The organism is Lactobacillus sp. UMNPBX12 (assembly GCF_002553955.1).
Taxonomy (GTDB): Bacteria; Bacillota; Bacilli; order Lactobacillales; family Lactobacillaceae; genus Lactobacillus; species Lactobacillus crispatus.
Window position 1 is genome coordinate 1 of record NZ_PCYY01000003.1, and the last position, 57,671, is coordinate 57,671.

A 57,671-nucleotide genomic window follows, 5' to 3' on the forward strand; every position below is an offset into this window, starting at 1 on the left:
GTAGACGTTGGTAAGAGAAATGGAAAGCACGAATAGTCCAAAATGTATGAAAATAAAACATAGTCATACATTTGCTTACATTTTTCATAGCAGAAGCACTACGCAAAGAAAGAATAAAATTAGGACTAACACAGGATCAAATGTGTGCTGGGATCCTTAGTCGTCCTTTTTACGCAAGGATTGAAAGTGGCAAAAATCGCATAAATGCGGAGAGCTTATTTAAAATATTGCTTGAGCATCAAGTTGATCTAGTAGAGTTTTGTGATCTTATTCAAGATGATTATACGTCAGAAGAACGAAAAGTTGAGAAGCAATTTGAATTTAAAATGAATCTAGCAGTTAGTGCAAAAGATACTGAAGCTTTGGATAAGTATTGTCAGCAGATAATGAATTCATCTAATAATGAGGTTTTGAAGTTGCGAGCATTAATTACTTCGGCATATTTTAAGGGTGAAACTGACAAGATTGATGTAGAAATCAGGACGAAGATAAAAGCTGAGTTTGATGGAGGGAATAATTGGCTTGAGCGACCAGACCTACTGCGATTATTGGCTAATACGATGCCGATGTGGCCACAAGACGAATTGGACTTTTTAATTGGGCGTTTGCTTGATTTTGCAAAAAAGGCAGAATTTTCAGAGTTAACGACTGAAAGATACTTAAGATTACTAGAAAATTATCTGGTAGTTTGTTACGACAGAAAGGTTCATAAGAAAACTGCACATTTTGATCATATTGATGACGCGATGGAATATATTATTGATGCTACTGAGTCGTTTCACTTGATGATTTATAGAATTGAAGTGTTTTATATGAAAGCATTATTTTTAGATCAAATGGACAAAGCAAAAGAGATTAGACATGATCTTGGTGTATTAGGCTATAAAAACTTTATTGCTAGTTGGCCTGAGTAATAATTTGTAACAAATATGATACAAGAAGAATCCCAGCATAGTGGAAATGGTTTACCGTAATATATGAAAGTTGTTTGGAGTAAAGAGAAGGAGGTAGATAATGGTGTAAAAACATTTGAAATTTCAGATGATGCTTTGGAACGAGCTATTAATGAAGCTTATGGAACAAGCTTTTCTGGTGAGCTAGTAAAAAAGCATCAGGCTGGTGTTACTAGAGTAAGGTACTATGGAAATGGTAATTTTAATCTTTATTTGTCAAAATCGATGTTAAATAAGATTAGAAGTGCAAGCTACGGTGCTGCTTTCGGCATTATTTCAGGCTTAATCGGATCTGCCGCTGGTGTTCCTACAATGGGACTTGCGTCTGGAGTAATTGCATTTATTGCTAAGAAACTTGTAGGCGCTATGCTAGGGCAAGTAAATCCATACAAGGTAGGTAGAGTTTATAAAATTCGTAATTGGAAATATGCAGGATGGAGATATCAATAATAACGGGAGAAGCTATGCGTGAATCATTACTAAGTCCCAAACTTTATCAAGCTCTAAAATACATTTTAGCTGTAACACTGATAATAATCTTAATCTTGCCATTACCAGCAATTAATCAGAAAAAGATCAATTACTGGCTGGTAGGATCATATTGTCTAGTCCTGGGCGATTGGTTAGCTACTTGGATGCAACATCATCATATTCATTGGGTTATTAGCATAATCATGGGATACGTAATAGCGTTCATTATTTGTGTAATACTGTATCTCTACACAGCAATGATTTAATTGAAAACAGACATAAAAACACCGAAGTTCAAAATCTGAGCTTCGGTATTTTTTCTATCTATTTTCTTCCTGTGCAGCCAAGTGATTGATCGGACCCCATTTTGAACCAACATCAATTGGGTGAGAAATTGCAGCGTAAGTAAAGTCCTTACCAATTTTTATAGCATCAATTACAGACTTTCCCTTAGCTAATTCTGCCGCAATAACTGCGGAGAGAGTATCACCTGTGCCATTCACGCGATCAGTCTTAAAGAAAGGCTTGGTAAATTCGTGAAATGCGCCATCTTCAGTCAACAAAATATCAGTTACTTCAGTCTGATTATCTGAGTCATGACGTCCCTTCATCAAGACATTTTTAGCACCCATCTCTTGTAGTTTTTTAGCGCCTGCGTGAATTTCTTCCTTATTATTTAGCTTCAAGCCAGTTAGCTTTTGTTGTTCATAAAAGTTAGGCGTAATTACATCGGCTAGCGGCAATAATCTGCCTAAGAAGGTCTGGTAGGCATCATCGTCAAGTAGGGTGGCACCGTGCTTAGTGATGATGACGGGATCAAGCACGATTTTACCCATGTCGTATTTTTCAAGATTATCGGCAACGCAATCGATAATTTCCTTGTTAGCCAGCATCCCTGTCTTAGTCGCATTAATCTTGAAGTCGTCGTTTAACACATCGAATTGCTTTTGGATAAAATCAAGCGGCATAATTTGTTGGGCAAAAATTCCTTTTGTATTACCAGCTACAGCCGCGGTCATCAGCCCCATGCCATAAACGCCCCGTGCATAGAATGAATGCAAATCTGCTGGCATTCCTGCACTACCATCACTATCGTTACCCGCAATTGTTACCGCAATTTTTTGATTTTTTTCCATTAAAATGCCCTCCTTAAAAAATCCTTATAAAAATTATACCGTATCTATTACATTAACTGCTAGAATCTGCATTAGAAAAACAGTAATATTATAAGAAAGCGCTTTTGCAGAAAAGAGAATAACTATGACAGAAAAATATATTTTAGCAATCGATGAAGGAACCACCTCTACTAGAGCAATTATTTTTGACCATGATGGACGTGAAGTTGCTTCTGCCCAAAAAGAATTTCACCAATATTTTCCAGAGCCTGGCTGGGTTGAACATGACGCTAATAAAATCTGGATGGCGGTCCAAACAACAATTGCCAATGCTTTTATTAATTCGGGCATTTGGCCTAATCAAATTGCCGCAATTGGCATTACCAACCAACGTGAAACGACTGTTGTTTGGGACAAGGATACAGGTGAGCCAATTTATCATGCAATCGTTTGGCAGTCACGGCAGACAACAGAATTAGCTGAAAAATTAAAAAAAGAAGGCTATAGTGATGAAATTCGTCAAAAAACAGGCTTAATTATTGACCCATACTTCAGTGCAACTAAGATTCGCTGGATTCTTGATCATGTACCTGGCGCGCAAGAAAAAGCTGAACAGGGAAAGTTGCTTTTTGGCACGATTGATAGTTGGCTAGTTTGGAAGTTAACTGATGGTGCTAAACACGTGACTGATTACACTAATGCTTCACGGACCATGCTGTTTAATATTCACACGCTCAAGTGGGATGACGATATTTTGCATTTGCTCAATATTCCTAAGCAAATGTTGCCTGAGGTGCGCTCGAATTCAGAGATTTATGGTGAAACAGCGTCATATATGTTCTTTGGTGGACAAGTGCCAATTGCTGGGATGGCCGGTGACCAACAGGCAGCCTTATTTGGTCAACTAGCTTTGAAACCAGGAATGGTGAAAAACACATATGGCACCGGTGCCTTTATTGTGATGAACACAGGAGACAAGCCAACAGACTCTAACAATAATCTGTTAACGACCATTGGTTATGGCATTAATGGTAAGATTACTTATGCTTTAGAAGGATCAATCTTTGTGGCTGGTAGTGCAATTCAATGGCTACGCGATTCGATGAAGTTGATTAAGCATGCGCCAGACTCTGAACAAGCAGCGCTTGAGTCGACATCAGAGAACGAGGTTTACGTTGTCCCTGCCTTCACTGGGTTAGGCGCACCATATTGGGATGCGGAGACTCGTGGCTCAATCTTCGGTGTTACACGTGGAACTACTGACAAGGATATAATTAAAGCAACTTTGCAGTCATTAGCTTATCAAACCCGTGACGTTGTTGATACGATGCAACAAGATTCAGGCATTGAAATTCCTGCTTTACGTGTTGATGGCGGTGCTAGCAACAACAATTACCTGATGCAGTTTCAGGCTGACATTTTAGGGATTGAAATTGAACGCGCTAAAACGCTGGAAACAACCAGCATGGGTGCAGCCTTTTTAGCTGGCCTTGCCGTTGGCTATTGGAAAAATATTGACGAGTTAAAGCATACCTTTACGATTGGACAGGCCTTTGAACCGAAAATGAGTGCAGTTGAACGTGAAAAACTTTATTCAGGTTGGCAACGTGCAATTCGTGCTGCTCGGTTATTTGCACATGACTGATAATGATATAATAAAAGTACGGTATTAACACTTTAATGAGGAAAGGCAAGGAAAAATGAAGCATGATCGAATATTAGCTTTGGATGGACCGCTGAATTTCAGAGACATCGGCGGCTACCAAAATGACAAGGGTCAACATGTAAAGTGGAACAAAATATATCGTTCTGATTCACTTAGCTCCTTGTCGAAGGAAGATCAAGAAAAGTTAGTTGAACGCCGAATTACCGTAGATGTTGATTTACGCTCTAAGTATGAACAAAATTCAGCGCCTGACAAGCTTTGGTCAAATGTCCGTTTTGTTGATGCACATATTTATTCTGAAAACCGCAAGCAAAATAAAGGCGATAACAAGTTATATCGCTTTGTCCATCATATTCCTGATATGGGTGACAATTGGCTTGGTCAAATTTACCAACAGGTTTTGCTTAATTCACATAGCCAACATGAATTTGCTAAAATTTTTGCGGAATTGATTGAATTACCTGAAGAAGATGCGTTAGTTTATCATTGTAGTGCGGGCAAAGATAGAACAGGCATGACTTCGGCGTTAATTTTGACCGCATTAGGTGTTGATGATGACACCATTTCGCGTGATTATTTATTGACCAATGAATTGTATGACTTTGCTTTGGCTAAACAGTTCCCCGATGATAATGAAATTGCTAGCCTAGTTTCTAAAATGAATATTACCAAGGGAGAGGGACCGGCTATTCGTGGAATTACGGAAACTATTCGCCAAGGCTGGGGCAGTTTTGATGGATTTTTCAAAAAAGAGCTTGGCTTTAGCCAAAAAGATTTAAACCGATTCAGAAAGATGTACTTAGAATAGGAATAATATGACTACTTTATCAGATGTTGCTAAAGAAGCAAATGTATCAAAAATGACGGTATCACGAGTGATTAATCATCCTGAGCAAGTAACGCCAGAATTAAGAGCAATGGTAGAAAAAGCAATGGAGAAACTAAACTACCATCCCAATTCAATTGCACAGGCTTTAGTTAATAATCGGACTAACGTGGTAAAATTCGTCACTTTAGAAGATATTGATACCACTGAGCCATACTATATGAACTTGCTTTTTGGTTTTGCTCGTGGTTTAAATACTAAGCAGTATGCGATGCAATTAGTTACGGATCCTAATCAAATTGAAAAGGAACATGCAGATGGCTATTTAATTACCGGGGCGCGAAACAAAGATTATGAATTATTTGATAAACTCGATAAGCCTTTTGTTTTATTTGGTGAAAGTCACCGCGGCTATGACTTTGTTGATTCTGATAATCAGTTAGCAGAGAAGATGGCTACTCAATATGCTTTAGACCGGTTATATAAGCACATTATCTTTATTGGAATTGATTTAAAAGAGCCATTTGAATATTCACGTGAAGCTGGTTATATCAACACTTTGCAACAACACCAGTTGATACCACAAATTTTTCGGGTTTCTAATCATAGTCATGCTGCGCAAGATGTGATTCATGAACATTTTAAGGAATTTAAAAAAGATACTTGTTTCGTCTGTGCCAGTGATCGAATTGCAGTGGGTGTTGTACGGCAATTGCAAGATGAAGGCGCTCGAATTCCGGAAGACTTTGGAGTTATTGGTTTTGATGGTGTCTTTTTAGATCAAGTTTCTAATCCAAAGCTAACGACAATTAAACAACCAATTTTTGAAATGGGTGAAATGTTAGCTAAAATGCTACTGCAAAAGATTGCCCAATCAGGTTCACCTCAAGGTGAAGTAATGCTTAAACCTAAGCTAATTCGGCGCCAATCAACTAGATAAATCGAAAAAATAACGAGCACGTCTGATATCTCAGAGGTGCTTTTTTACTGCCTTTAAAATTGTTTCCTATTATGAGTGAAAGCGCTATACTGGAAACAAGAGGCAATTTATTGAGAGATAAAATATGAATAGAGGTCACGATTATGAAAAAAGTTTTGGCAATAAATTCTGGTAGTTCATCATTTAAATATAAGCTTTTTTCATTTCCAGACGAAAAAGTTATTGCTTCAGGGATGGCTGATCGTGTAGGAATGGACAATGCTGTTTTTAAAATAAAGTTGAACGACGACAAAGAATATATTAAAAATACTTCAATTCCAGACCAAGAAGCAGCTGTAAGCTTGTTAATTGAAAATTTAAAGAAGTTTCATGTTTTAAAGAACTTAGACGAATTATTTGGAGTTGGACACCGAGTGGTTAACGGGGGCGAAGCCTTTAAAGATTCCGTCTTAATTGATAAGCAAAAGCTGCAACAAATTTTTGATTTAGGTGAATTAGCCCCTTTGCATAATGTGCCAGAAGCAATGGGGATTAAGGCTTTTATGAAGATTGTTCCAGATGTGCCACAAGTGGCAGTATTTGATACGTCATATCATACTAGTCTTGATCAAGTTAATTATCTTTATCCAATTCCATATAAGTATTATGAAAAATATGGTATTCGTAAGTATGGTGCTCACGGCATTTCTGTTAGCTATGTTGCTCCAAGAGCGGCGCGCATGATGGGCAAGAACCCATATACAGTAAAATTGATTGTTTGTCACTTAGGTTCTGGTTCTTCAGTTACTGCGGTTAAAAATGGCAAGTCACTTGATACTTCAATGGGCTTTAGTCCTGTGACTGGGGTAGCAATGGGAACACGTAGCGGCGACTTTGATCCATCAGCCCTTGAATATATTATGCAAAAGACCGGCATGACGATTGAAAAAGCCGTTGATATGTTAAACCATAAGTCGGGGATGCTCGGTGTATCAGGCGTTTCCTCTGATATGCGGGATCTGTTAGCAAGTAAAAATAAGCATGCATGGCTGGCAAGAAAGATTTTTGTTAACCGCGTTGTCCGTTATGTTGGTGCATATGCGGCAGAACTTGACGGTATCGATGGTATTGTCTTTACTGCTGGGATTGGTGAACATGATCCCGGCGTTCGGGCCGGCGTAATGTCATCATTGCGTTACTTAGGCTTGGAGCCTGATTATAAGGCCAATGATACTGATGGTGAAAAGTTTATTTCTAAGCCAGATTCTAAGGTAAAGGCCATGATTGTGCCAACCAACGAAGAATTGATGATTGCCCGTGAGGTTGTAAGGTTGGCAAAGTAAATGACAGATAATATTAAATTAGTAGGTGGCAGTTTAAGCGTTGAGCAGTTAAATGCTATTTTTGAGACTATTCCCCAAGAAATGGATGTCTTAGATGAAAATGACGTGGTTGTTTGGTCATCGATGAATAAACATCGTTTGTTTAAGCGAACTGAAAAAGATATCGGCAAAACTGTCTTTGAAGTTCATCCCGGTCACAGTCAAGGTCATGTTAAGGCAGTTTTAAAGCAGATGCACGAAGGCAAACGTGGTAAATTGTCGATTATGATTCATAAAGATGGGATTCCGGTGAACATTGCCTTTTATAGTTTGCATAATGATCAAGGAAAATATCTTGGCTGTATTGAGGTAACGCAGCCAGTGGCTGATTTGCAGGAGAAAGGCAGCAAGTGGCGGAATGTTTGGAACATGATATTTAAAAAGAAGTAAGCAAAGAGCACAATTCAAATTTGAGTTGTGCTTTTTTGATACCGCTAACAATAAATATGATGTTGAAAACGGTTTCTCATTTCCCTTAAACTATGCGTGGAGGAAATTAATTATGGCACATTGGTACGATCACGCAATTATATATCAAATTTATCCTAAGTCTTTTCAAGATAGCAATGGCGATGGCGTTGGTGACCTTAATGGTATTCGCAAACGCATCCCTTATTTGAAAAAACTAGGAGTTAACGCTGTTTGGCTAAATCCGGTGTTTGTTTCACCACAAGTAGACAACGGCTATGATGTTTCAAACTATTTTGCAATCGATCCTCATATGGGGACCATGGAAGATATGGAAAACTTAATCAAGGATTTGCATAAGGCAGGGATCCACCTCATCATGGATTTTGTCTTGAATCATACATCTGATCAACATCCTTGGTTCCAAGATGCCATCAAGAACCCCGATAGCCTTTATCGAGACTACTATATTTTCGCTGGTCATGATGGCAAGCGACCTAATAACTGGGGTTCATTCTTTGGTGGCAGTGTATGGGAGCCAGATCCAGCAGGCACAGGTCAATCTTACTTTCACTTGTTTGATAAACGGATGCCTGATTTGAATTGGAAAAATCCCGAAGTACGTCACGCTATGCTTGAAGTAGCAGAATATTGGCTAAAAAAGGGAATTGATGGTTTGCGTTTAGACGCTTTTATCCATATTGGCAAGGCAGATTTGCGACAAAATTATCCAACTGGAGATGGGGACGTGAACAAGCCAATTGTTGCGGAACCATTTTTCGCTAACTTACCACAGGTGCAGGAATGGATGCGGCCTTTCTGTGAGCAGATTAAGCAGGATTATCCAGATACGCTTTTATTAGGTGAAGCTGCAAGTGCTAGTGTCAATCTAGCTGTTGATTACACGACTAAGCGTAATCACCTAATGGATAGTGTAATTACCTTCCGGTACTTTACCGATGATGATTCTAATTGTGATCAGCGTTTTTCAAAGCAATATCAGCCTAAAAAGTTAGACTTGACGGCCTTTAAACAAAATCAAGTGGTTTGGCAACAAACATTAGCAGGCGTATCGCAGCCTACTCTTTATTGGAATAATCATGATATGGCCCGTTTGGCTACACGCGTAGCTAGAACACAGACTCAGGCTAAGAGCTTGGCGATGTTGATGTATTTGCAACGCGGAATTCCAGTAATTTATTACGGTGAAGAATTAGGGTTAAAGAATCTACATTTCACTAGTGCAGATCAATTCGAAGATCAAACTGTAGCGCCATGGTTAAAGGATGCAGAAAAAGTTTTGAGCAAAGATGCGGCCTTAGCTATGGTTAGTGAAACACATAAATTGCCGGCCCGTGGTCCAATGCCGTGGGATGCAACTGAGAACCATGGTTTTAGTGAAGTTAAACCATGGATAACAGGTATTAAACAGGATGATGCTTGCGTAGCTAACGAGATTAACGATACCACCAGCATGTTTAATTTTTACAAAAAACTGCTGGAACTCAAAAAAGAAGCCTTATTCCAGACTGGAACGTATTATATGATTTCAACGGATAAGAATAGCTATGTTTATCAACGTGATTTACATGATGAAAGTGCCATTGTAGCTGTTTCATTGAGTGATCAAAAGACAACTGTTGAAATACCAGCCGGTTATACTGTTGCAACACTAAAAGCGGGAGAATATCAATTAACTAATGAAAAATTAACTTTGATGCCTTATGCAGGTGTTGTGTTGAAAAAGGAGAATTAATATATGCAATTAGCAGCTTTAAGACACCGAACTGAAAGTGAAGATAGTTTTGTAGTTGATCCAAGTCATGTTCGCGTGCGTTTTCACAGTGCTAAAAATGACGTTAAAAAAGTAATTGTTCACTACTGCGATAATTATTTGCCACTTGAACAGGCTAAAACATGTGAGATGGAAAAAATTGGCGTAGGGCAGTGTGAAGATCATTGGGGCATTACGCTTGAAGCACCATATCATCGCTTGAAGTATACCTTTGAAGTAATTGGCAGTGATGGCACTAGTGTAGTTGTCGGTGATCGTGCAATTAGCGGTGATGTAGACAAGGCCATTATGGAAGATGGTTCTTATTTCAAAGTGCCATATTGCCATGAAATTGATATGGTGAAAACGCCAGAATGGGTTAAGCATACTGTTTGGTACCAAATCTTTCCAGAACGTTTTGCAAACGGTGATAAGTCTAATGATCCCCAAGGGGTTAAAGCGTGGAATCCGGAGGATCATCCTGGCCGCGAAGACTTCTATGGTGGTGACCTGCAAGGCGTGCTTGACCATCTAGATTACTTGAAGAAACTGGGTGTTAATGGCCTTTATTTCTGTCCTATTTTTAAAGCCAGTTCTAACCATAAATATGATACGATTGACTATTTGCAAGTTGATCCGGCATTCGGCGACAAGGATTTATTTGCGAAAGTTGTTAATGAAGCTCATGCCCGCGGAATGAAGGTCATGCTGGACGCGGTTTTCAACCACCTGGGTGATCAATCAATGCAATGGCAAGATGTTGTTAAAAATGGTCCAAGTTCTCGTTTTGCTAGTTGGTTCCACATTAATGAATATCCAGTTGAACCTTACCGCGATCCATTAAAGGGTGAGGGTAGTCCTAAGTTCGATACTTTTGCCTTTGAAAAGCATATGCCAAAGCTGAACACAGCTAATCCAGAAGTACAGGATTTCTTGTTAGAGATTGCTACTTACTGGGTAAAATATTTTGATATTGATGCTTGGCGGCTAGATGTGGCTAACGAAGTTGATCACCACTTCTGGAAGAAATTCCACAAGGCCGTTACTGATATCAAGTCAGACTTTTATATTGTAGGTGAAGTTTGGCACTCAGCTCAGCCATGGCTTAACGGTGATGAGTTTACTGGCGTAATGAATTATCCATATACATTGCAGATTGAAGATCACTTTTTCAAGCATAAGCTGTCAGCACAAGAATTAACTAGTCGTTTGACCGACCAGTTGATGAAATACCGGGATGCTACCAATGCAGCCATGATGAACATGCTTGATTCACACGATACAGCCCGAATTTTGACAGTAGCTAATGGAGACCAAGATTTGGCTTTGCAAGCCTTAGCTTTTGAATTTATGCAAAAGGGTAGTCCATGCATTTATTATGGAACTGAAATGGGTATGACTGGTGGCAACGATCCTGATTGTCGTAAACCAATGGATTGGGCAAAAGAAGACGGCCCGGTTTGGCAACGAGTTCATCAATTGATTGACTTTCGTTTGCAACATGATGAAACTTTTGGTAAAGGTCGAATTAAGTTACACGTAACAGAGAATGGGTTAATTGAGGTCGATCGTGAGGGGAATGAAAGCATTAAAGCATACTTTAACACGACCGATCATCCAGTAGAGATCAATTGTGAGAACACGTTTAGTCAAGATTATGAGAATAATCAATTGGCACCAAAAGGCTTTGTAGTGAGTGTTCATTAAAAGTTACTTTTAATAAGCAAAAAAAGAAGGCAGATTAAGATCTACCTTCTTTTTCTATTAACTAATCCTGATAACGGTAACAGCAGATTTAATATTGTAAACCGCTTTCAACTAAAGGATAATGAAAGCGTAAACAAGAGAGAACCTCGAATATTACGGGAGATAGAATATATGAAACGAATTTTTGAAATTGATCCTTGGAAGGTCGTTACCCATAAGTTCGAACCAAAAGATAAAAGATTGCAAGAAAGTATGACTGCAATCGGCAACGATTACATGGGTATGAGAGGAAACTTTGAAGAAGGCTATTCAGGTGACAGCTTACAAGGTACTTACCTTGCTGGTGTTTGGTTCCCTGATAAGACGCGTGTTGGTTGGTGGAAGAACGGATATCCAAAGTACTTTGGTAAGGTTCCTAACTCACCAAGTTTCATCAACATGGGAATTACGATTAATGGTGAAAAACTTGACTTAGCTAAAGTTAAGTTTAGTGATTTCTACTTAGCACTTGATATGCACCAAGGTCTTCTGACTAGAAGTTTTACTTATGAAGGTAAGGATACTAAGGTTAAATTCGAATTCGAAAGGTTTTTACATATTACCTTAAAAGAAGCAGCTTTAATTAAAGTTAAGGCTACCGTTTTAAGTGGTAAAGCTAAGATCGACTTTGATGCAGCACTTGATGGAACTGTTGTTAACGAAGACAGTAACTACGATGCAAAATTCTGGATGCCTTTAGGTGAAAATGCTGAAGCAAGAACTATTAAGGTTGAAACTAAGGCTAACCCATACAAGGTTCCACAATTTACAGTCCTCCTTAAGCAAAGTCTTCGTCATAATGGTCAAGTAGTTAAGGGTGATGTTTCAACTGAAGCAGCCCAACTTCATGAAAAGCTTTCAGTTGAGTTAAATGAAGGCGAAAGCTACGATCTTGAAAAAGATGTCATTGTTGTTACTAGTCGCGACGTCAAACCAGATGATCAAGATGCTAAGGCAGCTGAATTGATGACCAAGCTTCAAGCTAAGAGTTTTGAAGAAAACTTAGCTGATCATGAAGCCGTTTGGCAAAAGCGCTGGGACAAATCAGATGTTGTAATTGCTGGTGATGATGCCGCTCAACAAGGTATCCGCTTTAACATTTGTCAATTATTCATGACTTATTACGGTGAAGATGAACGTCTTAACGTTGGTCCTAAAGGTTTTACCGGTGAAAAATACGGTGGTGCTACTTACTGGGATACTGAAGCCTACATTGTTCCAATGTACTTATGTGTTACTGATCCTAGTGTTACTCGGGCACTTTTACAATACCGTCACGATCAATTGCCAGGCGCATACCATAACGCTAAAGAACAAGGCTTACCAGGTGCATTGTTCCCAATGGTTACCTTCAACGGGATTGAATGTCACAATGAATGGGAAATCACCTTTGAAGAAATTCACAGAAATGCGGACATTCCTCACGCAATTGCTATGTACACTGATTACACTGGCGACGACAGCTACGTTAAGAACGAAGGTATGGACGTTTTAGTTGGTACCGCAAGATTCTGGGCAGCTAGAGTTCACTGGTCAAAGTGGCGTAACAAGTACGTAATGCACGGTGTAACGGGTCCTAATGAATACGAAAACAACGTAAACAACAACTGGTTCACCAACACCATGGCAAGATGGCTTCTCAAATACACTTTGGAACGTTTGCCACTTGCTACTAAGGAAGCTCAAGAAAGAGTTCGCGTAACTGACGAAGAAAAGGCTAAATGGCAAGACATCGTAGATAACATGTACTTACCAGAAGACAAGGAACGAGGCATCTTCTTACAACAAGATGACTTCCTAGACAAGGATATTCGTCCAGTTAGCGAAATCGAAGATCAACGTCCAATTAACCAACACTGGTCATGGGACAAGATCTTGAGATCACCATTCATCAAGCAAGCCGATGTTTTACAAGGTATCTACTTCTTGAACGATGAATACACTATGGAACAAAAGGAAAAGAACTTCGACTTCTACGAACCATTAACAGTTCACGAAAGTTCACTTTCACCATGTATTCACTCAATCTTAGCTGCTGAACTTGGCAAGCAAAAGAAGGCTGTTGAGCTTTACCAAAGAACTGCTCGTCTTGACCTTGATAACTACAACAACGACACCGTTGATGGTTTGCACATCACTTCAATGAGTGGTTCATGGCTTACAATTGTTCAAGGTTTCGCAGGCATGCGTTACGATCACAACCAATTGAAGTTTAACCCATTTGTTCCTGAAGGTTGGGATCACTACAGCTTCAAGATCAACTACCGTGGTCGCTTGATCGAAGTTTATGTTGATCATGAAGGAACTAAGCTTACTTTGCTTAAGGGTGAAGATATTGATGTATTAGTTCACGATAAGAAAGTTACTCTTAAAGAAGGTGAAACTACAAATGCTTAAAGGATTGTTATTCGATTTAGATGGTGTTTTAACTAACTCAGCTAAGTTTCACTTAACAGCTTGGAACAACTTGGCAAAAGAATTAGGCATTACTTTAAACGATGCTCAACTTGATAGCTTACGTGGTATTTCAAGAATGGATTCATTGGAATTGATTCTGAAATATGGTGGTCAAGAAGATAAATATACTGAAGCTGAAAAAGAAAAATTCGCTGCAGAAAAGAATTCCAAGTTCGTTGAGCAAGTTGAAACAATGACACCAAAGGATATCTTGCCAGGAATTCCAGAACTTTTGGCAGATGCTAAAAAGCAAAACCTTAAGATGGTAATTGCTTCAGCTTCTAAGAATGCACCTAAGATTTTGACCAGATTAGGCATTATGGATGAATTCGATGGCATCGTTGATCCTGCCACATTGCATCACGGTAAGCCAGATCCTGAAATTTATGAAAAAGCACAAGAAATTGCAGGGCTTAAGGCTGATGAAGTAATTAGTTTTGAAGATGCTAAAGCTGGTGTGGAATCAATTAAAGCCGCTGGTCAATTTGCAGTTGGTATTGGTGATAAGGAACTTTTAAAAGAAGCTGACTACATCGTACCAACAACTGCAGATTTGAAACTTAGTGAGATTGAAAAAGTTTTTAATGAAAAATAAAAGTTAGAGAGTAGGGGAAACAATGGTTGAGGTTGATTTAAACCATATTTACAAAAAATATGCAGGTAACGACAGATATTCTGTTAACGACTTTGACTTACATATCAAGGATAAGGAATTCATCGTTTTCGTTGGTCCATCTGGCTGTGGTAAGTCAACTACTTTGAGAATGGTTGCTGGTTTGGAAGACATCAGTAAGGGTACTTTGGAAATCGATCATAAAGTAATGAATGATGTTGCTCCAAAGGATAGACACATCGCGATGGTTTTCCAGAACTACGCTTTGTATCCACACATGACCATTTATGACAACATGGCCTTCGGTTTAAAGTTGCGTCACACGCCTAAAGATGAAATTGATCAAAAGGTTAAAAAAGCAGCTAAGATGTTAGGCCTTGAAGAGTACTTGGATAAGAAGCCAGGTGCTTTGTCCGGTGGTCAAAGACAGCGTGTTGCATTAGGACGGGCAATCGTTCGTGCGGCACCTATCTTCTTGATGGATGAACCTTTATCAAACTTGGATGCTAAATTGCGTGTGGTAATGCGTACTGAAATTGCTAAGCTTCACCAAGACTTGGGTACTACAACTATTTATGTTACCCACGATCAGACTGAAGCGATGACTTTGGCTGATAGAGTTGTTGTAATGTCTGTTGGTAGAGTTGAACAAATCGGCTCACCACTTGAAGTTTACAACAAGCCAGTTAACATGTTCGTTGCCGGATTTATTGGTTCCCCACAAATGAATTTCTTCAATGTTCACTACAAGGACGGTCGAATTTCTGATGGCAAAGGCTTGAATATTGGTATTCCTGAAGGTAAGGCAAAACTGCTGGAAGAAAAGGGCTACAACGATAAAGACTTGGTCTTCGGTATTCGTCCAGAAGATATTCACTCAGAAGAAGCATTTATGGAAACATGGCCAGATTCAGTAATTGAATCAAAGGTTGTTGTTTCAGAGCTTCTAGGTGCAACTATTCAGCTTCACCAAGAAGTTGATGGTACTGAATTTACTGCTATTGTAAATTCACGTGATTATCACAAGCCAGGTGACAAGGTTAAGATGGGCTTTGATGTTAACAAAGCTCACTTCTTTGATAAAGATTCCACCAAGGCGATTGTTAACTAATCTGGTACTGAAAACGCAGTACAGATAATTATTAATTAAGCTTACAACCATATGTAGCAGAAGCTACTGTTGTTAAGAATTGTTTATTGTTTTGATTTTTTAGGAGGAAAAAGTCATGAAGATTTGGAAGAAAATGGCTTTAGGTAGTACTGCTGTTCTTGCTGCATTATCATTAGCAGCATGTTCAAACGGCTCAAGTAATTCATCATCAAGTAGCAGTAATTCAAACAAGAAGGCTAACTTGACTCTGTGGGTGGATACTGAACAAGTTCCTTACTACAAGCAAATTGCTAAGGACTTTACTAAGAAGAACAAGAATATTAAGGTTCGTGTAGTTCAAAGTCCTAACGGTTCAGCTAACGCTAAGACAGACGTTGGTAAGGACCCATCAAAGGCTGCTGATGTCTTTGAAGTTCCTAACGATCAATTAGGTCAAATGGCTGAAGCTGGTTACATTAACCCACTTTCACCATCAGCAACTAAGGATATCCAAGACAACTATGTCGATGTTGCTTCAAAGGGTGTAACTTGGAAGGGCAAGGTTTACGCATTCCCATACGCACAACAAGCTCAAACCATTTACTACAACAAGTCTAAGTTATCAGCTAACGACGTTAAGGACTGGAAGACTTTAACTTCAAAGGGTGTTGTAGCTACCGACTTTACTAACGCTTACGTAATGTGGCCAGTAATGTTCTCAGCAGGTACTACACTTTACGGTAAGAATGGTGAAGACCTTAAGGGCTCAACTTTCAACTCACAAAACGGTATTAATGCTTTGAAGTGGTACGCAGCTCAAAAGAAGAACAAGGGCGTAATGCAAACTTCAAACGCTTTGAACCAATTGAAGAAGGGTAACGCACAAGCTATTTTGGACGGTCCTTGGAACGCTGCTAATATCAAGAAGATCTTGGGTAAGAACTTCGCAGTTGCTAAGTATCCTAAGATTGAAGTTGGTGGTAAGAGCGTACAAATGGAAGCATTCCTTGGTATTGAAGGCTTCGCAGTTAATGCTAACACCAAGAATGCTAAGGCTGCTTCAGATTTAGCTGCTTACATTACTAACAAGAAGTCACAATTAATTGCTCATAAGAACGCTGGTCAAATTCCAGTATTGAAGAGCGCTGTCAACTCAAGTGCTGTTAAGAGTGACCCGGTTGCTGAAGCTGTAATCGAAATGGCTAAGCCAGGTAACTCAGTATTGCAACCTAAGCTTCCACAAATGGCCGCATTCTGGAATGGTGCAGCTCCACTTATCAGTGGTACTTACGACGGCAAGATTAAGCCAGCACAATACAAGCCACAACTTGCTAAGCTCGCTAAGAACATTGAAAAGAAATAATTTGCTAAAAGCATAAGCAAGGGTTGGGCTAAATAAAAATTGTCCAGCCTTTTTGCCTAAGAAGGGGAGAAGTTATGTTTCTAAAGAAAAAGCATGTAGCTCCTAAAGCAACATATCGCGAGGTTTGGTCAAAAGGTGACATTGCTACCAAGTTATCATTCTTCTTAATGGGTAGTAACGCCTTGGCAAACAAACAATGGGTAAAAGGTATTTCATTCTTACTTTCAGAAATTATCTTTATTGTTTGGTTTATCCTCAGTGGTATCCCTACTTTAAATTCATTAGCTACATTAGGTACTATTAAAACCAAAAAAGTTGTTTATGATGCCGCACAAGGCGTTTATGTAACCAAGCAACCATCAAACTCAGTTTTGATTTTGTTATTCGGTGTATTGGCCTTGATCTTATGTGTAGCAATCATTTATCTATACATTGTCAACTTACGCTCAACTAGACATAATTATATTTTGAAGCGTGATGGGGACCATATTCCAACTAACGTTGAAGAACTTAAGAGTTTGCTTGATACTCGGTTACACGCAACCTTGATGGTTATTCCATTATTGGGTATCTTGTTCTTTACGATTTTGCCAACGATCTTCATGATTTCAATGGCCTTTACCAACTATGATCGTCAACACCCAATCGCTTTCTCGTGGACAGGTTTCCAAGCATTTGGAAATGTTTTGAGTGGTGACTTAGCTGGTACTTTCTTCCCAGTCTTAGGCTGGACTTTGATTTGGGCTGTAGCTGCTACTGCTACTACCTTCTTCTTCGGAGTACTGCTTGCCTTATTGATTGAATCAAAAGGTATTAAGTACAAGGCATTCTGGAGAACTGTCTTCGTAATTATTTGGGCTGTCCCACAATTCGTATCATTATTGATGATGGCTCAATTCTTGGACTACCAAGGTGCTTTAAACAACATCTTGATGAACTTGCACTGGATTAGTTCGCCAATTCACTTTATTGACAACCAAGCTTCTCCATTAGTTGCAAGAATTACCGTTATTCTTGTTAACATGTGGATCGGTATACCAGTTTCTATGTTGGTTTCAACAGCGATTATTCAAAACTTGCCACAAGATCAAATTGAAGCTGCTAAGATTGATGGTGCTAATGCTGCACAAATTTTCCGTTCAATCACTTTTCCACAAATTTTATTTGTGATGGCACCTTCACTTATCCAACAATTTATTGGTAACATCAACAACTTCAATGTTATCTTCTTGCTGACAGGTGGTGCACCAATGAACAGTAAGTATAATGGTGCCGGATCGACTGACTTGCTAGTAACGTGGTTATATAACTTGACCTTCGGTCAGGAACAGCGTTATAACGCCAGTGCCGTATTGGGTATCTTAATTTTCATTATTAGTGCAACTGTTTCACTGATTGCATATCGTCGTACTAATGCATTTAAGGAGGGCTAGACATGAAGTCATATTCAAATCAAAGACGGCTCTCATTAATCTTTCGGTATATCCTATTAATTGTTTTAGCGATTCTATGGATTTTACCGATTGTCTGGATCGTCTTAGCAAGTTTTTCATTCAATGATACTGGATTCGTTTCGACCTTCTGGCCGGAAAAATTCACATTGCAAAACTATATTGGGATTTTTACTAATCCACAATATCCATTTGGTAACTGGATCATTAATACTTTAGTTATTTCATTGCTTTCAATGGTAATTTCAACTTTCTTAACTATTTCAGTTGCTTACGTTTTATCACGACTTCGCTTTGCATTCAGAAAACCATTCTTACAAATTGCATTGGTTTTAGGGATGTTTCCAGGCTTCATGTCAATGATTGCTTTGTACTATATCTTGAAGGGTCTTAACATGTTAAACCTCTTCGGGTTGTTATTGGTTTACGTTGGTGGTGCCGGCTTAGGCTTCTACGTTGCTAAGGGATTCTTTGATACTATTCCTCGGTCAATCGACGAAGCTGCCGAAATCGACGGTGCTACTAAGTGGCAAGTATTCTTACATATTGGTTTGCCACTTTCAAAGCCAATGATTGTTTATACTGCTTTGACTGCCTTCATCGCTCCATGGACAGACTTCATTTTCTCAGGTATTATTCTTTCAACCTCAGGAAATGCTAAGACTTATACAGTTGCTTATGGTTTGTATAACATGGTGCACACAGCTAAAGGTAACGCGACTGCATACTTCGCTCAATTCGTTGCAGGGTGTGTAATCATCGCTATCCCTATTACTATCTTGTTCGTTTTCATGCAGAAGTTCTACGTTAACGGAATTACTGCAGGTGCAGATAAGGGTTAATCAAAAATTGCTTATGCTAAAAAACGCTTTGCTTTCGGGCAAGGCGTTTTTGCATGGAGAGAAAATTAAAAAGATAGTATAGTTGAAGTTAAATTGGAGGGATGAAAGATGACTATCGGTGAAGCCTTGAAACAAGAAAGAATACACTTAGGACTAACGCAAGATGAAATGATTCAAGGAATAATTCATAAAAGCCATTATTCTAAAATTGAACGAGGAATAGAAGGAATTTCTGCAGAAAGTCTATTTAAGATCTTGTTTGCCCATCATATTGATGTAGATCAGTTTTTGGAACAAATTAAAGATGATTTTTTATCAGAAGAGGACTTAATTGAATTAAAACTTGAAAACAAACTGAAAAGTGCATTTAATGGTTCAAATAAAGAAAAAATCGAAGAATGTTTGCAAGAAGTAATGAAATTATCTGATAGCAGAATATTTAAGTACAGAGTAGTTGTTGCAGTAGCAATTGTACGAAATCAATTGGATAGGTTAGGTGACGAATTCAAAAGTACAATTATTGCTGAATTTAATGCAAAAGATAACTGGGTAGAAAATATTGATATGCTGCGATTATTCGCTAACTGTATTCCTGTTTTTTCTACAGAACAAGCAGATGATTATATTAGTTTTCTTTTGAAACATTACAATGAGAAGGTTTTATATTCAGAGAAATATGAAGATAGGATAGCAAGTATTTGTATCAATTACCTTTATTGCTGGCGTAATTATGGCTTAAAAGGAAATCAGGTTAAAAATTGTTTAGATTACTTACTGAATTTGAACAATACTAATCATTTTCTTTTTTATAAGGCATGTGGGAGTTTCTATAAATGTTTGTATGAAGGAAATATAGCAAAAGCTAAAGAAGTAAAAGCCATGCTTATTTCTCTAGGATATGAAGATAGGGTGACTAATTGGAAAGAGTAGTTTTGTGATACGCAACTTTAGAAGTAATATTAGAGTTTCATGGGATAATCAAGATACGAAAGGAGAAAATAATAATGATTTGGCCAGAGAGTGAAGGTACTTTATCTGTATAAAGATAATGTATGGAGGTATAAAAATGAAATCAATTTCAAGAAAACTAGTTTCATTATCACTAGTAGGATTAGTTGGTACAACTTTACTTACATTTTCAAGCAAAGTTGATGCTATGAATTTACTTAATACAACTCCGTCTAAGGTTTATTAAATGATGGTGCCTACAGTGGCTATTTGTATAGAAACAGTACCTGGATGGATCACAATTTTAAAACAAATAGAAACCGATGGGTTAGCATGTATTCAGGAAATGTAAGACTTATTTCGAGAGGCTTAGTGCCAAATAATTAATGCTGAATTTAAGAGGAAACGTATTATGAAAAAGAAAATGACGTTATCCGTAATTGCAGTAGTTACAGTACTTGTAGCAGTTATTGGTGGAATGTTTTTCTACAATAATCAAACAACGGTACCTAAAAACTGGGTTAATCGAATATTAACAGTAGACAACACAGAAAATCGCTTAAGTAATTGGTTTGATCTGTATTTTACAAAGAATCATGCTATTTTAGTTGCTAAAAATAGTAACAACTCTGAGCAAAAGAAGACTAAACTTAATAAAGAAATTTTACAAGCATATTCTACTAAGAAAAATAATCCACCCCAAACAGGTGTTAAGGCTGATTTGGGCCGAGTTGATACAACTGAATCAAAAAACGGTTACACAATTAGGACGAAAAAAGTTGTCTTTATATTTACAAAGATGAGTGATGGCTCATACCGTAGCCAAGATGGAACAGTATGGCAATTCTCACCCAAAGAATAGTTGATTAATAGAAAATAAGACTGGCTTAGTGCTAGTCTTATTTTTTATTGAATGATTGAAAATACCTGATGTAGTTTTAAAGTAATAAGAATTCAATAATTTATAGCAGTATGACGTAAAGTAATCAAAATACTGTTAATTAATCTTGGAATTGTCAGATATTTCATTTTGTGTCCTATATTTAAACTAATTTCTTTGAGATTTTAGTAGTTAGCAAGCCTAAAATAATATTGCCGATAGCAAAATAATTGCTAATGCGTTCATTTAATGTCAGTCCAGGGTAGGCTAGTTCTATTATTGAAATAAGAGTGATGAAGCCTAGTAGATAATATTGTGTCTTTAGCCTGAAATTGATTTTAGCAATTCTGATAGCAATGATAATGAATAAACAGACTAAAATGATATTTGCAATTAAAAAGAAAGTACTTGTGAAATCATTTGATTTAGTAAAACCGAAGATGAATGTTGGGCCGACTGAAAGCAAATAGATAATAATTAATGCGTTATTGATGATTTTTAGTTCTTTCTTAGAAAACATAGTGACTTATTTCTTAATCCTTTTAGCAATAAAAATTGTTAGTAAGCATATACTCAGATAAGCTATAAAAAAAGTATAAATAATGCTAATCATTAGGAATCTGATCCAAGTAATGATGGTAGTGAGTAGCAAGATTATACTTAGACTGAGTGATAGGTAATCGAATCTGTTAGACAACAATAGAATACCTAGGATTATGACTCCAATTAGATATAAAAATATGATGAGATCATCTAAAATTATTTTGCTAGCTTGAACACTAGGAATGAGAATGCTTAAAGCAAAAGAAAATAAGATGATCGAAATGATGCATAAACTGCGTCGTAGAATTTTCATTTCATTGCTCCTATAACGCTAAACTTAATATTAGGATACTAAAGATAGAAATCAATTCAAGTTCGTAATATAAAAATAACGGGATGCTTTGTATTCTTTTTTGGATCAAACCAATATTATTGGTGTTAGAATGGTGGTAGAAAGAAATATTGGTTATTTCTAAGGACATAATTATGAAAGACATAAAAATTATTAAAGGCGATATTACTAAGATGAAAGCCGACGCGATCGTTAATGCTGCTAATAATTCATTACTTGGTGGTGGCGGCGTTGATGGTGCCATTCATAGAGCAGCGGGTCCACGTTTGCTTGAAGAATGCATGACTTTGCATGGTTGTCCAACAGGTGAAGCAAGGATAACACATGGCTATAATTTACCTGCGAAATATGTAATTCATACAGTAGGCCCAGTTTATGCTGGCAAGACTAGTGATGCACATATGCTAGCTTCTTGCTACTATAATTCACTGGCTTTGGCAAAGAAAGCGGGATTGCATAGCGTAATTTTTTCAGCTATTTCTACGGGTGTGTATGGCTATCCTGCAGAAGATGCAACTAAGATCGCAGTTGACGCGATTGAAAAGTGGCAGAAAGAAAATTCAGGTTATAAGTTGGACATTTCAATGTGCGCTTATGATAATCGGATGTATCGCATTTATGAAAAGATGGTAGCGTAAAAAATTGAAAATAATAAAGAGCTGTAAATATTTTTTGTGTGATATTTACAGCTGCTTTCAACCTTTTTAGCACACTCCCAAACTTTTGCTAGCTTAGAAACTATAAGGACAACTTTACAAAAGCGTCAACCGATAAACTTGGATAAGATTTATATTTCCTTTGCTAAGTAGTGCCCTAAAACTTAGGACTCCATTTAACTGGACGTAACACTACGCCCGCTATCTCGTCATTCACTTGGAAATTCGAGAATACTTTTCTAATTATTTGCAAAGCTCCGTTAATATCCGCATTGATTAAGCGGTCATCATTAGCTTTAAACAAACCACGTTTAATTCGTCTGTTAACAGGGCTTTTACCTTGTCGCTTTCTGCTTTTATTGCCGTTTTCCCAACAAGGCTGTTCATGATCTAAACTACTAGTTTGACTAGTGTAACTTTCGTTAGTTTGAATAACAGTAATTCCTGCTAAATTAGCCTTGTACTTAATCATGTCGATCATCACCTGGTGAGGAATCCCAATAAAGTTTTGATTATTTCTTTTCCCCATATTTGAACTTCTTTTCCATGATTTGTTCTTACCAATGACAATTGTGTTTGCCTCACAGTTTAACGCATAATCCACGATACGTTTAGATGCTTTGTGGGCAAATTGCCTAATTTTGTCATTGCGCCAAGCGGTAATTTTCTTCATGGCTTGGGTATCTTGATAGACAACTTTCTTACCTTGTTTGGTATTAATTATTCGTTCAAGCTGATGGTGTCTAGCTTGAAGCTGTCTTAATTCAGCACGCTTTTTATTATAATACTGGTTAACCGACTTAATTCCACGACCGTTAATGAGTAGTGGACGATTACCAGTGTTAGAAGCGCAAGCAAAAGCATTATCAATTCCAGGATCAATCCCAATATATTTACCGTTATCTGGTAAGTATTTAATTTCTTTATTGGCTTTATATGGAACAATTACTTTATAACCATTAGCGACAGGTTTAAAAGCAACGCGTCCAATTTTTTCAATATTAGGCGCAAGTTTTAGCTTTAAATCCAATTTTGGAACAATCAAATAGCCATCTTTAACTTTAGCGTTCTGATTAGTCACAAAGAAGGTATGGCGTTTGTCCCGTAAATAACGGGGCAATCTTGGTTTTCCGCTAAACTTACTAGGATTAGCTTTGTAGGCTTTCAGCGCTTTAAAGAATGCCTGCCAAACAGTTGTGACCTCTCTTAAAGTCTGTTGTGCCGATTGGACATAGCCTAAGCTATGATAAAGCATTAACTCACGCTTTTGATAACGCTCTTTAAATATTTGATCGAGTTGACTATAGCCTTTAATATATCTTTTCTTAAAGAAACCTTGTCTTAAGTCAAAAAGGGCACGGTTGTACAAATTGTGTGCTACTAAAGAATACTCATCAAGCTTCGGATTAGCTTTAATCAGATATTCACTGGCTAATTGCTCATATTGCAGATCATTTCTAGGAACTTGCTTATTCTTTTTTGCCATCTTTTTCACCGCCTTTCTGATTTAAGGTGCTTTCTATAAGCTTACGTTCCACTCGTCTATGAGAATATTCTCTCATAGAGAAGCAATGCAGTAGGCTGATAATTTCTTCAAACAGCTCTTCTTCATCAGTCTTAGGATTCAGCTCATTTGAGATAGTTTCAATCGCTGTCCCGTAGTTTTTAAACAAGTATTCAAATAGCTCAAACCCTACACGACTCAATCTATCTTGATGAGTAATGATTACTCTTTCAACTTTGCCTGCCAAAACTAAGTCTAATAATTTAAAGAACTGTTTTCGATTTTTAAAAGAGATGCCACTGGCAATATCTGAAAAGGAATTATCGACATGATAGCCTTTATTTTCAGCGAAATCACGTAATTCTTGCATTTGATTAGCTAAATCATGTTTTTGCTTATAAGTAGAAACACGACCATAGAGAATAGTCTGACGAGGAGTATGTTTATTTTTAAACAACCAAACCGAATCATCGTCAAACTCAAATTGACCTGTTGGCTTTTGAACAGCTTTAATAAAACCTTTTTCACGATAACGCTTCAAAGTTGAGCGGCTAATTTGAAGTATTTCCATTACTTGATTAGCTTTCATAGTTTCACCTCCTTAACTAATATTATGTCATATGTATTCAATAAATAGGCGAAAAGAAAATAAAAAGATCATATTATTACATCAAGACTAATAATATGATCTAATTTAGTTAATTATTTCTTACTATATCTTCTGTGCCATGCTCTATGTCCTTAAAAATGGCTGTACTTGGCGTGATTTGCCGGCTGATTATCCAAAGTGGTCCACCGTTTACTACTATTGGATGAGTTGGTCAAAAGCCCCCACCCCTGATAAACCAGCTTTATTAACTCAGGTTTTAAAAAAATTGTCGCTGATCGACGATTAAGGCAAGGGCGGTCAGCCCGAACTTCGTTCGTCATTTTAGATGCCCAAAGCATTAAGAACACCGCTACCGCTGAAAATAAGGGTTACGATGGTGGCAAGAAAATTTCCGGCATTAAGCGCCATTTAGCCGTCGACATCAATGGATTCCCGCAAGCTATCCATATTACCCGGGCTAACATCACTGATCGTGACGGGGCGATTGCACTCGTCACCCTTAATTTAGAGCAGTTTAAATTGGTTCGAACCATGATGGTTGATAGTGGTTATACCGGCCAAAATTTTGCCAATGAGATTAGCAGTTTAACCTCAGCCAAGGTAATCGTCGTTAAAAGAAATGAGTTACACCAATTTTCGGTTATCCCCCAACGGTGGCTCATTGAACGTTCATTTAGTTGGTTGGGAAATTATCATCGTTTATGGCGTAACTGTGAGCGTAAGCTCAACACTAGTCTCATGATGGTTTCGTTAGCTTTTATCAGGTTACTTCTCAAAAGATACTAAACAGTTTCTAAGATTTTTTGATGGTATCTTTAGATTGGGCCATGAAGTCCGTCCTAACTTATTGGTTTTGTCACTTATAAGTTTAAGGCTTCATGGCCTTTTTGGTCTAGTTATTTAGGTGTTGCACTTACATTGTAAATCCGGCGTCACAAAAAAAATTGACTGACGAGTCAATAATTCGTTGACTCGTCAGTCAATCGCGACTATACTGAAAAGGTCGATCAGATACCGACATATTAAAACGTGTTTCAAGTTTGACCTTAAGGAGGATGACAAAAATGACAACAGCTATTATCGAACTTGACCATCTTCAAAAAAACTTTGGCAAGTTTGCCGCATTAAAAGATGTCAGTTTCACGTTGGCACCCGGTCAGGTTCTGGGTTTTCTAGGACCTAGTGGGGCCGGCAAATCCACGACCATTCGAGTTATTTTAGGCTTATTAAAAAAGAGTGGCGGCTCAGTGACCGTCTTCGGCAAAGATGCCTGGCGGGATGATGCGGCGATTCATCAACGCATCGCCTATATTCCTGGGGACGTTTATTTATGGCCAAATCTTTCTGGCGGCGAAATTATCGACCTATTGCTACGTTTAAATGGCCGCCAGCATAATCAAAAGACCGATGAACTAATCAAGGCCTTTGAATTTGATCCGAAGAAAAAAGCTCGTACCTATTCAAAAGGCAATCGTCAAAAAGTAGCGTTAATTGCTGCGTTGTCGCAAGATGCCGATTTGTATATTTTTGATGAACCCACTTCTGGGCTTGATCCATTAAATGAACAGATTTTCCAGCAAGAAGTTTTAAAACTGAAAAGAGCCGGTAAAAGTGTGCTGCTATCAAGCCACATTTTGTCCGAAGTCGAGCGAATGTGTGATTCAATTGTTATCATCCGTGATGGTAGTGTGATTGAGAGCAGCAATCTTGATCAATTACGGCATCTATCGCGGATCAAAATTGAAGTCACCACCGCTACCCCAATGACTGCTTTGGCAAAGCAAGCTGGCGTTCACGACCTCACTTATCGCGATTCCGAGCACACCAAGGCGGTTTTCACCGCTGATCGAGACGCGCTTGGCACCATCATGACCACACTGGCCGCCAACACCGTGGTCGACATGCAATCAACGCCGCCAACGCTGGAAGAATTATTCCTGCGTTATTATGGAAAGCAAGGTGAGACTCATGCGGCACAGTAATCGGAACGCAGGTTATCTGCTTCGGGCAAACCTCAAACAAAATCTAAAATTTTCACTCATCTGGCTTGTCATTTTGATCATGATGATTGCCAGTGGTGCTGGCAAATTGGAAGCAGACTTTGCAGGCGGGGCCTCGGGCTCTAAAGAGATTGTCAAAATGCTGCAAGCGCCGGGCATGGCGGCAATGTTTGGCGCGATGCCAAAGGTGGACACGTATAACACAGCGATTGTGTTTGCTGGTGTGATGGTCGTCTTCATGATTATTTTGCAGGCCTTATGGGTTATGCCGCTGATGATTCGCAACACCAGCGGTCAAGAAGAAAGTGGCTTGCTCGAAATGGTTCGCGCTCGCAATGTTGGGCGAACGGCTGCCATCACCGCCGCTTCGCTTGAGCTTCTCATCGACAGTGCCATAATGGGTATCCTCTATTTTGTCTCGTTGGCCGCTGTCAACATGGGTGGTACTGACTTGTACGGTGACTTCCTGTTTTCACTGGGGATGGTGATCGCCAACTTGCTATTCGGAGCCATTGCGTTGCTATTCGCGCAACTAACCAATAACACACGTACAGCCAATATGTTGAGCTACATGGTGCTGACTGCCGCTTATTTGGTTCGGCTGGTCACCGATATCCAGCATCAAAATCTGACGTGGTTATCACCAATTGGTTGGTTCGAAAAAGCAAACTTCTATACTGATAACAACGTCTGGGCTTTAGGTTTGGCCTTACTGGTCAGCATTCTGCTTGCGGCCAGCGCCACCATGATTGCCCGCAACCGCGATCTGGGCGCCGGGATTATTGCTGAACGCACCGGCCGAGCCAAAGCTGCCGGCTGGCTTCGCTCGATCCCTGCCTTACTGTGGCGAACTGAGCGCAGATTATTTGCTGGGTGGTTAATCGGCGCCGTGGTGTTTGGCGGCGTCATGGGTAGTGTGCTCGGCAGCGTTGGCGACATTCTTAAAACGAATCCGCTTTATCGTAAAATACTAGATGTTGGCCAAATCAACGCTGCCAATCAGACCATGGTCCTGTCATTCTTAGGCATGTATCTCGGCATTTTCGTCGCATTAGCCGTGACTGCTGGCGTCCAAGTGGCATTCCGACTCAAACGCGATGACAACCTTGGTTACTTGAGCGTCATTCATGCCGAAAAGCCAACGCGAACCACGATCAGTGTCAGCTACTATTGCTTTGGTCTGCTGGCAGGCGTGTTCGTCCTTTCTGCTGGGCTGCTGGCCTTGTTCTTCACTGGGAACACTGTTCTCAGTCACCCGTTGCCGCTCAAGTACCTCGGTCGCCTATTCGTGGCTAGCGTTCCGGCTGTGATATCGTTTATCGCCCTTGGCATCGCACTAGTCGGTCTGTGGCCACGCTTAAGCAGTCTATTCTGGCTGTATATGGGAGCCGGTCTGATCGTTCAAATTTTCCGGGGATTGTTTGATTTGCCAAAACACGCAGGCAACTTCACACCTTTTGGCTGGATTGCCAATGTACCGGTTGAAAACGTTGATCAAACATGGCTAATCGTGATGGTTGTTAGCGCTATAGTATTATTTATTCTTGGCATTGCTGGTTATCGCCGTCAGGATTTGAACCTATGAAAAATGTTGTGACAGATCCTGAAAAGGTCACCCGAATCCTCAAAACAGCGACGGAAATTTTCGGCCAGCAAGGCTTCATCAAGAGCAAAACCGATCAGATTGCCAACCAAGCACAAGTATCTAAGGGCTTGCTCTTCCATTATTTTGGCAATAAACAAGCGCTGTATCTTGACGCTTTCAAATATGCCTATCATCGAATTTATGATCACATGGACCCCAAAAAGTGGCAGAATGCCCCTGGCTTGGCTGCCATGATGACCACTGCAGTTAAGTATGAGTTGAAACTACAATTCAAATTCCCAGCTGAATACCGCTTGATGATGCAAGCCTATGCTGATTTACCGCATTTTCCCGAACCGTTGCGACAACAAGTGCAGCAAGAAACAACTGCCATATCCGCTGAAATCGATCGCATTTTTCGCGAGAAAATTGAACAGCTGCCTCGTCGTGAGGGCCTGTCAGTCGATGACGTTTTCGGTGTAGTTTCTGCCTTAATCGCCCAACAAACGGCGGTCACCACCAGACTCATTGCCAGTGGCCATTATCGCAAGTTTGAAGATCTGCAGTCCGTGTTTGAGACGATGGCACGCCAGTTATTGATTGTCGAACACGGCTTTTTACCAGATGAAAGTTGACGTCAGCTGATAGATCAAAAAAGGTCATTAGGGTATACCCTATTGGCCTTTTTTATTGGCTCTCTGTCAAATCGTGTTGATAGAAGTCAACTATAATTTAATAATTGGATTAAGCATCAAGCTGCTATGTACCAGCTTGATGCTTTTTCTTTGATAATGGCACCTTTTTCTTCTAACTGAATTCTAGTTATCAAATGAGTAAAATTAGCGTAGCCATAAGCAGTACGCTCAATTTGTTTAATCTTGCGGTTTGTACCTTCAAGACAGCCGTTAGATTCATCAAACTTAGCAGCGTTGAGAATATCATGAAGATTTCGTTTGAAAGTATTCAACGTGGTATGCATCATGTTGCCAACGTGATCTTTGCTTTTGATTAAATCCTTGAGCTTATCGGTATCTCTGTCTCTTAAAGCTTTACTGATATCTTGCATAAGATTGTAGGTGTTCTCAAGCTCGGGACTTAGTCTGAGTCCATCAGCTACAACTTGTTCCTGAGTCAGAGTATCCTTTAGCCTTGGTTGATGGTACGGCTTTACTTTTTCAAGATCCTCAAATGGTTTGAGATACAGTTTCCAATAATATTTAAGCAGGTTATATTCTTTGGTGCCTTTCTTGTGCTTCTTCATTTCTTGAATACGGCAAGAATTAAAAGAACGATTGAGCATTTGAACGATATGGAAACGGTCAAGAATTACTTGAGCATTAGGAAAAAGCTCCTTAGCCATGATGTCATAGTAGTAATTAAGATCCATAGTTACAGTTTTGACCTTGTTTCTTACCGTAAGAGGAAAACGTTTGAAGTAGTTGATGATATCTTTCTTAAGTCTGGTAGGCAGCACTTTAACTATTTTATGAGTATGACCATCAATAGCGATAAAGTGCAGCTGTCTGCCAACGCCTCTGAATTCATCAAAGGCTAAGTATTCTGGCAGCCAATCGGTATCTTCAACGGTAGAGTAACCGTATCGCTCCAATACGCGCTGTACAGTGTTGGTTGAGGTCGAAGTTTGTCTGGCAATGCTTTTCATGGACCAATCTTCAGTTAGAGAACCAATAATTTTACGTTTAGTGGCGTTAGAGATACAGCAGTATTTTTCTACTAATTCCGTTTCAGCCATTGAATTCATATGACAATCGCGACAAATAACTCGCTGCTTGGCTACTCTGATAAAGACAGGCAAGCTAGCATCTAAAGCAGGATAGCGCACATTAGAATATAAATGACCATTGTGGACGATATTAGTTGAGCCACAATTAAGACATTGATCTAGATGAGCTACTGCATGGTAAAACTTTGCATCGCGATTACGAAATTCTAACAGTGGGTCTTTAATATTCAGAGAAAATTTAATACAATCATTGTATGAGGACATAAGCAAAACACCTTAATTTCTAAAGAGTGGTATCAAAGGATTTTATGTAGTGAGGCTTATGCCTCTTTTTTAATACAAAAAATCCTATTGATAGAATATCATAGAAATCTATCAACAGGATTTATCATAGAACCTTTTTATTTCTGTGCTATACTAGGAATTACAAGTATTCATTAGAACTGTCCAAAAGGAGAATTGGAAATGGCTAAAATCGGTTATGCGCGTGTGAGTTCCAAGGAGCAACATTTAGATCGACAGTTAGCGGCTTTAAAAGACGTTGATAAATTATTTACGGATAAATTAAGTGGGGCTAACACTAATCGGCCAGAACTGCAAAAAATGCTGGCCTATATCCGTGAAGGCGATATTGTCCTGGTTACTGAATTAGACCGCTTGGGCCGAAACAACCAGGACTTAACTAAGATTATGAACACCATTCAGAACAAAGGTGCCACCCTAGATGTGTTGAATTTGCCGTCCATGACGGGGATTGCGGATCCTAACTTGCGTCAACTGATGACTAACTTAATCATTGAACTGTATAAGTATCAGGCCGAAAGTGAACGGAAGCGGATTATTGAGCGTCAACAACAGGGGATTTTCCTGGCCAAACAGCAGGGGAAATATCATGGGCGCAAACCCCAATATACCGAAGATGATCCCCGCTTACTACATGCTTTTAAGCTTTATCAGACGGGCATGAGTCTTTTATTACATTTTTAAATTCCATACTTTAGGAATATGCTTAACCTATCTATTCCGATAAGAAATTCCCCAAGCAAAAATCAAAACAAGCACAAAGTTGATCAGTAACGTAAATCCAGTTACCCAGAATACCGTTGCATAATTTGAAAAACCGGAAATAGTCGATCCCATTAACGATCCTAACACGGCACCAACTGCTTGAAATGACTGGTTATAACTAAAGATTCGACCGAAACTTTCGCTTGGTGTGTTTAAAGTTAATACCGTCTGTGCGGCTGGCAACATCCCTGCACTAGCAATCCCTAATAAGAAGCGCAGTCCTGCTAGTACCCAAGGCGAATTAGTCAAAGCCATTGGTACAAACAATACGGCACCGACGACTAAGCCGATTCGCAATACGCGTAACGGTCCAACTTCATCCATCTTGTGTCCAATTCGCGATGCCGCAATTAGCGTTCCAAGACCAGGCGTTGCCGCAACAACACCTGCAACAAAGGCAACATCCCCGCCATGAGGCATCATTGATTTTACGTATAATGAAACAATTGGATCAATTGACATGGTTGATGATTGTACCAACATGGTAGTAATAAACATCACCACAATCAATTTTACGCTAGGCAAGCTTTTCATGATTTCGCCCATTGGCTTCATCTTTTCACGAGAAATTGGAGTAAAGTCTTCGTGAACTGAGAACGTTGTACCTAAAAAGACGATGAACATTAAAACACCGGTAATGAAGAATGGAATCCGATACCCCCAGGCGCCACCAAACATATTGCCAAAGAAGCTGGAGAGAGCACCACCTAATAGCGGTCCAACCAAATTTCCGGCAGTCCCGGCCGTCATCATTTGACTCATGACCCAGCCGCTACGTTCATGCGGCGTTTCACTTGCCATTAAAGCGGTGGCGTTGTTAATATAACCAGAAAAAGAACCTTGAATAAAACGCATTACAATAATATAAATTGCATTGGGTGCAAATCCAGTTAGGGTAATAGTTAAAGCCATCACACCAGAAGCACGCATACACATTAGTTTTCTACCTTTGCGATCAGCGAGGCCGCCCCAATATGGTGAAACTATTGCCTGGGCAATAAAAGTCATTGCAAAAGCTAATCCTGAATAAAGATTGATTTGCAGTTTAGAATAATTACCCAAATCTGAAATAAATAGTGAAATAAAGGGCATTGTCATTGAATAGCCCATCCCAGTGATAAAGCAACCGAGCCATAAGGTATAAAAGGCCATATGCCAACCAGCTGGCAGTTTTGCTGATTTAGTTTTAGTCAAAAAGTCATCTCTTTCTAAAAAAAAGCACAATTATTAATATTCATTTTAGCACATGCAAAACAAAGCTAAATTTTCTCTGAAATTTCATTCTTAATTCAAGCAAAAAAGTGATAATGTGCTACTATAGTGCTTTGAGAAGGGGGCTGCAGTTTATGGCACATATGTCGCGGCGTGAATATCGCATGAAAAAAGAGCACGGTCAAGCCGGCGCAGATCGTTCACGGACCAATTATACTAAGACAAGAGCAACAACACGTGAAGAATTTCGCAGCAGAAAAATTAGTAATCCTCAGCCGATTATTAATCAAAATGTCGCAAATGCATCAAGGGAAAATTACCATCATGTTAAGTTGAACTTTTGGAATATTTTTTCTGACCGACCATATATTTCGGTTGCGATTATTGTTTTAGCCTTATTTTTCGCCATGATTAAATTCTGGTGGGGATTGGTTATCTTAGCCTTGATCGTCATTGCAGGGATTTTTATCATTGGTCACAGTCACCATCCTGATCGAGTTTTAAGTCTGGAATTTCATCTGAAAGCTTCAAGAAAATTAAGCATGTTAAGAGCACTAGAATTAGGTGGCTCAGTTACCATGTTTTTAGCTACTTATATGAAGCAAGTTGTGTCGGTCGATTTTTCATCGGCTGGATCAACTGATAGTTTCCAACTTGTTCAAGGTATTCTGTCCAATAATGGTGGTGTTTATGGACAACGTGGATCTTATTTCTTGAGTTTGCTTAATACCTTATCTGGTGGATCGCTTTGGAGCTCATATCGTTATGCCACTAATAGTGCGCAGATGATGAATTCAAGTTCTGGGCGCTGGATTATTATGTGGATCTTGCTATTGATGATTGCTCCAGCATTCTGCGTATTAGCACAGTTCTTTAAAGAACCATATTCGCGTAATGTAGCGTTAGTGACTTCAATTATTAGTACAGTTAGTTTTGTCTTGACGCCAGTATTAATGCGTAAATGGGTTGTGGGCTATGCAATGGAAAATCAAGTAGCCCGTGAGGCTGCTAACAATGCTGTCCACATTGGAACAATGGCCTATGTAGGGATGGCGTGCTCGATCTTAGTTTTAGTCATTGCACTTTATCGTTTTATCAAGCAAGATAATTTTGAGTAAAACAAAAACCAGTTTAGTCAATTGGACTAAGCTGGTTTTCTTTAGCTTTTGGGAATTAAAGGAATTTAATTTTAGTACCAGTTGTGAGCTAACCAAAATCTCTTGGCGTTAACCCATGAACCGTAACGACCGTAAACGTAATTATCAGCAACACGTTCTTGGTTCTTAGGTGAAAGGTTACCATGTAAGTAGCCAATGTTTAATTGGTATTTGCCGTAACAAACACCGTTTCTAGCAGTGTAGCTACCACCTGATTCGCGCATTGCGATCCATCTCTTAGCAGCTTTTTCAGCTTTTGAAAGCTTTCTTGCAGCTTGAACAGTTTGAGTAGTTGAAGTATTGGTAGAAAAAGCATTTGCAACTGCAACACAAGCAAAGGCAAGTGCTAAGGCAGCTAAGATTTTTACTAAAGTAGATTTAACATGTTTATTCATTGATGTATTCATTCCTTATTAAATTTAATTAATTCTTTCAAAACTTATTTATTTCTTAATGACTATACTTCTATAGTACAAGCTCAATATGACAGCAATGTTACAGAACTGAAACGTCATCCTTACAATCAATAAGAAATAGCCTTTTTTGAGCGCTTTTTTCTTTATTTTGGTAAAATTAAAAGTAAATGATCTATTAATTAGGAGGAAAAATATGGCAGTTAAACGTTTTTATGAAACTTTCCACCCAGAACATTATGATTTACGTATTAACGTAAACCGTAAGCAAAAGGAAATTAATGGTACTTCAACTGTTACTGGTGAAGTAATCGAAAATCCTGTTTTCATTAATCAAAAGAACATGACCATTGATAGCGTTAAGGTTGATGGCAAGGATGTTCCTTTTGATGTATTGGAAAAAGACGAAGCCATTAAAATTGAAACTGGCAAAAACGGTAAGGCGATTATCGAAGTAGAATACAGTGCACCACTTACTGATACTATGATGGGTATTTATCCTTCATACTACGAGTTAGAAGGTAAGAAGAAGCAAATTATTGGTACCCAATTTGAAACTACTTTTGCTCGTCAAGCTTTTCCATGTGTTGATGAACCAGAAGCTAAGGCTACTTTTAGTCTTGCGCTTAAGTGGGATGAAGAAGATGGCGAAGTTGCTCTTGCCAATATGCCTGAGGTTGAAGTGGACAAGGACGGCTACCACCACTTTGAAGAAACTGTTCGCATGTCTAGTTACTTGGTTGCCTTTGCCTTTGGTGATTTGCAATCAAAGACTACTCACACTAAGGATGGCGTCTTAATTGGTGTTTATGCAACTAAGGCCCACAAGCCTAAGGAATTAGACTTTGCTTTGGGTGTTGCTAAGAACGCAATTGAATTTTACGAAGAATTTTACCAAACTAAGTATCCACTTCCACAATCATTGCAATTGGCTTTGCCAGATTTCAGTGCTGGTGCCATGGAAAACTGGGGGTTAGTAACTTACCGTGAAGCATATTTACTGCTTGATCCAGACAATACTAGCCTTGAAATGAAGAAATTGGTTGCTACAGTTATTACTCACGAATTGGCTCACCAATGGTTCGGTGATTTAGTAACCATGAAATGGTGGGATAATTTATGGCTTAACGAAAGTTTTGCTAACATGATGGAATACTTGTCAGTTGATGGTCTAGAACCTGATTGGCATATTTGGGAAATGTTCCAAACCAGTGAAGCACCTGCAGCTTTGACTAGAGATGCTACTGACGGTGTTCAACCAATTCAAATGGAAATCAATGATCCAGCAGATATTGACTCTGCCTTTGACAGTGCCATTGTTTATGCTAAGGGTTCTAGAATGCTAGTTATGGTTCGTTCACTTCTTGGTGACGATGCCTTAAGAAAAGGCTTGAAGTATTACTTCGACCACCACAAGTTCGGTAATGCCACTGGTGACGATCTTTGGGATGCTCTTTCAACCGCAACTGACCTTGATATTGGCAAGATTATGCACTCATGGTTAAAGCAACCAGGTTATCCAGTAGTTAGTGCATATGTTGATAGTAGCGATGGTCACTTAAAGCTTTCACAACAACAATTCTTCATTGGTGAAGGTAAAGACGTTGGTAGACAATGGCAAATTCCGTTGAATGCTAACTTCAAGGCACCTAAGATTATGTCTGACAAGGAAATCGACTTAGGTTACTACAAGAATTTACGTAGTGAAGCAGGTCACCCACTTAGAATTAATGTAGGTAACAACTCACACTTTATCGTTAAGTATGACAAGACTTTGCTTGATGATATTTTGGCTCATGTTGATGAACTTGATCCAATTGCCAAATTGCAATTATTGCAAGACTTACGTCTTTTAGCAGAAGGTAAACAAATTTCTTATGCTGCTGTTGTGCCACTTTTGACTAAATTTGCTGACTCGAAGTCAAGTGTAGTTATTAATGCTCTTTACGCTACTGCTGCTAAGTTGCGCCAATTTGTTGAACCTGAATCAGCTCAAGAAAAGGACTTAAAGAAGCTTTATGACAAGTTATCCGCTAGTCAAGTTGCTCGTTTGGGCTGGAAAGTTAAGCCAGGTGAAAGCGATGAAGATGCACAAATTCGTCCATATGAATTAAGTGCCAGTCTTTACGCTGAAAATAAAGACTCAATTAAAACAGCTCATGAGATTTTCACTGCTAATGAAGACAATTTAGAAGCAATGAATGCTGATGTTCGTCCGTATGTTTTAATCAATGAAGTAAAGAACTTTGGTAGCCACAATCTAATCGAAAACCTAATCAAGGAATATCAAAGAACCGCTGATCCTTCATACAAAGTTGATCTTCGTAGCGCAATTACTAGTACGATTGATCCGGCCGAAGTTGCGTTAATTGTTGATAATTTTGAAAATGCTGACGTAATTAAACCACAAGACTTGCGTGGCTGGTATGCTGGTTTGCTCAGCAACCATCATGGTCAACAAGCAGCCTGGGACTGGATTAGAGAAGATTGGGATTGGCTTGATAAGACTGTCGGTGGTGACATGGAATTTACAACATTCATCACAGTAACTACTCGCGTCTTCCATACTCCAACTAGACTTAAAGAATTTAAAGAATTCTTTGAACCAAAGGTAAATATTCCACTTCTTAGTCGTGAAATTAAGATGGATATTAAAGTTATTGAAGGTAAAGTTGACTTGATCGAAGCTGAAAAAGTGGCTGTTAACAACGCAGTTGCTAAGGCAATCAATTAATTTGAAACAATAATTACCTAATAAATAAGGATTCACTGTAAAAAGTGGATCCTTATTTTTCGTGGTATAATTATTTCTATTGTGCTTATCTATGATAAGAAGGGAGTTTTTATTTGGGGAAACAAGATTCAAATACAGCATTTTTCGGACAACCAAAGGGTTTGTCCACGTTATTCTTTACTGAAATGTGGGAGCGCTTCAGTTACTACGGAATGCGCGCCATCCTGCTTTTCTACATGTATTATGCAGTCACCAAAGGTGGTCTGGGAATGGACCAAACAACGGCTGCATCAATCATGTCAATCTATGGTTCACTTGTTTATTTATCAACCCTAGTTGGCGGCTGGCTGTCTGATCGTGTTTGGGGTTCAAGAAAAACCGTCTTTTATGGCGGCGTTTTGATCATGTTAGGTCACATTGTCTTGGCACTTCCAGCTGGTGTAACGGCGTTATATGCTTCAATTGCCTTAATTGTGGTTGGTACTGGTTTATTAAAGCCAAATGTATCTGACATGGTTGGTGGTCTTTATTCAGTTGAAGATCGCAGAAGAGATGCGGGTTTTAGCATCTTTGTCTTTGGGATTAACTTAGGATCATTTCTTGCACCTTGGTTAGTTCCATGGGCAGCACAAGGTTTTGGCTTTCATATTTTTGGTAATGAAATGAACTTCCATGCCGGCTTTTCTTTAGCTGCAATCGGGATGTTCTTTGGCTTAGTGCAATATGTTTGGGGTGGTAAAAAATACCTTTCTCCTGAAAGTTTGACGCCTAATGATCCTATTGATAAGGGTGACTTGCTTAATATTATTAAGTGGGTAGTTATTGGGTTCGTGGTGATTGCCCTTGTATTAGCTGCAATGGCCGGCTTTGGTCAATTGAACGTTGACAATGTCATTACTTTATTGACTATTTTAGCAATTGCCTTGCCAATTTATTACTTCGTGATGATGTTACGTAGTTCAAAAGCAACTAAGGTTGAACGGTCACGAGTTAAGGCTTACATTCCATTGTTTTTTGCGGCAGCTATCTTTTGGGGCATTGAAGAATCAGGTTCAGTAGTTTTAGCTCTATTTGCTGCTCAAAGAACCGTGCTTCATATTGGAAATTGGCATTTTGCGGCAGCCAACTTCCAGTCTCTTAACCCATTATTCATTATGATTTTAACGCCAATCTTCGTTTGGCTTTGGGAACATTGGAAAAAGCAGCCAACAGCTCCAGGCAAATTTGCAGCAGGGCTAGTTTTTGCTGGTCTATCTTATATGTGGATGGCTTTGCCAGGGATGCTTTATGGTACAGCAGGCAAGGTTAGTCCATTTTGGCTAGTTGGTTCTTGGTTCTTAGTTGAAATTGCGGAAATGTTGATTTCACCGATTGGACTATCAATCACCACTAAGTTAGCGCCAGAAGCTTATCGTTCACAAATGATGAGTCTATGGTTCATGGCTGATGCGACAGGTCAGGCGGTTAATGCGCAGATTGTTAAATTTTATTCAACTGGCACGGAAGTCCAATATTTCATGGCTGTTGGTTTGGTCAGCGTAGCCTTTGCGGTAATAATGTTCTTTTTAGTTAAGAGAATTAATGTGCTAATGGAAGGTGTCCACTAAAATTAGATTTTTTGCAATGATCTCTGGTTTTTCATACAATAAACGATAAGGGAGAGATTTGTTGAAAAAATTTAAAGGATTAGATCGAAAAACTGTATTAACTATAGGACGTATTGGATCCGTGTTATCTGTACTGATGTACGTTTCTTATATTCCACAAATTATTAATAACTTGAACGGAAATTATGGGAATCCTGTTCAGCCATTAGTGGCAGCGATTAACTGTACGATTTGGGTACTCTATGCAGTTCTGGGTGAAAAGAAAGATTGGCCACTATTTACGGCTAATTTCCCAGGAATTATTTTCGGATTGATAACGTTTTTTACTAGTTTACATTGATAATAAGCAATAAGACGGCAGATGTCGTCTTATTTTTTTACCACTTAGAAGGTAAAATTTACCGCTTAGTTCAAAACTATGGAAAAGTTAGCTAAAATATTTTTTAATATGATTATCAGATTTGGAAGGGAGTGAGGAACATGAAAGTAAAACTTGAGATTGATCCAGATGCCTCAGAAGATGAATTGATTATTAAGGCTAAAAATATTTCTCCAGAAATGGAACAGCTTTATCGCAAATTGCAAAATATAGAGCATGAAGATCAAATCGAGTGCTTCAAGGATAATGTTTCTTACTACTTACCACTGAACAAAATTTTATTTTTTGAAACAGATGCTAAGCAAGTAATTCTACATACACAAGACAGGGCATGCTTGGATAAACATAAATTGTATGAGCTAGAAAATATTTTAGGCGCAGGTTTTATGCGGATTTCCAAGTCGACAATTATTAATTTAGATCAAATTTATGGTCTAACTAGATCGATTTCGGATTGTAAAATCCAATTTCATGATACCTATAAAACCGTATATGCATCCCGTCGATATTATAAAGAATTGCGTATGCGCTTAGATGAAAGAAGGTCTTAATTATGAAAAATAATTTTAGCAGAATTTTATGGGGTGTGGGATTGCTAGCTGCAGCTGTACTCCTAGTTGTGAGTCAATTGGGACTATTAAGTTTTAAAATAGGCTTTTGGATGATTATTTTGACCGTCATTTTTGTGGCTTGCTTAATCAAAGGCTTGCTTGATCGCAGTATCTATGTTTCAGTTTTCTCAATTGCCTTTTTGGTAATTACTTATGCCGGACCGCTAGGAATTAAAAAGCTTTTATCAGCTTGGATGATCCTATTTATCGCTTTACTGGTTTCAATTGGCTTGAGTTTACTCTTTAAAAGAAGCGTTAAACCAACGATAACCATCCAAAAATCATTTGATTGGAGTAGCGGCGATGGGGATGCAGAAGCAAACGCCCAACCAAAACATCGCGTCAGCCATCAAGATATCATTGAAGATGGCGACAACATCGTTATTAATCAAAAAATAGCTGGCGATTCTTCGCGTTACATTCACTCCCAACATTTGCAATCAATTACGCTAGATGCGTCATTTGGTAATGCTAATATTTATCTCGATGATGCGAAGGCGGCAGGAGATACAGTAATTTTGAATTTAACAGCTTCAATGGGCAATGTTAATCTCTATATTCCACTATCATGGGAGCTAGAGAATCAATTGAGCGTTAGCTTAGGCAATGTTATTGTAAAAGGCAAGAGCAATGGAGGCGGCCCAACCTTGGTTTTAAAGGGTAGAGCTAACATGGGTAACGTGGTAATCAATTATATGTCAACTACCCCAGAATAAATTCTGGGGCGTGGTGGCTCGTTAGCTTGCGCCAACCAGAACACCAACTTGCTTAGATACGGATTTGACTTACCAGCAGTAATCTTTTGACTATTGCCGATAGAGGTCGTCTAATTACCAAAGCCTTTTAAGTCCGCGAGTTGCTAGCGGACTGCAGCCTTTCTAGGCTGCTTCTTTTATTTTAGGATTCTGCCACTTGCCTAATCCTTTTTCTAAGATGTTCACGGCCGCATTCCAATCACGAATATGATGCATCTGACAGATTGGGCAAGTCCATTCCCGATCCTTAAGGGTTAATTTCTTATAACCGTTTTGGCCCATAATACTGCCACATTGATGGCATCTTTGGGTGGTGTACTTAGGATCAATTGTTTTGAACTCTTTGCCATATAAGTTTGCCTTATATGCCAGCATATTCAGGAAGCTGCGCCAACCGACATCAGAAATGGCTTGAGACAAGGCATGATTCTTTAACAGGTTTCTGCTTCTTAGTTCCTCGGCAACTACTAAATCGTGGTTTTTGATTAGTGCAGTTGAGAGAACTTGCAAGAAGTCATTACGCTGTCTTCTGATCTTATCGTGCAGTTTAGCTACAACTAAACGCTGCTTTTGATAGTTTTTTGCTAGCCGCAAATTGCGTCCTTCTTTTTTAGCCCGGCGCTGCCTGCGAGATAATACTCGTTGAGCACGAGCCAGCTTCTTTTTGGCTTTGCGGTAAAAGCGTGGATTAGCGACCATTGATCCGTTCGATTCCGTCAGGAAATTATCTAAATTAAGGTCAATGCCAATTTGATTCTGCGTCTTGGCTAGTTCTTTAACAAAAGCAATATCACTGCCTAACTGCATTGACAAATAGAATTGATCATCAGCGGTCTTTTTTATCGTGACTGTGCCGATTCGAGTTGGAATATGGTTAAGCAAGCGCTCTTTAATCAGTTTTCTAAAACCAACAATGCGGACAATTCCCAGCTTAGGCAGTTTAACGTGCTGAGCATCAATAAACCTAGCCGTCCCATTATCAAGAAAAGCTTCTTTTTGCTTAGGATATTGACAGTTGGTCTGATATGACCAGTCGCTGCGTTTTTTATGGAAAGTTGGGATTCCATGACCAATCTTACGATAGTTGTTCCAAGCCTTCTGATAATTTTGAATGGCATTGGCAAGAGCGAGACTATCAATTTCTTTAACACGCAAAAAGCTATAAGTATCGCGGATATTCTTTGGCTTAGCCAATAGTTCGCTATTAGTGACTACTTCTTCTGCCAACCTAGTCTCATAATTATTAAGAATAGAAAAGGCAAAAGGCATTGCTCGATATTGTCTAACAGCTAAGTAGTGCTTAGCATGGTAGCTAGTCCGATTGCGTCCTACATAAGAGTTGTAGACAAAGCGTTGCGCATCATAGTTTAGCTTGATGATCTTCTTTTGCTTAGAACTAGGATAAAAGCGAAGCTTGATGCCAAAATGATAGGCTAAACTGCTCATTCTTTTCATGTGTTTCACCTCCTTCTGTATATTAGATATTTATATTTTACAGGAAAGCCGAACATATGTCTCTATTTTTAAAATAAAAAAAGCTGACTGCTAGGTCAGCTTGGCCCTATCCATCCCCGCATTAAAATACGGGGATTTCCGGGCATTTTCATTAAAAAAGGCGTGAAAATTCACGTCTTTTTTAGCGCAATGCAATCCAATAACCGATTAATAAAATTCCGAAAACGAGGAAAATGATGGCTAAAGTGCGTTGCCATTTTGCCTCGTTTTTGTTTTCTGCTTGCTTTTGGTTGGCTTGTCCGTTTTTTTCGCTAAGATACTTGAAGTAAGAAATCACTGCCACAAATAGGCAGATAATACCAATAATTAACATGTCTAATCCTCTCAAAAATCTATATCTTTTCTATTAATTTTACGCAAAAAAATCGCCTGCTTCAATTGAAGTAGACGATTAATCTTTATTTTTAATATACGATAACAGCGTCGTTGGTCAAAACATTGTTCCAAACGCTTCTAATCTCAGCTGGACGAATGTTAACACAGCCATGCGAACCGCCAGTAAGATAGGCTGACTTACTCCAGTCGTTACGCCAGCTAGCATCGTGTAAACCGCAGCCACTCAAGGTAAATGGCATCCAGTATTGTACTTTGGAGGCATACTTAGAACCGTCGTCGTTATAGCCACGAAGTACGCTTGGTGATTCCTTATACATGATGTACCAAACACCCTTAGGCGTAGCATTGCCCTTGTCTTCGGTTCCCGTTACTACATCATTCAAATGAACGGCAACTTTACCTTTGCGGACAACCCACAATTCTTGGTTTTTAATTGAAACAACGACATAGTTTTGACCGATACCATGATTGCTTTTGCCATAGCCGTGGGCATAAGTGCTGTAGCCTTCACCGTAAATGTACTTGCTACCATCAACAGTAGTTTGACCATTAATCAAGGCTTTTTCTACTGCTGCTACAGCTTTCTTGACATAAATTCCCCAGCCATAGCTTTCGTTCTTAACGGTAATTGTTTTGCCGTTGACCTTGTTGCCGACGGGAACAGTGAACTTGTAACTCTTCTTCAGAGTTTTAACTTCCTGATCGATTTTTTCCAATTTGGCATGTAACTTCTTAACGTCAGTGAACTTGTACTTGCCATCTTTGTAAGTAACTTCGTGGATTAATTCATCAGCTCTTAGTTGATATTCCTTGCCGTTAATTTTATAAGTTACGACAGCCTTTTGAATCTTTTGCAAATTCTTTTTGGCTTCATCCATTTTGGCGGATTTGAAGACGTATTTTTGCTTACTTGGCAAATCAGTATGTTGTTTAGTAAAAATATTTTTAACTTCAGCTTGACTGATAGTTTGAACATTATCGTCTTTTTCAGCAATAATCTTTTTATTTCTTAAAAAGACGACATTATCAGCTTGTTTATTGATCTTAGCAGTCGCCTTGTTAACAGTAAGCTTGCCTACTTGCACACCATAAATTGTTACATTAGGGTTGAAGTGGGTAGAAGCATATTCACGCTGGCTACGTTCAGCAGCCACTCTTTGATTATGAATGATAAAGCCACAAATAATTGCAATTACGACAATTATGCCAATAATAATAAGATAGAGATTGTTGCGATTATTTCGTTTTCTCATTTCTGTTCTAGATTGCATTATTAAAACCCATCTCTTAGTAAATTTCGAATAAACGTTTGTTTTGACACAGTATAACAAGTATTTTTATGCTAGTAAAGCTACAAAATATTTTACATTATAGTAAAACTTTACCCATTAGACTTTAAACTATTTTAAATAAAAAAAGGAATAAATATGACTAATGATCCACTTGTTTTTCAAATGAGCATTGCTAAAGGCAAACCGCAATCATATCGTAAGGATAAGAAGAAAAACGTTTGCCCATTTTGTGATGTTGAAAATTTAACTGATATTTACGCCAAGGAAGATGACATGATTTGGCTTAAGAATAAGTTCCCGACCTTGCGCGATACCTGGCAGACTGTACTAATTGAATCTAGTGATCATAACGGCGATATTAGTACTTATACGCAGGAACATAATCGCAAGTTGATGCATTTTGCGCTAGCTTGTTTTGAAAAAATGCAGGCTAGTGACCAATATGAGTCAATTGTTTGGTACAAGAACTATGGTCCACATTCAGGTGGTTCCTTGATTCACCCGCATATGCAGATAGTTGGCTTTGAACATGAAGATGGCTATAAATATATTCACCCGAATAATTTTGAAGGTGAGACCCTTTTTGAAAAAAGTGGGGTAGAAGTTAACATTGCTGAACATCCCGTTCAAGGCTACACTGAGCTCAATATTAACTTGTTAGATAAAAATAGCATTGACTTGTGGGCTGACTGGATTCAAAGTGGTGCCAAGTATTTGTTAAATATCATGTATAATGGCCGCTGCGATTCTTATAATCTATTCTTTTATCCGCGTAATGATGACGGTATTTGTGCTAAATATATTACACGTTTTGAAGCGCCACCTTATTTTGTTGGCTATAAGTTATCGCAAGTTAATGATGAAATTACTCTGGATAAAGAAGCACGTCGTTTTAGAGAATTTTTTGATAATGGTTCAGTAGTTAAAGCTTAAGCAAGAATAAATTTTTTTGAAAATAGAAATAGCAATTACATAAGATTGTAAAAAGGCGTTCTGCTACAAAGAACGCCTTTTTACTAAAATTTCGTTTCTAAAATGTCATCTTCAGGTCGGTGGGCTTGAATTCGCAACACTTGCCAAGCAAACTCATCATCTGGTTTGACTAAGTTAATAGTTAATTTTTGATCCTTATAGTTAAAATCAAGATCAGTTCGATGTTCAATCCATTCTACCCGGTTAGGTTCTTCGACTAGGCCTTCTACCACGATTTTGTCAGGAAGAGGACTAGGTAAGAAGACATATTTTTGGTAATTTGCATGGCGATTTTCTAAAATAAAACCATCGCTACTGGTTAAAGCACTAGTTTTTCCTTCGTTGAAGGCGTGACCGAATTGGTGCATCCAATCATTGATCGTATCCAGCATTGCTTGAGTTGCGGCAGAAAACTTGCCTGCTTCAACGGGCACATTAATAATTGTAGTCTTACCAGCTTTACGGTTATTGACCATGGTATCAATGACGTTATCCTTAGTTAAGTCAGTACTATTTTCTGGATTAGCTAAAAAAATAGTATACTTAGCGCAAGCTGTTTTGAAATCTTCAGTTTGCCTGTCAGTCATCACTGCACGAGCACCGATATTACGGGCTGTTTTTACTAAAAAGTCGGCATCAGCCTTATCATTAAGTTGATAATTTAAGACAATTGCAAAATCAGGATTCATTATTTTTCCTCCTTATTAATCACAACTTAAGTTTACCGTAAAGGAACAAAATCTAAAAATGAAAATTATTATTGCACCTGCAAAAATTATGAAAATTGATCGTGATTCATTTCCAATTCAGTCAAAACCGCAGTTCTTGGATAAGACACGAATTCTAGAAAGATTTCTTAAGTCAAGTTCAAATGAACAGTTAAAAGACCTTTGGCATGCTAGTGAAAATGTGACTAAGCAAAGCATATTGCAACTAGAAAATATGAATTTGGATGAACGATTAACCCCTGCAATTTTGGCTTTTTCAGGAATTCAATACCAATATATGGCGCCGGATTTATTTACACAACCTGCACTTGACTATATTCAAAAGAATTTGCGGATTCTATCAGGATTTTATGGTATGCTCCGGCCTTTTGATGGTGTTTGCCCATATCGCCTAGAATTAAATACTAAAATGGTTGGTTTTCGTGATTATAGCTTGTATCATTTCTGGGGCAGTGATATCGCTGAAAATTTATTTCAAGAAGATAATATAGTTATCGATTTGGCTTCCAAACAATATACACGTTTGGTTAAACCTTATTTGAGTCAAGGACGACAATTAATTACGGTTGACTTTCAGGAACTAAAAAATGATAAGTGGAAGACCGTTGGGGTTCACGCTAAGATGGCTCGTGGTGAAATGGTGCGCTACATTGCCGAGAAGCAAATAAAAAATCCCACAGATTTGCAGGACTTTAATGATTTTGAATTTCAATTTGAACCTGACGTAAGTACTAAGGATCATTACGTCTTTCGTACTGAGTTCGACTTTACTCGGCGCTAAAATAATGGTTTTAAAAATTGAGCAGTTAAATCTGATGCTGACTTTTTGTATTGACCAGTGAATCTGTGATCTGCATCCGTAATGGCATGAAGTTCGCTATTTTCATAAATATTATGGTATTTTTTAGCATATTTAGGGTTAACTACTTGGTCATTAGTACCATAAATGACTGATACTGGGCCACTAAAGCGGGCAGAGACCTCGTAAATCGGTAAAACTTGAGCGGTTCGGAGATAAAATCCGCCTAATTTCATTCCTAATTTATTGCCGACTAGTGGAACAGTATCAGGAATATGGTTAGGATCATAGACTGCGCCTTGTGTGTTACCTTTAAGTGCATCGTCTTTTAATTGAGCAGCTGGTGCTAAAAGGACAACTTTTTTAATCACATCAGGATAAAGACCGGCAAGCATTGATGCAATTACACCGCCTTGGGAATGACCAACTAAGAAAATATTACGTACATGTGGATCGGTGCGAACGTATTCTAAGATTGCCTTGCCGTCAGCGATTTCGTTTGGCACAGTCATATCTTCAAATTTGCCGTCACTTTCGCCATGACCATTAAAGTCAAAACGGACGCTAGCGACATTTTCGTCGCGTAGATCATCGGCAATTTGTCTTAATAATTCAGTGTTGCGGTTAGCGGTAAAACTATGCATGAGGATAGCCATGTCATAGATTTCGCCGAATGGTTCTTCGCGGTCTCCTACTAAGGTGAGACCATCTCTTTCAATTGTAACGCGGGACATAATGTTTCCCCTTTCTAATTATCTATTTATATTTTAAGCTTTTTAAATTTCAAAACGCTAAAAAAACAGTAAAGAAATGGAAAGATTAGTTAAATAAGGGTATGATTTTAAGAAAAGGTGATGTAAAAAATGGAAATAGTTTTTATTCGTCATGGACAAACAGACGTGAATAAAGATAATCGAATTCAGGGCGCACAAGTTGACGCAGACTTGAATGAATTTGGTCGTGAATATGCTAAAAAATCCGCCGCTAAGTTTGATGAAAATAAATTTGATGTTGTTTATTCCAGTCCAATGAAGAGAGCAGTAGAGACTGCGAGAATTTTTACTAAAGGTAAAAAGAAATTAAATTTAGACAAACGTTTGCTGGAATTTGATTTTGGTGATTGGGACGGCAAGAAGATGGATGATATTGCTAAGGAATATCCGGATGTTGTTGATCCATGGGGAAAAGTTACTCGCAACTATGTTAAATATGCCAAAAATGGTGAGGGCTACGAAGAGTTTGAAGCACGTTGCGCTAACTTTTTAGACGAAATATATCAAAAATATCCAGAAGGTAAGGTATTAGTAGTGGCACATGGTCGTTTGATTCGAATGATGGCAGCTCATTATTTGAGTAATGGCGACATGGACAAGATAGATACGCCAAATAATTGTGCATTAAGTAAATTTAGCGTCCGTGATGGTGTTGCTAGGTTGTACTACTATAATCGAGTTTTAGTTTAGAGAAGGAAGGCAGAGGCCTTCTTTTTTTGTATATGTATTGACAACTCGTCACAATCAGCTATGATATAAGTAATTGATGACAAGTCGTCATTTGTGTTGGAAAAGGGGAAAACAAAATGGTTAAGCAAACTTTTAAAAATTTACCGTCTGCTAAACGTAGGCGTATTGAAGCGGTGTTGTTAGAAGAATTCAGCACTTATCCGTTAGCAGATGCTAAGGTGTCACATATTGTTAAGAATGCCAACATTGCTCGAGGAGCATTTTATAAATATTTTGATGATTTAATTGATGCATATGTTTATATGTATCACATCGCTATTGAAGACATTCATGCTAGGATGAGTCCTAATGAAAAATTTGATCCTAATCATTTTTATGCAAGAGTGGTTAAGTTTATTGATAAAGTTCAATACAGTAAATATGAACCAATGATGAAATTGCATATGTCGCAAAATGAGTACTTGATACCACATAATTTCAAAATTTATTCAAGACAATTGTTGAATATGGGGCCACAATTGTGGAGTGCCATGGTACTTAGTCATGAAGTTATCAACTTATGCTTATCAGATCCCGAAAATCAGGAAAAGAACTTGGCGCGCTATAAGAAGAGCCTGGACATACTAGCAAAGGGGATGTAGTTATGTTTCTAGCACTGAAAGAAATTAAGCATGAAAAATTGCGCTATGGCTTGATTATTTTGATGATCTTTTTGATCAGCTACTTAATTTTTATGTTGTCATCTTTGGCTGTTGGGTTAGCAAGTCAGAATACACAAGCAATTGAAAATTGGAATGCGCAAAAGATTGTTTTAAATAAAAATGCCAATATCAGCATGAGTCAGTCAATTCTGACAAAAGACGATCTAAAAAACGCAAAAATTGGCAAGAATGAAGCAATTATTGGTCAATTAGGAATTGTAGCTAAGAAAAAGGGAAAAAGCTCAATTTCAGCTCAATTCTTAGGCATCAAAAAAGACCAGTTTATTTATCAAGATCAAGATATAATTGCTGGGAAAAAAGCAAAGAATGGTAATCAGATTACAGTAGACAGTAGTTTCAAAGACAAAGGCTACAAGCTTGGGGATCAAATTTCTCTGAATGGCTCTAAGAAAAAATATAAAATTGTTGGTTTTGTAAATAACGCCAAGATTAATATTGCGCCAATTGTTTATGGCTCAATGAAAACTTGGAAAAAACTGCGGATGGTCGCTCCTAATGTAGCCGCTTCTGCAGTTGTTTCAAAGAATAGTAATTATAAATTCAATTATAAGGATGCCAAGACATACCCAATTCAAGCCTTTATTAATAAGCTTCCAGGATATACGGCTCAAAACTTAACTTTTGAATTGATGATTGGATTCTTATTTGTTATTTCTTTGATCGTGATTGCTGTTTTCCTATATATTTTAACTATGCAAAAAATGCATAATTTTGCCGTTATGCGGGCTCAAGGAATTCCAAGTAAAACTTTAGTTGGTGCAACGATCAGTCAATCCATAATTTTAGTAGCTATTGGTGTTGTAATTGCGATTATCTTGATGTGGTTAACTGATTTAACTTTACCAGCAGCTGTGCCAATGACCTTTACGCCAGCAATTATGATTAGTGGTACGTTAGGGATGCTAGTCATGGGTATTATTGGTAGTTTGATTCCGATTAGATCAATTTTGAAGGTTGATCCAGCAAAGGCAATTGGTGAGTAAAATGGCAGTAATTGAATTAAAAGATGTTAATAAAGTTTATGGTAAAGGCGAAGCTAAAGTTGCAGCTTTGAAAGATATCAATTTTCAGGCTAATAAGGGTGAAGTGGTTTTAATTATGGGGCCTTCAGGCGCTGGTAAAAGTACATTTTTGACGATCGCCGGGTCCTTGCAAAAACCAACTTCAGGTGAAATTTTGATTAATGGTCGAGACATTAGTAATTTTTCTGCTAAGCAAAGTGGAGAACTACGCTTGAATAAAATTGGCTTTGTTTTACAAGCTTATAATTTAGTTCCATTTTTGACAGTTAAAGAGCAATTTACTTTGATTGATAAAGTAAAAAAGCAAAATAATTTGTCGCAAGATAAATTGCAAGGCTTACTCAAGCAGCTAGGGATTGAAAAGCTGGTTAATAAGTATCCAAATGAATTATCTGGTGGGCAACAGCAGCGAGTAGCAATCGCGACGGCCTTATATGCTAACCCAGATATTTTGTTAGCCGATGAGCCGACTGCTTCGCTAGATACGCAAAATGTGGAAGAAGTAGGACAATTGTTTAAGGATTTAGCGAAAAAGCGTGACAAGGCCGTTATTCTAGTAACGCATGATCCGCGGCTAGAAAAATACGCCGACCATATTTATGAAATGATGGACGGCTTAATGACTAAGAAAAAATAGTAAGAAAAAATGCCTCATTGAGGCATTTTTGTTTACAAGTTAGGATCCATTTGGAAACGCAGCGGTGAGTCACCAGTTTGTTCGGTGATTAGTTTAGCGATCAATTCTTTATAAGCATCAGTAGCAGTTTTAGCTAATTTGGCATTGGCTTCATCCACTAATTTAATTTGTTGTTCTTGATCCTTTTCTTGGGTTAATTTTTCATCATACTGATGTCTAATTTGAAGCAATTTTTCATTAGTAGTACTTTGCGTATTGCTTAAAGCGGTGCCGTACTTACCCCAATTACGATCAACCAGGACGCTAGCCAGTTTAAAGACCCAGTAAGCTGAATTTGGTGAGTAGGTTTCTTTTCCATTTTTCCAGGTATTTGGTACCTTAGTGCCTTGAGGATAGAATGGCACATAAACACTTTGCGCAGCCACACCCATAGCTAGCCAGTGAATCATGTTTTCACCGTTTAACTCAAGCAAGTGTGATTCCTGAGTAGTAGCCACAGAGATAGGTCTGAAAGTGGCATTATTTCTGTTTTTCTGATTGGTTAAATCATAGGCGGTGTTGTTGTAGTGATCGCTTAAAACGCGTTGAGCGTCTTGCGCAGAAATTGGTGCATCAGGCTTGCGAATAAATGGCAGGTTAAAGCTTTCGGGTTCTTGTGCTACAGATGGAGTAAGTAGACGTTGACCGCTCCATACTCGTGGTGTGTTGTAGTGTAAGTCACTATCGTCATGAGTGCCAAAAATATCACGCCAAATGAATGGCTGATTTTTAGGCCAGAGTTTATTGTCGTAGACAAATTTTTGCAGGTCTTGAGAATACATGAAGTCGTCACTGGCAAAATCAATTTCTTGAATAGCTAGTTGATTGGCGACAACAGCGTAGGAATCATCTGGGATTCGTTGTGCAACCCAATGATGGCCAGAACCGATTTCCATGTACCAGGCTTCATCACGATCGCCAAAGAGAATTCCGTCAGCTTCTGCTGCACCATATTTTTCTACAATTTCTCCTAAGCGCTGAACGCCTTCACGTGCGGATTTAACATAAGGTAAAACTACGGTGACCATTGCTTCTTCTAAGATTCCTTTGTCAGTATCAAAGGGGTCAACAGCTAAAACGCGGTCATTTGCGTAGGCACTTTCGGTGGCGCTCATTGCTACATGATATTCATTAATTCCGTCTTCTTCGAACACTCCGTACTTATCTGTCCATTCTGGGGTTGAAGAATAAGAGTAGCTAGCTGTTGGTAAATCCATTTCAAACTTATTGTCTTTGGATTTAAAATGGTTTTTCTGTACATTATCTTGATGTGGATTAAAGGCTAAATGCTTAGGCCAAGCAGTCTTAGCATCTTCATTACGACCGATGATGATACTGCCAGAAAGAGAGGCCTTTTTCCCGATTAAAATTGAGGTGCATGATGAGCGCCAAGCTGAAACTTTCATTGATAAAAACACGCTTTCTAATTCTTTTGATTTTGTAATATAATTATAATAGAAATTTTTAAATTTTTAATTTTATTTGTTTTAGAACAAAAAAGAGGTTGCAATAGAATGAGTAGTAAACCAGAAAATAAATCGATTGAATTGACAACGGATTATGCAAATCATTCGATTAATATGAAGTTCTCAGATAACCTGACAGATGATCGTGAACGCGGCTATATTTTATCTGCTGCATTCTTTTCGTTTTGTGCTGCACAAGGATTGGACAAGCAAGCAGTTATTGAAATGGCTTCTTCACATTATGATCAATTTACAGGAGACAACGGCTCATCGCTATTTAAGCGATTATAATATTTTTTAATAAGTTAGTGTATAAGACTTGCAATTGTTATTTTTTTGGATATATTATAGTGATGAAGAAAAGAAAACAAGTGTATTGAAAAGCACATGTTTTATACAATGATTGAGGTGCATTAAAATGGCAAGAAAAAAAGAAATTAGTAAAGACAAGATTTTAGATACAGCCTACAAGATGGCAATCAAGGATGGTATTGAAGGTTTGACTGCTCGTGGCATTGCTAAAGCAGGACACTTCTCAACCCAACCTTTGTATCTAGAATTTAACAACATGGATGATCTTCGCAATCAAGTTTTGAGAAGAATCTCTAATGACTTGAGAACTCATACTTTACAACAAAAGTACGTTGGTGAACCTTTGATTGACTTGGATTTGTCATACATTGATTTTGCTCAAGCTCATGTTAACTTGTTTAGAGCAATGTTCGTTGATGGCAAGTTTGGTAGCAAGATCATCGCTGACACTTTGATGGAACTTGGAACTGAAAAGTTCAAGGAACAATATCCTGATGTTGATTACGATGATCAAAAGATTCATGACATCGTAATTGCTAACTGGATTTCTACTACAGGTATGGCTGCATTGGTTGTTAATGAGATTGCAAGCTTCAGCCAAACTCAAATCGTCAATGTGTTGAATGCTCAAATCCACGATGCTATGCTTAACAATCGTCTCAGCGAAACTCAAGAAAACCCAATGTTTGCTGCCGACGAAGAAGCTTCGCTTAAGGATAACTTGGCATAGAAATTTCACCAATCATTTGTGCTTTTCATTCAGTAGAGGGTGCCTTCATTATCGAAGGCGTTTTTTCTTGTTGTTATTAAAATTAAAATGACATAAATTAAGCTACATTAGTCTATAATGATAACTAAGAGGATTTTTGAAAGGTGATTTTTATGAAGGTATTAGCTTTATCGGGCTCCAATGCCGATAACTCATTTAACGAAAAATTACTTAAAGCCATTATTAAGGACTTAGGCGATAAGTATGATTTTGACTTTGCGACTGTTAAGGGCTTACCTATGTATAAAGAAGGCGTTGATGCTCCTGCTAGCGTATTAGCTTTAGGTAAAAAAATTGCTGATGCAGATATGGTTTTGATCGCTTCACCAGAACAGCAACACTCAGTTTCAAGTGCCTTAAAGAGTGCACTTGAATGGCTTTCTAGTTCTGTTCACCCATTCCATGATAAGCCAGTAGTTATTGTGTCAACTTCACCAATGCCTCAAGGTGCGTCTCGTTCGCAAACTCGCTTGAAGAGCATTTTGGGTGCACCTGGTTTTAGTGCTCATGTCTTTGCTGGTGACGAATTTATGATGGGTTTGGCACCAAAACAATTTGATGATAAAGGCGACTTGACCGATGCAGGTACACTTAAGTTTTTGAATCACTTCTTTGATGAAGTTGATGATTGGTATGCACAACTTACTAAGTAGGGGGCTTATTTAAATGAAAATTTTAGCAATTGTTGGTACAAACGCTCCATTTTCTTTCAATCGTTTTTTAGCAAAATTTATTGCTAAGCGTTATGGTGAGCAAGCTGATATTGAAGTTAAAGAAATCGATCAACTTAAGCCTTTCTGTAGAACTGATGAGCCAGATGATGTTACTAAGAAGTGGATCGAGGATGTTAAGAATGCGGATGGTGTAATTTTGGCTACACCAGAATATGATCACTCAATTCCAGCTGCCTTAAAGAGTGCGCTTGAATGGTTAGGTTCACATGCTGGTCCTAATGTGATGAAGATGAAACCGGCTGCAGTTGTTGGTACTTCATACGGTATTCAAGGATCTAGTCGTGCGCAAGAAGATGCTCGTGAAATCTTGCTTTCACCAGACATGAGTGCCAATGTTTTGCCAGGCAATGAAATCTTAATTGGCGGTGCTGCAAGCAATTTTGATAAAGAAACTGGCGATTTGACCAATGAAGATTATATTAAGCAACTAGATGCTATGATGGCTAACTTTATTAAATTTGTTGAACAAGCTAACAAATAATTTTGCGTGACTTGCCACGTGATAGTAAAATTACCGGATAGGGACACTATCCGGCTTTTTTATCAAAATACTTAATAAAGAGATGAAATTAATGAAACCAAATATTTTGCCATTAGAAAAAGTTTGTAATCCGCGTGATTTAGGGGGATATGTTGGCTATCAGGGACGTAAGGTCAAGATGCATCGGTTATTAAGAACGGGCAAGATTAGCAACATAACGAGACATGATCAAGAGTTTTTGCTCAATTATGGCTTGACTAAGATTATTGATTTGCGTTCACCAACTGAATGTGACCATTGTCCAGACAGCAAAATCCCTGGCGTAGAGCATTTCTGTATTCCAATTTCTGTTGATGACAACACCAAAGGCGGTAAGAAAGACTTAACCCAAGTATTCGCAACTTATCGTCAAGATCAGTATGCTGGCTTTAGAATGATGTGTGAGCGTTACAAGTCACATGTATTGAAAGAACACGCTCAACATAGCTTGAATAAAATTTTAGAGCTGTTGGCCAATACTGAAAAAGGTGCTGTACTTTATCATTGTTCAGAAGGAAAAGACAGAACTGGATTGGTAACTGTAGTCTTGTTATATTTGCTTGGCGTAGATATGGAAACAATTAGACAGGACTATTTGTACTCAAATTATATGCTTAATAACTATCGGGCCAAAAGAGATAAAAAAATGCAAGAAGAGGGCGAGAATCTTTGTTTTCGCGCTAATATGCGAATTTTAGGTTCAGTTTCTGATGCTTTTTTGGATACTTCATTAATCGCTATTGAGCAGAATTTTGGTAGTTTCGATAACTTTTTACAAGAAAAAATTGGCGTAACGACAGAACTACGTGAAGCGTTGCGTGATTTATATTTGGAAGAGAAATAATTATGATTAAAGATTTAGCATTAGAGCAGGTGGTTGGTGATCATCATGCTTTAGGAACTTCAATTACATTGCAGATTTTTGGTACTCAAAATCGTGATCTATTACAAAAATCATTTGATTTAATTGATCATTACGAAGATATTTTTACCGTTAATCGAGATGAATCTGAAGTAATGGATATCAATCATGCTGCTGGAGAACATCCGGTACAGGTCTCTAGTGCTGTGTATGGTTTGGTTAAATTGGCAGTAGAAAAGAGCCGTGAGAATTTTGGCTTTAATGCTCTGATTGGACCAGTTGTTAAGCTTTGGCATATCGGTTTTAAAGGCGCACATGTTCCTAAAGATGAAGAAATTAAAGATAGAATGCTGTTAACTGACCCATTTAAGGTGGTTTTAAATGACAGTGACCAATCTGTTTTTCTTAAAATGAAGGGCATGGAGCTGGACCTAGGTGGAATTGCTAAGGGCTGGATTGCCGACCGAATTCGTGACTTGTGGCGTGCATATGGCGTTGAAGCAGGAATTATTAATCTGGGCGGTAATATCTTGTTAGTTGGTGATTCGCCTAAAAGAATTAGTGGCCAGTGGTCAATTGGTGTGCAAGATCCTAAACAGCCGCGAGGCGACAATATTACGTCAGTTATGGTGCCTGAATGCTCAGCCGTTACTAGTGGGACATATGAGCGCTACTTAGTAGTTAACGGTAAAAAGTATCACCATTTGATTGATCCTAGAACCGGGTATCCTGTAAAGACTGATTTAGCTGGTGTGACTACTTTTACCAAAACATCGGTTGAAGCAGAAATTGAATGCAAACGATTATTCTTTGCTGGCAAGCCACTAAAGGGTTGGCATGATAACCCTGATCGAATTGGTGCAATCTTTGTTTATAATGATGAACATATTGAATATGATAATTTCGGTGATTAGTGAAATATGCTATAATAACTAAAGAAAAAGGAGTCCTAGGGACTCCAAGCAGCCTGCTTTAAGAGCGGCGGCTTCAAATGTTAAATTTTACGTTAAACGCTACTCAATAACTGGCCAAAGTATGTTTGAGCGGCGTTTTTTATTTTTTGTGGTGGTCAATATATGTCAGCAAAGCCAACAAAAATGTACCGAACAAAAGCATCAAGGAGATACTCTCGTAAACCGACATGGCTGGAACCCTTTCATCAATGTAGCCCATAGGCCTCACCTCCGGGGGAAAAACAGCCGCCGCTCATAAAACTTCCTGCGCTAATAAGTATATCGAATGTTAGTTCATAAATGTAGTATTAATTTAGTTAAAACATATCAAGAAAGATCTGCTCAGTATGATACAAGCAGATCTTTTTTGATATATTTTATCCCACAGTTTTGCCAATATTAAAGATATTATTGAAGACACCGTTTGAAAGTCCTGGTGTGTTGTAAATGATAAACCTCAAAAAGCTAGAATCAATTGTTTGCTGCATAAACCATGGATTTTGTAGTGCATTGAACATGGACAAGACCACGTAAACAACAAAATAACTAGCAATTAGGGAGGCTAGAGCACCCAAGACATTGTCGAGAATACTGCCTAAGTTAGTCGCATGTGGATTTTTGTTAGGAATCCAGCTTTTGACAATCTTCATGATCATTTTGCCCATGAAGAAAACAATAAAGAAAGCGACAAAGCGTGCAATCATTAATTCCACGTTGTTAGTGGAGTTAGTCTTAATCATTTCTCCAGTGTATTGTGTGTATAGCCAATTACCGAATGGATTTTGCATGAAAATGGCAACCATAAAGACAATGGCGGAACAGATTAAACCGATGATATAGCGTGTAAAGCCGGTTTTATAGCCTAAATATGTTTTATATGCTAAGTAAGCTAAAACAATTAAAGTAACAATCATATTTTTAACTCCTTTGCGCCTTATTATACCCTATTTTGCGGGCGGCAAAACTTTGACGATTGAGTAAAAATACTTCATAATTGATAAGATGAAATATCTTTACTAATCAATGCATTTTGCGTTAAATTTAGAGGTGTGAAACACGGTTTCACGGGTGAAAAATGAATCCTGAAAAATTTATTTTAGAACTATCAAAACACAATTTTAAATTAACTGACCAACAAATTGAACAATTTAAAATATATTTTAATTATTTGATCGAAGTTAATGAGCATGTCAATTTGACACGAATTACCGAAGAAGATGAGGTTTACCTTAAGCACTTTTATGACAGTATTACGCCGCTGTTTACTTTTGGCGATGTTTTTAAAGATGGTGCTACTCTTTGTGATGTTGGTGCTGGTGCTGGTTTTCCATCAATTCCGCTCAAGATTTTGCAGCCAGAATTGAAGATTACCATTGTTGATTCTTTGGCAAAACGATTGACTTTTTTAAAGAACTTAATTACTAAGTTAGACTTGAAAGACGTCGAATTAGTTCATGGCCGCGCTGAAGACGTTGGTCAAAATAAGCTTTATCGAGAAAAGTTCGATCTCGTTACTGCTCGTGCGGTTGCGCGGATGAGTGTTTTGAGTGAATATTGCTTGCCTTTGGTGAAAAAAGATGGTTACTTTATTGCCCTCAAGGGACCAAAAGCCGAAGATGAATTGGATGATGGTCAAAAAGCTCTTGAATTGCTGGGCGGTAAGCTGATTAAGGAAGAAGAATTGACTCTACCTGAGAGCGAAGAAGAACGAACTCTAATCTTAGTTCAAAAAGTCAAAGCAACACCTAAAAAGTATCCACGTCAAGCAGGCACCCCGCGGCGCAAACCGATTCATTAAACAGAAAGGGGTATATTATGTCATTATTTTCTTTTATGCATCATGATGATGAAATTCCTAAGAATAAACAGGTTCAAGATCTTGAATTGAGCAAGATTGTTCCTAACCGCTATCAACCACGGCGTGAATTTTCTGATGATTCAATTAAAGAATTAGCTGAAACACTTGATAAGGATGGCTTGCTCCAACCTATCGTAGTTCGTGAAGATGGCGATGACGAGCAATATGAGATTATTGCAGGTGAAAGACGTTATCGTGCAGCTAAAAGCTTGGGCTGGCAGACTATTCCTGCGATCGTCAAGAATATGAGTGATGATCAAGCTGCTTCATTAGCTTTGATTGAGAACTTACAGCGTGAAGACTTAAATCCAATTGATGAGGCAAAAGCTTATACTAATTTAATGGAATTGAATGATTTGACTCAAACTGCTTTGGCTAAAAATATGGGTAAGTCTCAATCTTATGTGGCTAACAAATTGCGCTTATTGAAGCTGGATGATAATGTGCAGCAAGCTTTGATTGCTGGCAAAATTACCGCTCGTCATGGTCGTGCAATGATCGGCTTAAGTAATGCAGATCAAGATCGCGTTTTGACAGAAATTGAAGCAAAAGGCTTAAACGTTAAACAAACTGAAGAGATTGTGCAAGATGTGGATGCTTACTTTAACCCTAAGCCTAAGGCTAAAAAAGAAGCTAAGCGGGTCGTTAGCCGAGTTCCTAAAGACTTAAAGGTACAAATTAACACCATTAAGAAGGCGGTTAAGTTAGCCGAAGACTCAGGAATTAAAGTCAAAGTAACAGAAAATAAAGATCCGGATGATTATAAGATCACAATTGAATTGAAAAGGAAGTAATAGGGAAGGATGAACAATATGGTAAATGTAATTTCGGTTGCAAA

59 protein-coding genes and 1 pseudogene (1 of these 60 running past the window's edge) are annotated in these 57,671 nt (G+C 38.4%); 45 read left to right on the forward strand and 15 right to left on the reverse strand.

Going from position 1 to position 57,671, the window contains the following annotated elements; genetic code table 11:
* Positions 1–86: 86 nt before the first annotated feature.
* Together CP363_RS01770 and CP363_RS10885 are read left to right on the forward strand one after the other, a co-directional pair.
* The gene (locus CP363_RS01770; protein WP_255404463.1) at positions 87–914 is read left to right on the forward strand and encodes a helix-turn-helix domain-containing protein; all 828 of its coding nucleotides are present in this window, start codon (positions 87–89) and stop codon (positions 912–914) included.
* Positions 915–977: 63 nt separating this feature from the next.
* Entirely contained in the window at positions 978–1,403 is a 426-nt protein-coding gene (locus tag CP363_RS10885; RefSeq protein WP_223876143.1) for a hypothetical protein, read from the forward strand.
* Between the two features lie 341 nt (positions 1,404–1,744).
* On the opposite strand, the gene thiD is transcribed toward CP363_RS10885, so the two are convergent.
* Positions 1,745–2,560, reverse strand: coding sequence for a bifunctional hydroxymethylpyrimidine kinase/phosphomethylpyrimidine kinase (gene thiD / locus CP363_RS01785; protein ID WP_068813503.1), 816 nt, complete (start codon positions 2,558–2,560; stop codon positions 1,745–1,747).
* A gap of 124 nt (positions 2,561–2,684) precedes the next feature.
* Between thiD and glpK the strand changes: the two genes are divergently transcribed.
* The 16 genes from glpK to CP363_RS01865 all read left to right on the forward strand — a co-directional run bounded on the left by glpK (position 2,685) and on the right by CP363_RS01865 (position 20,886).
* Complete coding sequence (gene glpK / locus CP363_RS01790) at positions 2,685–4,184, forward strand: glycerol kinase GlpK (protein ID WP_023487729.1); 1,500 nt, start codon at positions 2,685–2,687, stop codon at positions 4,182–4,184.
* A 55-nt stretch (positions 4,185–4,239) separates the two neighbouring features.
* Positions 4,240–5,013, forward strand: coding sequence for a tyrosine-protein phosphatase (locus CP363_RS01795; protein ID WP_005723724.1), 774 nt, complete (start codon positions 4,240–4,242; stop codon positions 5,011–5,013).
* Between the two features lie 7 nt (positions 5,014–5,020).
* On the forward strand, positions 5,021–5,971 hold the full coding sequence (locus tag CP363_RS01800) for a LacI family DNA-binding transcriptional regulator (protein WP_098035741.1): 951 nt from the start codon (positions 5,021–5,023) through the stop codon (positions 5,969–5,971).
* A gap of 143 nt (positions 5,972–6,114) precedes the next feature.
* Positions 6,115–7,293 (forward strand): acetate/propionate family kinase, encoded by a 1,179-nt coding sequence (locus CP363_RS01805; protein WP_098035742.1) that lies wholly within the window; start codon positions 6,115–6,117, stop codon positions 7,291–7,293.
* Positions 7,294–7,722, forward strand: a complete 429-nt coding sequence (locus CP363_RS01810; RefSeq protein ID WP_013086996.1) for a PAS domain-containing protein — start codon at positions 7,294–7,296, stop codon at positions 7,720–7,722.
* Between the two features lie 112 nt (positions 7,723–7,834).
* A complete protein-coding gene (locus CP363_RS01815; protein ID WP_089150450.1) occupies positions 7,835–9,496 on the forward strand; it encodes an alpha-glucosidase in 1,662 nt (553 codons plus the stop codon).
* Between the two features lie 3 nt (positions 9,497–9,499).
* Complete coding sequence (locus CP363_RS01820) at positions 9,500–11,221, forward strand: glycoside hydrolase family 13 protein (protein ID WP_013086994.1); 1,722 nt, start codon at positions 9,500–9,502, stop codon at positions 11,219–11,221.
* 171 nt (positions 11,222–11,392) lie between these two features.
* The gene (locus CP363_RS01825; protein WP_098035743.1) at positions 11,393–13,657 is read left to right on the forward strand and encodes a glycoside hydrolase family 65 protein; all 2,265 of its coding nucleotides are present in this window, start codon (positions 11,393–11,395) and stop codon (positions 13,655–13,657) included.
* Positions 13,650–14,312 (forward strand): beta-phosphoglucomutase, encoded by a 663-nt coding sequence (gene pgmB / locus CP363_RS01830; RefSeq protein ID WP_025006267.1) that lies wholly within the window; start codon positions 13,650–13,652, stop codon positions 14,310–14,312. The genes CP363_RS01825 and pgmB overlap by 8 nt, the downstream gene beginning before the upstream one ends.
* A gap of 22 nt (positions 14,313–14,334) precedes the next feature.
* Entirely contained in the window at positions 14,335–15,441 is a 1,107-nt protein-coding gene (locus tag CP363_RS01835; protein ID WP_023487724.1) for an ABC transporter ATP-binding protein, read from the forward strand.
* 115 nt (positions 15,442–15,556) lie between these two features.
* On the forward strand, positions 15,557–16,783 hold the full coding sequence (locus CP363_RS01840; RefSeq protein ID WP_005728195.1) for an extracellular solute-binding protein: 1,227 nt from the start codon (positions 15,557–15,559) through the stop codon (positions 16,781–16,783).
* A 74-nt stretch (positions 16,784–16,857) separates the two neighbouring features.
* Positions 16,858–18,216, forward strand: coding sequence for a carbohydrate ABC transporter permease (locus CP363_RS01845; protein ID WP_089146012.1), 1,359 nt, complete (start codon positions 16,858–16,860; stop codon positions 18,214–18,216).
* 2 nt (positions 18,217–18,218) lie between these two features.
* A complete protein-coding gene (locus CP363_RS01850; RefSeq protein WP_005720055.1) occupies positions 18,219–19,076 on the forward strand; it encodes a sugar ABC transporter permease in 858 nt (285 codons plus the stop codon).
* Between the two features lie 108 nt (positions 19,077–19,184).
* Positions 19,185–20,006 (forward strand): helix-turn-helix domain-containing protein, encoded by an 822-nt coding sequence (locus CP363_RS01855; RefSeq protein ID WP_098035744.1) that lies wholly within the window; start codon positions 19,185–19,187, stop codon positions 20,004–20,006.
* Positions 20,007–20,142: 136 nt separating this feature from the next.
* Positions 20,143–20,271 (forward strand): hypothetical protein, encoded by a 129-nt coding sequence (locus CP363_RS11110; RefSeq protein ID WP_255404461.1) that lies wholly within the window; start codon positions 20,143–20,145, stop codon positions 20,269–20,271.
* A 165-nt stretch (positions 20,272–20,436) separates the two neighbouring features.
* On the forward strand, positions 20,437–20,886 hold the full coding sequence (locus CP363_RS01865) for a hypothetical protein (protein ID WP_089150205.1): 450 nt from the start codon (positions 20,437–20,439) through the stop codon (positions 20,884–20,886).
* Between the two features lie 181 nt (positions 20,887–21,067).
* On the opposite strand, the gene CP363_RS01870 is transcribed toward CP363_RS01865, so the two are convergent.
* The gene (locus CP363_RS01870) at positions 21,068–21,424 is read right to left on the reverse strand and encodes a hypothetical protein (RefSeq protein WP_098035745.1); all 357 of its coding nucleotides are present in this window, start codon (positions 21,422–21,424) and stop codon (positions 21,068–21,070) included.
* Between the two features lie 509 nt (positions 21,425–21,933).
* Here CP363_RS01870 and CP363_RS01880 point away from each other — a divergent pair.
* Complete coding sequence (locus CP363_RS01880) at positions 21,934–22,437, forward strand: O-acetyl-ADP-ribose deacetylase (RefSeq protein ID WP_035443773.1); 504 nt, start codon at positions 21,934–21,936, stop codon at positions 22,435–22,437.
* A gap of 175 nt (positions 22,438–22,612) precedes the next feature.
* Here CP363_RS01880 and CP363_RS01885 read toward each other — a convergent pair whose 3' ends face one another.
* Positions 22,613–23,941, reverse strand: coding sequence for an RNA-guided endonuclease TnpB family protein (locus CP363_RS01885; RefSeq protein WP_013085970.1), 1,329 nt, complete (start codon positions 23,939–23,941; stop codon positions 22,613–22,615).
* On the reverse strand, positions 23,925–24,548 hold the full coding sequence (locus tag CP363_RS01890; protein WP_065991183.1) for an IS607 family transposase: 624 nt from the start codon (positions 24,546–24,548) through the stop codon (positions 23,925–23,927). The genes CP363_RS01885 and CP363_RS01890 overlap by 17 nt, the downstream gene beginning before the upstream one ends.
* A gap of 121 nt (positions 24,549–24,669) precedes the next feature.
* Between CP363_RS01890 and CP363_RS01900 the strand changes: the two are divergent.
* The 4 genes and pseudogenes from CP363_RS01900 to CP363_RS01915 form a co-directional block, all read left to right on the forward strand.
* Positions 24,670–25,355: pseudogene (locus CP363_RS01900) on the forward strand (IS5 family transposase); the annotation flags it as partial.
* Positions 25,356–25,633: 278 nt separating this feature from the next.
* Complete coding sequence (locus tag CP363_RS01905) at positions 25,634–26,551, forward strand: ABC transporter ATP-binding protein (RefSeq protein WP_087713299.1); 918 nt, start codon at positions 25,634–25,636, stop codon at positions 26,549–26,551.
* Complete coding sequence (locus CP363_RS01910) at positions 26,538–28,154, forward strand: ABC transporter permease (protein ID WP_089146671.1); 1,617 nt, start codon at positions 26,538–26,540, stop codon at positions 28,152–28,154. The genes CP363_RS01905 and CP363_RS01910 overlap by 14 nt, the downstream gene beginning before the upstream one ends.
* Positions 28,151–28,789, forward strand: coding sequence for a TetR/AcrR family transcriptional regulator (locus tag CP363_RS01915; RefSeq protein ID WP_089146672.1), 639 nt, complete (start codon positions 28,151–28,153; stop codon positions 28,787–28,789). The genes CP363_RS01910 and CP363_RS01915 overlap by 4 nt, the downstream gene beginning before the upstream one ends.
* A 116-nt stretch (positions 28,790–28,905) precedes the next feature.
* Here CP363_RS01915 and CP363_RS01920 read toward each other — a convergent pair whose 3' ends face one another.
* Entirely contained in the window at positions 28,906–30,162 is a 1,257-nt protein-coding gene (locus CP363_RS01920) for an ISL3 family transposase (RefSeq protein ID WP_098035747.1), read from the reverse strand.
* A gap of 201 nt (positions 30,163–30,363) precedes the next feature.
* Between CP363_RS01920 and CP363_RS01925 the strand changes: the two genes are divergently transcribed.
* Entirely contained in the window at positions 30,364–30,885 is a 522-nt protein-coding gene (locus CP363_RS01925; protein WP_369822220.1) for a recombinase family protein, read from the forward strand.
* A 27-nt stretch (positions 30,886–30,912) separates the two neighbouring features.
* Here the strand turns inward: CP363_RS01925 and CP363_RS01930 are convergent, their stop codons facing one another.
* Entirely contained in the window at positions 30,913–32,160 is a 1,248-nt protein-coding gene (locus CP363_RS01930) for an MFS transporter (protein ID WP_098035749.1), read from the reverse strand.
* Positions 32,161–32,312: 152 nt separating this feature from the next.
* Between CP363_RS01930 and CP363_RS01935 the strand changes: the two genes are divergently transcribed.
* Positions 32,313–33,296, forward strand: coding sequence for a hypothetical protein (locus tag CP363_RS01935; protein WP_013086986.1), 984 nt, complete (start codon positions 32,313–32,315; stop codon positions 33,294–33,296).
* Between the two features lie 71 nt (positions 33,297–33,367).
* On the opposite strand, the gene CP363_RS01940 is transcribed toward CP363_RS01935, so the two are convergent.
* Positions 33,368–33,730, reverse strand: a complete 363-nt coding sequence (locus CP363_RS01940; protein WP_005726721.1) for a hypothetical protein — start codon at positions 33,728–33,730, stop codon at positions 33,368–33,370.
* Between the two features lie 214 nt (positions 33,731–33,944).
* Here CP363_RS01940 and CP363_RS01945 point away from each other — a divergent pair, with 214 nt between their 5' ends.
* From CP363_RS01945 to CP363_RS01965, 5 genes are all read left to right on the forward strand, one after another.
* Complete coding sequence (locus CP363_RS01945; RefSeq protein ID WP_098035750.1) at positions 33,945–36,482, forward strand: M1 family metallopeptidase; 2,538 nt, start codon at positions 33,945–33,947, stop codon at positions 36,480–36,482.
* Positions 36,483–36,595: 113 nt separating this feature from the next.
* Entirely contained in the window at positions 36,596–38,089 is a 1,494-nt protein-coding gene (locus CP363_RS01950) for a peptide MFS transporter (protein WP_098035751.1), read from the forward strand.
* A 58-nt stretch (positions 38,090–38,147) separates the two neighbouring features.
* Positions 38,148–38,429: a SemiSWEET family transporter gene (locus CP363_RS01955; RefSeq protein WP_080514219.1), complete on the forward strand. Its 282-nt coding sequence runs from the start codon at positions 38,148–38,150 to the stop codon at positions 38,427–38,429.
* Between the two features lie 140 nt (positions 38,430–38,569).
* Positions 38,570–39,019, forward strand: a complete 450-nt coding sequence (locus tag CP363_RS01960) for a LytTR family DNA-binding domain-containing protein (RefSeq protein WP_013086981.1) — start codon at positions 38,570–38,572, stop codon at positions 39,017–39,019.
* A gap of 2 nt (positions 39,020–39,021) precedes the next feature.
* On the forward strand, positions 39,022–39,795 hold the full coding sequence (locus tag CP363_RS01965) for a membrane protein (RefSeq protein ID WP_013086980.1): 774 nt from the start codon (positions 39,022–39,024) through the stop codon (positions 39,793–39,795).
* 162 nt (positions 39,796–39,957) lie between these two features.
* On the opposite strand, the gene CP363_RS01970 is transcribed toward CP363_RS01965, so the two are convergent.
* The 3 genes from CP363_RS01970 to CP363_RS01980 all read right to left on the reverse strand — a co-directional run bounded on the left by CP363_RS01970 (position 39,958) and on the right by CP363_RS01980 (position 42,956).
* The gene (locus CP363_RS01970; protein ID WP_098035752.1) at positions 39,958–41,289 is read right to left on the reverse strand and encodes an RNA-guided endonuclease TnpB family protein; all 1,332 of its coding nucleotides are present in this window, start codon (positions 41,287–41,289) and stop codon (positions 39,958–39,960) included.
* A gap of 181 nt (positions 41,290–41,470) precedes the next feature.
* Positions 41,471–41,662, reverse strand: a complete 192-nt coding sequence (locus CP363_RS01975; RefSeq protein WP_013086978.1) for a hypothetical protein — start codon at positions 41,660–41,662, stop codon at positions 41,471–41,473.
* 91 nt (positions 41,663–41,753) lie between these two features.
* On the reverse strand, positions 41,754–42,956 hold the full coding sequence (locus tag CP363_RS01980) for a L,D-transpeptidase family protein (protein ID WP_089150395.1): 1,203 nt from the start codon (positions 42,954–42,956) through the stop codon (positions 41,754–41,756).
* Positions 42,957–43,112: 156 nt separating this feature from the next.
* Here CP363_RS01980 and CP363_RS01985 point away from each other — a divergent pair, with 156 nt between their 5' ends.
* Positions 43,113–43,910, forward strand: a complete 798-nt coding sequence (locus tag CP363_RS01985; protein WP_005723748.1) for a DUF4931 domain-containing protein — start codon at positions 43,113–43,115, stop codon at positions 43,908–43,910.
* Between the two features lie 83 nt (positions 43,911–43,993).
* Here CP363_RS01985 and CP363_RS01990 read toward each other — a convergent pair whose 3' ends face one another.
* The gene (locus tag CP363_RS01990) at positions 43,994–44,638 is read right to left on the reverse strand and encodes a hypothetical protein (protein ID WP_005721800.1); all 645 of its coding nucleotides are present in this window, start codon (positions 44,636–44,638) and stop codon (positions 43,994–43,996) included.
* Between the two features lie 58 nt (positions 44,639–44,696).
* Here CP363_RS01990 and yaaA point away from each other — a divergent pair, with 58 nt between their 5' ends.
* Positions 44,697–45,458: a peroxide stress protein YaaA gene (yaaA, locus tag CP363_RS01995; RefSeq protein ID WP_098035753.1), complete on the forward strand. Its 762-nt coding sequence runs from the start codon at positions 44,697–44,699 to the stop codon at positions 45,456–45,458.
* On the opposite strand, the gene CP363_RS02000 is transcribed toward yaaA, so the two are convergent.
* Positions 45,455–46,210, reverse strand: coding sequence for an alpha/beta hydrolase (locus CP363_RS02000; protein ID WP_098035754.1), 756 nt, complete (start codon positions 46,208–46,210; stop codon positions 45,455–45,457). The genes yaaA and CP363_RS02000 overlap by 4 nt on opposite strands.
* Before the next feature lie 129 nt (positions 46,211–46,339).
* On the opposite strand from CP363_RS02000, the gene CP363_RS02005 reads away from it, so the two are divergent.
* The 4 genes from CP363_RS02005 to CP363_RS02020 all read left to right on the forward strand — a co-directional run bounded on the left by CP363_RS02005 (position 46,340) and on the right by CP363_RS02020 (position 49,320).
* Positions 46,340–46,939, forward strand: a complete 600-nt coding sequence (locus tag CP363_RS02005) for a histidine phosphatase family protein (RefSeq protein WP_005720104.1) — start codon at positions 46,340–46,342, stop codon at positions 46,937–46,939.
* Between the two features lie 116 nt (positions 46,940–47,055).
* On the forward strand, positions 47,056–47,580 hold the full coding sequence (locus CP363_RS02010; protein ID WP_005720105.1) for a TetR/AcrR family transcriptional regulator: 525 nt from the start codon (positions 47,056–47,058) through the stop codon (positions 47,578–47,580).
* A 2-nt stretch (positions 47,581–47,582) separates the two neighbouring features.
* Positions 47,583–48,644, forward strand: coding sequence for an ABC transporter permease (locus tag CP363_RS02015; RefSeq protein WP_023488372.1), 1,062 nt, complete (start codon positions 47,583–47,585; stop codon positions 48,642–48,644).
* 1 nt (position 48,645) lies between these two features.
* Positions 48,646–49,320 carry an ABC transporter ATP-binding protein gene (locus CP363_RS02020; protein ID WP_005721793.1) on the forward strand — a complete coding sequence of 225 codons (675 nt, stop codon included), beginning with the start codon at positions 48,646–48,648 and terminating at the stop codon, positions 49,318–49,320.
* 32 nt (positions 49,321–49,352) lie between these two features.
* On the opposite strand, the gene CP363_RS02025 is transcribed toward CP363_RS02020, so the two are convergent.
* Positions 49,353–50,765, reverse strand: a complete 1,413-nt coding sequence (locus tag CP363_RS02025; protein ID WP_035443404.1) for a C69 family dipeptidase — start codon at positions 50,763–50,765, stop codon at positions 49,353–49,355.
* Positions 50,766–50,873: 108 nt separating this feature from the next.
* On the opposite strand from CP363_RS02025, the gene CP363_RS02030 reads away from it, so the two are divergent.
* The 6 genes from CP363_RS02030 (at position 50,874) to CP363_RS02055 (ending at position 54,936) form a co-directional block, all read left to right on the forward strand.
* Positions 50,874–51,116 carry a hypothetical protein gene (locus CP363_RS02030; protein ID WP_005721791.1) on the forward strand — a complete coding sequence of 81 codons (243 nt, stop codon included), beginning with the start codon at positions 50,874–50,876 and terminating at the stop codon, positions 51,114–51,116.
* A 127-nt stretch (positions 51,117–51,243) separates the two neighbouring features.
* Positions 51,244–51,867: a TetR/AcrR family transcriptional regulator gene (locus CP363_RS02035; protein WP_065990758.1), complete on the forward strand. Its 624-nt coding sequence runs from the start codon at positions 51,244–51,246 to the stop codon at positions 51,865–51,867.
* 152 nt (positions 51,868–52,019) lie between these two features.
* Complete coding sequence (locus CP363_RS02040) at positions 52,020–52,559, forward strand: NADPH-dependent FMN reductase (RefSeq protein ID WP_023488165.1); 540 nt, start codon at positions 52,020–52,022, stop codon at positions 52,557–52,559.
* A gap of 13 nt (positions 52,560–52,572) precedes the next feature.
* Complete coding sequence (locus tag CP363_RS02045) at positions 52,573–53,121, forward strand: NADPH-dependent FMN reductase (RefSeq protein WP_005720960.1); 549 nt, start codon at positions 52,573–52,575, stop codon at positions 53,119–53,121.
* A 91-nt stretch (positions 53,122–53,212) separates the two neighbouring features.
* Positions 53,213–54,004, forward strand: coding sequence for a tyrosine-protein phosphatase (locus CP363_RS02050; protein WP_065990757.1), 792 nt, complete (start codon positions 53,213–53,215; stop codon positions 54,002–54,004).
* A 2-nt stretch (positions 54,005–54,006) separates the two neighbouring features.
* The gene (locus CP363_RS02055; protein ID WP_005720962.1) at positions 54,007–54,936 is read left to right on the forward strand and encodes an FAD:protein FMN transferase; all 930 of its coding nucleotides are present in this window, start codon (positions 54,007–54,009) and stop codon (positions 54,934–54,936) included.
* 139 nt (positions 54,937–55,075) lie between these two features.
* Here CP363_RS02055 and CP363_RS11170 read toward each other — a convergent pair whose 3' ends face one another.
* The gene (locus CP363_RS11170; RefSeq protein WP_198407838.1) at positions 55,076–55,195 is read right to left on the reverse strand and encodes a putative holin-like toxin; all 120 of its coding nucleotides are present in this window, start codon (positions 55,193–55,195) and stop codon (positions 55,076–55,078) included.
* Positions 55,196–55,352: 157 nt separating this feature from the next.
* On the reverse strand, positions 55,353–55,889 hold the full coding sequence (locus tag CP363_RS02065; RefSeq protein WP_098035755.1) for a CvpA family protein: 537 nt from the start codon (positions 55,887–55,889) through the stop codon (positions 55,353–55,355).
* 161 nt (positions 55,890–56,050) lie between these two features.
* On the opposite strand from CP363_RS02065, the gene rsmG reads away from it, so the two are divergent.
* The 3 genes in view from rsmG to CP363_RS02080 are tightly spaced (at most 18 nt apart) and all read left to right on the forward strand, a layout consistent with a single transcriptional unit that may run on beyond the window.
* Positions 56,051–56,773: a 16S rRNA (guanine(527)-N(7))-methyltransferase RsmG gene (gene rsmG / locus CP363_RS02070; protein WP_005720965.1), complete on the forward strand. Its 723-nt coding sequence runs from the start codon at positions 56,051–56,053 to the stop codon at positions 56,771–56,773.
* A gap of 17 nt (positions 56,774–56,790) precedes the next feature.
* On the forward strand, positions 56,791–57,627 hold the full coding sequence (noc, locus tag CP363_RS02075) for a nucleoid occlusion protein (RefSeq protein WP_013086962.1): 837 nt from the start codon (positions 56,791–56,793) through the stop codon (positions 57,625–57,627).
* Positions 57,628–57,645: 18 nt separating this feature from the next.
* Positions 57,646–57,671: the beginning of a ParA family protein gene (locus CP363_RS02080; RefSeq protein WP_005721788.1), read on the forward strand. Its footprint extends 754 nt past the window's final position; only the first 26 of its 780 coding nucleotides appear in the window; its start codon is at positions 57,646–57,648; its stop codon lies off the right edge, out of view.

Coding starts and splice junctions, on each gene's coding strand:
- CP363_RS10885 (WP_223876143.1), top strand. CDS start 978: ATGAAAGTTGTTTGGAGTAAAGAGAAGGAGGTAGATAATGGTGTAAAA.
- thiD (WP_068813503.1), bottom strand. CDS start 2,560: ATGGAAAAAAATCAAAAAATTGCGGTAACAATTGCGGGTAACGATAGT.
- glpK (WP_023487729.1), top strand. CDS start 2,685: ATGACAGAAAAATATATTTTAGCAATCGATGAAGGAACCACCTCTACT.
- CP363_RS01795 (WP_005723724.1), top strand. CDS start 4,240: ATGAAGCATGATCGAATATTAGCTTTGGATGGACCGCTGAATTTCAGA.
- CP363_RS01800 (WP_098035741.1), top strand. CDS start 5,021: ATGACTACTTTATCAGATGTTGCTAAAGAAGCAAATGTATCAAAAATG.
- CP363_RS01805 (WP_098035742.1), top strand. CDS start 6,115: ATGAAAAAAGTTTTGGCAATAAATTCTGGTAGTTCATCATTTAAATAT.
- CP363_RS01810 (WP_013086996.1), top strand. CDS start 7,294: ATGACAGATAATATTAAATTAGTAGGTGGCAGTTTAAGCGTTGAGCAG.
- CP363_RS01815 (WP_089150450.1), top strand. CDS start 7,835: ATGGCACATTGGTACGATCACGCAATTATATATCAAATTTATCCTAAG.
- CP363_RS01820 (WP_013086994.1), top strand. CDS start 9,500: ATGCAATTAGCAGCTTTAAGACACCGAACTGAAAGTGAAGATAGTTTT.
- CP363_RS01825 (WP_098035743.1), top strand. CDS start 11,393: ATGAAACGAATTTTTGAAATTGATCCTTGGAAGGTCGTTACCCATAAG.
- pgmB (WP_025006267.1), top strand. CDS start 13,650: ATGCTTAAAGGATTGTTATTCGATTTAGATGGTGTTTTAACTAACTCA.
- CP363_RS01835 (WP_023487724.1), top strand. CDS start 14,335: ATGGTTGAGGTTGATTTAAACCATATTTACAAAAAATATGCAGGTAAC.
- CP363_RS01840 (WP_005728195.1), top strand. CDS start 15,557: ATGAAGATTTGGAAGAAAATGGCTTTAGGTAGTACTGCTGTTCTTGCT.
- CP363_RS01845 (WP_089146012.1), top strand. CDS start 16,858: ATGTTTCTAAAGAAAAAGCATGTAGCTCCTAAAGCAACATATCGCGAG.
- CP363_RS01850 (WP_005720055.1), top strand. CDS start 18,219: ATGAAGTCATATTCAAATCAAAGACGGCTCTCATTAATCTTTCGGTAT.
- CP363_RS01855 (WP_098035744.1), top strand. CDS start 19,185: ATGACTATCGGTGAAGCCTTGAAACAAGAAAGAATACACTTAGGACTA.
- CP363_RS11110 (WP_255404461.1), top strand. CDS start 20,143: ATGAAATCAATTTCAAGAAAACTAGTTTCATTATCACTAGTAGGATTA.
- CP363_RS01865 (WP_089150205.1), top strand. CDS start 20,437: ATGAAAAAGAAAATGACGTTATCCGTAATTGCAGTAGTTACAGTACTT.
- CP363_RS01870 (WP_098035745.1), bottom strand. CDS start 21,424: ATGTTTTCTAAGAAAGAACTAAAAATCATCAATAACGCATTAATTATT.
- CP363_RS01880 (WP_035443773.1), top strand. CDS start 21,934: ATGAAAGACATAAAAATTATTAAAGGCGATATTACTAAGATGAAAGCC.
- CP363_RS01885 (WP_013085970.1), bottom strand. CDS start 23,941: ATGGCAAAAAAGAATAAGCAAGTTCCTAGAAATGATCTGCAATATGAG.
- CP363_RS01890 (WP_065991183.1), bottom strand. CDS start 24,548: ATGAAAGCTAATCAAGTAATGGAAATACTTCAAATTAGCCGCTCAACT.
- CP363_RS01905 (WP_087713299.1), top strand. CDS start 25,634: ATGACAACAGCTATTATCGAACTTGACCATCTTCAAAAAAACTTTGGC.
- CP363_RS01910 (WP_089146671.1), top strand. CDS start 26,538: ATGCGGCACAGTAATCGGAACGCAGGTTATCTGCTTCGGGCAAACCTC.
- CP363_RS01915 (WP_089146672.1), top strand. CDS start 28,151: ATGAAAAATGTTGTGACAGATCCTGAAAAGGTCACCCGAATCCTCAAA.
- CP363_RS01920 (WP_098035747.1), bottom strand. CDS start 30,162: ATGTCCTCATACAATGATTGTATTAAATTTTCTCTGAATATTAAAGAC.
- CP363_RS01925 (WP_369822220.1), top strand. CDS start 30,364: ATGGCTAAAATCGGTTATGCGCGTGTGAGTTCCAAGGAGCAACATTTA.
- CP363_RS01935 (WP_013086986.1), top strand. CDS start 32,313: ATGGCACATATGTCGCGGCGTGAATATCGCATGAAAAAAGAGCACGGT.
- CP363_RS01940 (WP_005726721.1), bottom strand. CDS start 33,730: ATGAATAAACATGTTAAATCTACTTTAGTAAAAATCTTAGCTGCCTTA.
- CP363_RS01945 (WP_098035750.1), top strand. CDS start 33,945: ATGGCAGTTAAACGTTTTTATGAAACTTTCCACCCAGAACATTATGAT.
- CP363_RS01960 (WP_013086981.1), top strand. CDS start 38,570: ATGAAAGTAAAACTTGAGATTGATCCAGATGCCTCAGAAGATGAATTG.
- CP363_RS01965 (WP_013086980.1), top strand. CDS start 39,022: ATGAAAAATAATTTTAGCAGAATTTTATGGGGTGTGGGATTGCTAGCT.
- CP363_RS01970 (WP_098035752.1), bottom strand. CDS start 41,289: ATGAAAAGAATGAGCAGTTTAGCCTATCATTTTGGCATCAAGCTTCGC.
- CP363_RS01975 (WP_013086978.1), bottom strand. CDS start 41,662: ATGTTAATTATTGGTATTATCTGCCTATTTGTGGCAGTGATTTCTTAC.
- CP363_RS01980 (WP_089150395.1), bottom strand. CDS start 42,956: ATGCAATCTAGAACAGAAATGAGAAAACGAAATAATCGCAACAATCTC.
- CP363_RS01985 (WP_005723748.1), top strand. CDS start 43,113: ATGACTAATGATCCACTTGTTTTTCAAATGAGCATTGCTAAAGGCAAA.
- CP363_RS01990 (WP_005721800.1), bottom strand. CDS start 44,638: ATGAATCCTGATTTTGCAATTGTCTTAAATTATCAACTTAATGATAAG.
- yaaA (WP_098035753.1), top strand. CDS start 44,697: ATGAAAATTATTATTGCACCTGCAAAAATTATGAAAATTGATCGTGAT.
- CP363_RS02000 (WP_098035754.1), bottom strand. CDS start 46,210: ATGTCCCGCGTTACAATTGAAAGAGATGGTCTCACCTTAGTAGGAGAC.
- CP363_RS02005 (WP_005720104.1), top strand. CDS start 46,340: ATGGAAATAGTTTTTATTCGTCATGGACAAACAGACGTGAATAAAGAT.
- CP363_RS02010 (WP_005720105.1), top strand. CDS start 47,056: ATGGTTAAGCAAACTTTTAAAAATTTACCGTCTGCTAAACGTAGGCGT.
- CP363_RS02015 (WP_023488372.1), top strand. CDS start 47,583: ATGTTTCTAGCACTGAAAGAAATTAAGCATGAAAAATTGCGCTATGGC.
- CP363_RS02020 (WP_005721793.1), top strand. CDS start 48,646: ATGGCAGTAATTGAATTAAAAGATGTTAATAAAGTTTATGGTAAAGGC.
- CP363_RS02025 (WP_035443404.1), bottom strand. CDS start 50,765: ATGAAAGTTTCAGCTTGGCGCTCATCATGCACCTCAATTTTAATCGGG.
- CP363_RS02030 (WP_005721791.1), top strand. CDS start 50,874: ATGAGTAGTAAACCAGAAAATAAATCGATTGAATTGACAACGGATTAT.
- CP363_RS02035 (WP_065990758.1), top strand. CDS start 51,244: ATGGCAAGAAAAAAAGAAATTAGTAAAGACAAGATTTTAGATACAGCC.
- CP363_RS02040 (WP_023488165.1), top strand. CDS start 52,020: ATGAAGGTATTAGCTTTATCGGGCTCCAATGCCGATAACTCATTTAAC.
- CP363_RS02045 (WP_005720960.1), top strand. CDS start 52,573: ATGAAAATTTTAGCAATTGTTGGTACAAACGCTCCATTTTCTTTCAAT.
- CP363_RS02050 (WP_065990757.1), top strand. CDS start 53,213: ATGAAACCAAATATTTTGCCATTAGAAAAAGTTTGTAATCCGCGTGAT.
- CP363_RS02055 (WP_005720962.1), top strand. CDS start 54,007: ATGATTAAAGATTTAGCATTAGAGCAGGTGGTTGGTGATCATCATGCT.
- CP363_RS11170 (WP_198407838.1), bottom strand. CDS start 55,195: ATGGGCTACATTGATGAAAGGGTTCCAGCCATGTCGGTTTACGAGAGT.
- CP363_RS02065 (WP_098035755.1), bottom strand. CDS start 55,889: ATGATTGTTACTTTAATTGTTTTAGCTTACTTAGCATATAAAACATAT.
- rsmG (WP_005720965.1), top strand. CDS start 56,051: ATGAATCCTGAAAAATTTATTTTAGAACTATCAAAACACAATTTTAAA.
- noc (WP_013086962.1), top strand. CDS start 56,791: ATGTCATTATTTTCTTTTATGCATCATGATGATGAAATTCCTAAGAAT.